Origin of the sequence: Streptomyces populi (genome assembly GCF_002911015.1) — a bacterium.
Taxonomy (GTDB): domain Bacteria; phylum Actinomycetota; class Actinomycetes; order Streptomycetales; family Streptomycetaceae; genus Streptomyces; species Streptomyces populi.
Genome location: NZ_KZ626846.1, coordinates 57,110 through 113,687, shown reverse-complemented (window position 1 = coordinate 113,687; position 56,578 = coordinate 57,110). Strand labels below are relative to the sequence as shown.

The 56,578-nt window shown below is 70.0% G+C and carries 59 protein-coding genes (2 of these 59 cut by a window edge); 19 read left to right on the top strand and 40 right to left on the bottom strand.

From position 1 onward, the window contains the following. The 12 genes in view from nuoL to CW362_RS06105 are tightly spaced (at most 14 nt apart) and all read right to left on the bottom strand, a layout consistent with a single transcriptional unit that may run on beyond the window. Positions 1-523, bottom strand: partial view of an NADH-quinone oxidoreductase subunit L gene (nuoL, locus tag CW362_RS06160; protein ID WP_103548332.1) — the start only. It extends 1,391 nt beyond the left edge of the window; 523 of the gene's 1,914 nt are visible here — the first part of the coding sequence; it begins with the start codon at positions 521-523; its stop codon lies beyond the left edge, outside the window. Positions 524-537: 14 nt separating this feature from the next. Then, positions 538-837 (bottom strand): NADH-quinone oxidoreductase subunit NuoK, encoded by a 300-nt coding sequence (nuoK, locus tag CW362_RS06155; protein WP_103548331.1) that lies wholly within the window; start codon positions 835-837, stop codon positions 538-540. Next, positions 834-1,652: an NADH-quinone oxidoreductase subunit J gene (locus CW362_RS06150; protein WP_103548330.1), complete on the bottom strand. Its 819-nt coding sequence runs from the start codon at positions 1,650-1,652 to the stop codon at positions 834-836. Before CW362_RS06150 ends, nuoK begins: the two co-directional genes overlap by 4 nt. Further along, positions 1,649-2,278: an NADH-quinone oxidoreductase subunit NuoI gene (gene nuoI / locus CW362_RS06145; RefSeq protein ID WP_103548329.1), complete on the bottom strand. Its 630-nt coding sequence runs from the start codon at positions 2,276-2,278 to the stop codon at positions 1,649-1,651. Before nuoI ends, CW362_RS06150 begins: the two co-directional genes overlap by 4 nt. Next, positions 2,271-3,641 (bottom strand): NADH-quinone oxidoreductase subunit NuoH, encoded by a 1,371-nt coding sequence (gene nuoH / locus CW362_RS06140; RefSeq protein WP_103548328.1) that lies wholly within the window; start codon positions 3,639-3,641, stop codon positions 2,271-2,273. Before nuoH ends, nuoI begins: the two co-directional genes overlap by 8 nt. Further along, entirely contained in the window at positions 3,638-6,142 is a 2,505-nt protein-coding gene (locus CW362_RS06135; RefSeq protein WP_103548327.1) for an NADH-quinone oxidoreductase subunit G, read from the bottom strand. The genes nuoH and CW362_RS06135 overlap by 4 nt, the downstream gene beginning before the upstream one ends. Next, positions 6,139-7,491 carry an NADH-quinone oxidoreductase subunit NuoF gene (gene nuoF / locus CW362_RS06130; RefSeq protein WP_206300875.1) on the bottom strand — a complete coding sequence of 451 codons (1,353 nt, stop codon included), beginning with the start codon at positions 7,489-7,491 and terminating at the stop codon, positions 6,139-6,141. Before nuoF ends, CW362_RS06135 begins: the two co-directional genes overlap by 4 nt. Continuing rightward, entirely contained in the window at positions 7,488-8,330 is an 843-nt protein-coding gene (gene nuoE, locus CW362_RS06125; RefSeq protein WP_240657687.1) for an NADH-quinone oxidoreductase subunit NuoE, read from the bottom strand. The genes nuoF and nuoE overlap by 4 nt, the downstream gene beginning before the upstream one ends. Next, positions 8,327-9,667, bottom strand: a complete 1,341-nt coding sequence (locus tag CW362_RS06120) for an NADH-quinone oxidoreductase subunit D (RefSeq protein WP_103548325.1) — start codon at positions 9,665-9,667, stop codon at positions 8,327-8,329. Before CW362_RS06120 ends, nuoE begins: the two co-directional genes overlap by 4 nt. After that, a complete protein-coding gene (locus CW362_RS06115) occupies positions 9,664-10,404 on the bottom strand; it encodes an NADH-quinone oxidoreductase subunit C (protein WP_103548324.1) in 741 nt (246 codons plus the stop codon). Before CW362_RS06115 ends, CW362_RS06120 begins: the two co-directional genes overlap by 4 nt. After that, positions 10,401-10,955 (bottom strand): NuoB/complex I 20 kDa subunit family protein, encoded by a 555-nt coding sequence (locus tag CW362_RS06110; RefSeq protein WP_007383964.1) that lies wholly within the window; start codon positions 10,953-10,955, stop codon positions 10,401-10,403. The genes CW362_RS06115 and CW362_RS06110 overlap by 4 nt, the downstream gene beginning before the upstream one ends. Before the next feature lie 13 nt (positions 10,956-10,968). Beyond that, positions 10,969-11,328 carry an NADH-quinone oxidoreductase subunit A gene (locus CW362_RS06105; RefSeq protein ID WP_037627175.1) on the bottom strand — a complete coding sequence of 120 codons (360 nt, stop codon included), beginning with the start codon at positions 11,326-11,328 and terminating at the stop codon, positions 10,969-10,971. Positions 11,329-12,051: 723 nt separating this feature from the next. Here CW362_RS06105 and CW362_RS06100 point away from each other — a divergent pair. Next, positions 12,052-12,885: a C40 family peptidase gene (locus tag CW362_RS06100; protein ID WP_103548323.1), complete on the top strand. Its 834-nt coding sequence runs from the start codon at positions 12,052-12,054 to the stop codon at positions 12,883-12,885. 335 nt (positions 12,886-13,220) lie between these two features. Here CW362_RS06100 and CW362_RS06095 read toward each other — a convergent pair whose 3' ends face one another. Next, complete coding sequence (locus CW362_RS06095) at positions 13,221-14,522, bottom strand: geranylgeranyl reductase family protein (protein WP_103548322.1); 1,302 nt, start codon at positions 14,520-14,522, stop codon at positions 13,221-13,223. 98 nt (positions 14,523-14,620) lie between these two features. On the opposite strand from CW362_RS06095, the gene CW362_RS06090 reads away from it, so the two are divergent. Together CW362_RS06090 and CW362_RS06085 are read left to right on the top strand one after the other, a co-directional pair. Continuing rightward, positions 14,621-15,127 carry a GNAT family N-acetyltransferase gene (locus CW362_RS06090; protein WP_103548321.1) on the top strand — a complete coding sequence of 169 codons (507 nt, stop codon included), beginning with the start codon at positions 14,621-14,623 and terminating at the stop codon, positions 15,125-15,127. A 132-nt stretch (positions 15,128-15,259) separates the two neighbouring features. After that, a complete protein-coding gene (locus CW362_RS06085; RefSeq protein ID WP_240657683.1) occupies positions 15,260-15,565 on the top strand; it encodes a PASTA domain-containing protein in 306 nt (101 codons plus the stop codon). 62 nt (positions 15,566-15,627) lie between these two features. Here the strand turns inward: CW362_RS06085 and CW362_RS06080 are convergent, their stop codons facing one another. From CW362_RS06080 to CW362_RS06065, 4 genes are all read right to left on the bottom strand, one after another. Next, on the bottom strand, positions 15,628-16,323 hold the full coding sequence (locus CW362_RS06080) for a demethylmenaquinone methyltransferase (protein WP_103548319.1): 696 nt from the start codon (positions 16,321-16,323) through the stop codon (positions 15,628-15,630). 133 nt (positions 16,324-16,456) lie between these two features. Then, a complete protein-coding gene (locus CW362_RS06075; RefSeq protein WP_103548318.1) occupies positions 16,457-17,839 on the bottom strand; it encodes an acyltransferase family protein in 1,383 nt (460 codons plus the stop codon). Continuing rightward, the gene (locus CW362_RS06070; RefSeq protein ID WP_103548317.1) at positions 17,840-20,185 is read right to left on the bottom strand and encodes a bifunctional polysaccharide deacetylase/glycosyltransferase family 2 protein; all 2,346 of its coding nucleotides are present in this window, start codon (positions 20,183-20,185) and stop codon (positions 17,840-17,842) included. 19 nt (positions 20,186-20,204) lie between these two features. After that, the gene (locus tag CW362_RS06065; RefSeq protein WP_103548316.1) at positions 20,205-20,621 is read right to left on the bottom strand and encodes a hypothetical protein; all 417 of its coding nucleotides are present in this window, start codon (positions 20,619-20,621) and stop codon (positions 20,205-20,207) included. Between the two features lie 318 nt (positions 20,622-20,939). Here CW362_RS06065 and CW362_RS06060 point away from each other — a divergent pair, with 318 nt between their 5' ends. Further along, positions 20,940-21,977, top strand: a complete 1,038-nt coding sequence (locus CW362_RS06060) for a chitinase (RefSeq protein ID WP_103548315.1) — start codon at positions 20,940-20,942, stop codon at positions 21,975-21,977. Positions 21,978-22,057: 80 nt separating this feature from the next. Here CW362_RS06060 and CW362_RS06055 read toward each other — a convergent pair whose 3' ends face one another. The 4 genes from CW362_RS06055 to CW362_RS06040 all read right to left on the bottom strand — a co-directional run bounded on the left by CW362_RS06055 (position 22,058) and on the right by CW362_RS06040 (position 27,895). Next, a complete protein-coding gene (locus CW362_RS06055; RefSeq protein WP_103548314.1) occupies positions 22,058-22,657 on the bottom strand; it encodes a hypothetical protein in 600 nt (199 codons plus the stop codon). Positions 22,658-22,664: 7 nt separating this feature from the next. Then, positions 22,665-23,864 (bottom strand): cyclic dehypoxanthinyl futalosine synthase, encoded by a 1,200-nt coding sequence (mqnC, locus tag CW362_RS06050; protein WP_103548313.1) that lies wholly within the window; start codon positions 23,862-23,864, stop codon positions 22,665-22,667. A gap of 90 nt (positions 23,865-23,954) precedes the next feature. Then, the gene (locus CW362_RS06045; protein WP_103548312.1) at positions 23,955-24,692 is read right to left on the bottom strand and encodes a prepilin peptidase; all 738 of its coding nucleotides are present in this window, start codon (positions 24,690-24,692) and stop codon (positions 23,955-23,957) included. A gap of 173 nt (positions 24,693-24,865) precedes the next feature. Further along, positions 24,866-27,895 carry a bacterial transcriptional activator domain-containing protein gene (locus CW362_RS06040; protein WP_103548311.1) on the bottom strand — a complete coding sequence of 1,010 codons (3,030 nt, stop codon included), beginning with the start codon at positions 27,893-27,895 and terminating at the stop codon, positions 24,866-24,868. A gap of 394 nt (positions 27,896-28,289) precedes the next feature. Here CW362_RS06040 and CW362_RS06035 point away from each other — a divergent pair, with 394 nt between their 5' ends. The 11 genes from CW362_RS06035 (at position 28,290) to CW362_RS05985 (ending at position 34,593) form a co-directional block, all read left to right on the top strand. Beyond that, positions 28,290-28,610, top strand: a complete 321-nt coding sequence (locus CW362_RS06035) for a hypothetical protein (RefSeq protein ID WP_103548310.1) — start codon at positions 28,290-28,292, stop codon at positions 28,608-28,610. Then, the gene (locus CW362_RS06030; RefSeq protein ID WP_103548309.1) at positions 28,607-30,040 is read left to right on the top strand and encodes a CdiA C-terminal domain-containing protein; all 1,434 of its coding nucleotides are present in this window, start codon (positions 28,607-28,609) and stop codon (positions 30,038-30,040) included. Before CW362_RS06035 ends, CW362_RS06030 begins: the two co-directional genes overlap by 4 nt. A gap of 20 nt (positions 30,041-30,060) precedes the next feature. After that, the gene (locus tag CW362_RS06025) at positions 30,061-30,552 is read left to right on the top strand and encodes a SitI3 family protein (RefSeq protein WP_103548308.1); all 492 of its coding nucleotides are present in this window, start codon (positions 30,061-30,063) and stop codon (positions 30,550-30,552) included. Positions 30,553-30,587: 35 nt separating this feature from the next. Further along, positions 30,588-30,935: a DUF6086 family protein gene (locus CW362_RS06020; protein ID WP_162683976.1), complete on the top strand. Its 348-nt coding sequence runs from the start codon at positions 30,588-30,590 to the stop codon at positions 30,933-30,935. Between the two features lie 389 nt (positions 30,936-31,324). Then, complete coding sequence (locus CW362_RS06015) at positions 31,325-32,176, top strand: helix-turn-helix domain-containing protein (RefSeq protein WP_103548306.1); 852 nt, start codon at positions 31,325-31,327, stop codon at positions 32,174-32,176. Positions 32,177-32,184: 8 nt separating this feature from the next. Beyond that, on the top strand, positions 32,185-32,391 hold the full coding sequence (locus CW362_RS06010; protein WP_103548305.1) for a DUF397 domain-containing protein: 207 nt from the start codon (positions 32,185-32,187) through the stop codon (positions 32,389-32,391). Positions 32,392-32,446: 55 nt separating this feature from the next. Beyond that, positions 32,447-32,806, top strand: a complete 360-nt coding sequence (locus CW362_RS06005) for a toxin-antitoxin system YwqK family antitoxin (protein WP_103548304.1) — start codon at positions 32,447-32,449, stop codon at positions 32,804-32,806. A 55-nt stretch (positions 32,807-32,861) separates the two neighbouring features. Continuing rightward, positions 32,862-33,560, top strand: a complete 699-nt coding sequence (locus CW362_RS06000; RefSeq protein WP_103548303.1) for a hypothetical protein — start codon at positions 32,862-32,864, stop codon at positions 33,558-33,560. Beyond that, the gene (locus tag CW362_RS05995) at positions 33,557-33,802 is read left to right on the top strand and encodes a hypothetical protein (RefSeq protein WP_103548302.1); all 246 of its coding nucleotides are present in this window, start codon (positions 33,557-33,559) and stop codon (positions 33,800-33,802) included. Before CW362_RS06000 ends, CW362_RS05995 begins: the two co-directional genes overlap by 4 nt. Positions 33,803-33,836: 34 nt before the next feature. Continuing rightward, positions 33,837-34,166: a hypothetical protein gene (locus tag CW362_RS05990; RefSeq protein ID WP_103548301.1), complete on the top strand. Its 330-nt coding sequence runs from the start codon at positions 33,837-33,839 to the stop codon at positions 34,164-34,166. 31 nt (positions 34,167-34,197) lie between these two features. Continuing rightward, positions 34,198-34,593: a hypothetical protein gene (locus CW362_RS05985; protein WP_240657681.1), complete on the top strand. Its 396-nt coding sequence runs from the start codon at positions 34,198-34,200 to the stop codon at positions 34,591-34,593. A 53-nt stretch (positions 34,594-34,646) separates the two neighbouring features. Here the strand turns inward: CW362_RS05985 and CW362_RS05980 are convergent, their stop codons facing one another. The 13 genes from CW362_RS05980 to CW362_RS05920 form a co-directional block, all read right to left on the bottom strand. Then, complete coding sequence (locus CW362_RS05980; protein ID WP_240657679.1) at positions 34,647-35,114, bottom strand: TadE/TadG family type IV pilus assembly protein; 468 nt, start codon at positions 35,112-35,114, stop codon at positions 34,647-34,649. Between the two features lie 56 nt (positions 35,115-35,170). Next, positions 35,171-35,617: a TadE/TadG family type IV pilus assembly protein gene (locus CW362_RS05975; protein WP_103548299.1), complete on the bottom strand. Its 447-nt coding sequence runs from the start codon at positions 35,615-35,617 to the stop codon at positions 35,171-35,173. Beyond that, positions 35,614-35,994: a TadE family protein gene (locus tag CW362_RS05970; protein ID WP_240657695.1), complete on the bottom strand. Its 381-nt coding sequence runs from the start codon at positions 35,992-35,994 to the stop codon at positions 35,614-35,616. The genes CW362_RS05975 and CW362_RS05970 overlap by 4 nt, the downstream gene beginning before the upstream one ends. 95 nt (positions 35,995-36,089) lie before the next feature. Next, on the bottom strand, positions 36,090-36,341 hold the full coding sequence (locus CW362_RS05965) for a hypothetical protein (RefSeq protein ID WP_037627216.1): 252 nt from the start codon (positions 36,339-36,341) through the stop codon (positions 36,090-36,092). A 51-nt stretch (positions 36,342-36,392) separates the two neighbouring features. Beyond that, on the bottom strand, positions 36,393-37,316 hold the full coding sequence (locus tag CW362_RS05960; protein ID WP_162683975.1) for a type II secretion system F family protein: 924 nt from the start codon (positions 37,314-37,316) through the stop codon (positions 36,393-36,395). After that, positions 37,313-38,242 carry a type II secretion system F family protein gene (locus CW362_RS05955; RefSeq protein WP_103548388.1) on the bottom strand — a complete coding sequence of 310 codons (930 nt, stop codon included), beginning with the start codon at positions 38,240-38,242 and terminating at the stop codon, positions 37,313-37,315. Before CW362_RS05955 ends, CW362_RS05960 begins: the two co-directional genes overlap by 4 nt. Positions 38,243-38,397: 155 nt before the next feature. After that, entirely contained in the window at positions 38,398-39,708 is a 1,311-nt protein-coding gene (locus tag CW362_RS05950; RefSeq protein WP_103548297.1) for a TadA family conjugal transfer-associated ATPase, read from the bottom strand. After that, positions 39,705-40,565 carry a hypothetical protein gene (locus CW362_RS05945; protein WP_103548296.1) on the bottom strand — a complete coding sequence of 287 codons (861 nt, stop codon included), beginning with the start codon at positions 40,563-40,565 and terminating at the stop codon, positions 39,705-39,707. Before CW362_RS05945 ends, CW362_RS05950 begins: the two co-directional genes overlap by 4 nt. Before the next feature lie 20 nt (positions 40,566-40,585). Then, a complete protein-coding gene (locus tag CW362_RS05940; RefSeq protein ID WP_103548295.1) occupies positions 40,586-41,314 on the bottom strand; it encodes a hypothetical protein in 729 nt (242 codons plus the stop codon). A 466-nt stretch (positions 41,315-41,780) separates the two neighbouring features. Next, positions 41,781-42,365 (bottom strand): hypothetical protein, encoded by a 585-nt coding sequence (locus CW362_RS05935; protein WP_240657677.1) that lies wholly within the window; start codon positions 42,363-42,365, stop codon positions 41,781-41,783. Positions 42,366-42,411: 46 nt separating this feature from the next. After that, positions 42,412-43,032, bottom strand: coding sequence for a hypothetical protein (locus CW362_RS05930; protein ID WP_103548293.1), 621 nt, complete (start codon positions 43,030-43,032; stop codon positions 42,412-42,414). Further along, complete coding sequence (locus CW362_RS05925; RefSeq protein ID WP_112477696.1) at positions 43,033-47,583, bottom strand: DUF6531 domain-containing protein; 4,551 nt, start codon at positions 47,581-47,583, stop codon at positions 43,033-43,035. It lies immediately after the preceding gene. Between the two features lie 94 nt (positions 47,584-47,677). Further along, positions 47,678-48,328: a hypothetical protein gene (locus CW362_RS05920; RefSeq protein ID WP_103548291.1), complete on the bottom strand. Its 651-nt coding sequence runs from the start codon at positions 48,326-48,328 to the stop codon at positions 47,678-47,680. 386 nt (positions 48,329-48,714) lie between these two features. Here CW362_RS05920 and CW362_RS05915 point away from each other — a divergent pair, with 386 nt between their 5' ends. The 3 genes from CW362_RS05915 (at position 48,715) to CW362_RS05905 (ending at position 51,425) form a co-directional block, all read left to right on the top strand. Further along, the gene (locus tag CW362_RS05915; protein WP_103548290.1) at positions 48,715-49,368 is read left to right on the top strand and encodes a hypothetical protein; all 654 of its coding nucleotides are present in this window, start codon (positions 48,715-48,717) and stop codon (positions 49,366-49,368) included. Beyond that, positions 49,356-50,399, top strand: a complete 1,044-nt coding sequence (locus CW362_RS05910; protein WP_240657673.1) for a hypothetical protein — start codon at positions 49,356-49,358, stop codon at positions 50,397-50,399. Before CW362_RS05915 ends, CW362_RS05910 begins: the two co-directional genes overlap by 13 nt. Before the next feature lie 474 nt (positions 50,400-50,873). Further along, positions 50,874-51,425: a hypothetical protein gene (locus CW362_RS05905; protein ID WP_240657671.1), complete on the top strand. Its 552-nt coding sequence runs from the start codon at positions 50,874-50,876 to the stop codon at positions 51,423-51,425. Between the two features lie 93 nt (positions 51,426-51,518). Here the strand turns inward: CW362_RS05905 and CW362_RS05900 are convergent, their stop codons facing one another. From CW362_RS05900 to CW362_RS05875, 6 genes are all read right to left on the bottom strand, one after another. Further along, complete coding sequence (locus tag CW362_RS05900) at positions 51,519-52,064, bottom strand: hypothetical protein (RefSeq protein WP_103548288.1); 546 nt, start codon at positions 52,062-52,064, stop codon at positions 51,519-51,521. Beyond that, the gene (locus CW362_RS05895) at positions 52,061-52,759 is read right to left on the bottom strand and encodes a hypothetical protein (protein WP_103548287.1); all 699 of its coding nucleotides are present in this window, start codon (positions 52,757-52,759) and stop codon (positions 52,061-52,063) included. The genes CW362_RS05900 and CW362_RS05895 overlap by 4 nt, the downstream gene beginning before the upstream one ends. Then, on the bottom strand, positions 52,756-53,328 hold the full coding sequence (locus CW362_RS05890; RefSeq protein WP_162683974.1) for a hypothetical protein: 573 nt from the start codon (positions 53,326-53,328) through the stop codon (positions 52,756-52,758). Before CW362_RS05890 ends, CW362_RS05895 begins: the two co-directional genes overlap by 4 nt. 11 nt (positions 53,329-53,339) lie before the next feature. Next, entirely contained in the window at positions 53,340-54,623 is a 1,284-nt protein-coding gene (locus tag CW362_RS05885; protein ID WP_103548285.1) for a WXG100 family type VII secretion target, read from the bottom strand. Beyond that, positions 54,620-54,937: a hypothetical protein gene (locus CW362_RS05880; protein WP_103548284.1), complete on the bottom strand. Its 318-nt coding sequence runs from the start codon at positions 54,935-54,937 to the stop codon at positions 54,620-54,622. The genes CW362_RS05885 and CW362_RS05880 overlap by 4 nt, the downstream gene beginning before the upstream one ends. 119 nt (positions 54,938-55,056) lie before the next feature. Then, positions 55,057-55,362, bottom strand: coding sequence for a WXG100 family type VII secretion target (locus tag CW362_RS05875; protein ID WP_103548283.1), 306 nt, complete (start codon positions 55,360-55,362; stop codon positions 55,057-55,059). A gap of 277 nt (positions 55,363-55,639) precedes the next feature. Between CW362_RS05875 and CW362_RS05870 the strand changes: the two genes are divergently transcribed. Beyond that, positions 55,640-56,578 carry the beginning of an FtsK/SpoIIIE domain-containing protein gene (locus CW362_RS05870; protein ID WP_103548386.1) on the top strand. 3,627 nt of this gene lie beyond the right edge of the window, so only the first 939 of its 4,566 coding nucleotides appear in the window; its start codon is at positions 55,640-55,642; the stop codon falls past the right edge of the window.

Genomic DNA, 56,578 nt, shown 5'->3' with positions numbered 1-56,578 from the left:
CCAGGAAGGCCTTCTTGGCGGCGGTGGCGGCGCTGGGCTTGTGCTGCCAGAAGCCGATCAGCAGGTACGAGGCGAGGCCGACGCCCTCCCAGCCGACGTACAGCAGGAGGTAGTTGTCGGCGAGGACGAGCAGCAGCATCGCCGCCAGGAACAGGTTCAGATAGCCGAAGAAACGGCGGCGGCGCTCGTCGTGCTCCATGTACCCGATCGAGTACACGTGGATCAGCGAGCCGACGCCGGTGATCAGCAGGACGAACGTCATCGACAGCTGGTCGAGCTGGAAGCCGACGTCCGCCCGGAAGTCTCCGACGGCGATCCAGCTGAACAGGTGCTGGGTGAACGTCCGGTCCTCCGGACTCTTCCCCAGCATGTCGGCGAAGAGCACGGCAGCGATCACGAAGGAGGCGGCCGCGAGCACGGTTCCGATCCACTGGCCGACGGCGTCCAGCCGCCGTCCGCCGCACAGCAGTACGGCCGCTCCGAGCAGAGGCGCCGCGATGAGCAGCGCAATCAGGTTCTCCACGATTCAGCGACCCCTTACAGCTTCATCAGGCTGGCGTCGTCGACCGAGGCCGAGTGGCGGGAACGGAACAGCGACACGATGATCGCGAGCCCGACCACGACCTCCGCGGCGGCGACGACCATCGTGAAGAAGGCGATGATCTGGCCGTCGAGGTTGCCGTGCATCCGGGAGAAGACGACGAAGGCGAGGTTGCAGGCGTTGAGCATGAGCTCGATGCACATGAACACCACGATCGCGTTCCGTCTGATCAGGACACCGGTGGCGCCGATCGTGAACAACAGAGCGGAAAGGTAGAGGTAGTTGACCGGATTCACTTGGACGCCTCCTCCGGCTTCGTGCGCTCCAGGCGCTCCTCGGCACGCTGCTCCAGCGCCTTGAGGTCCTTCAGCGCGTCGGCCGACACGTCACGGATCTGCCCGCGGTCGCGCAGCGTCTTGCTGACGGTCAGCTCGGACGGGGTGCCGTCGGGCAGCAGGCCCGCGATGTCCACCGCGTTGTGCCGGGCGTAGACACCCGGAGCCGGCAGCGGCGGGACGTGCTTGCCCTCGCGCACCCGCTGCTCGGACAGCTCGCGCTGGGTCCGCGCACGCTCGGTGCGCTCGCGGTGGGTGAGCACCATGGCGCCGATGGTGGCCGTGATGAGCAGGGCGCCGGTGATCTCGAAGGCGAAGACGTACTTCGTGAAGATGAGGGCGGCCAGTCCCTCCACGTTGCCGTTCGCGTTCGCCTTCGCCAGGCCGTCGAAGTCCTGGACGGACGCGTTGCCGATGCCCGCGAACAGCAGGATGCCGAAGCCGAGCCCGCAGAGCAGGGCCAGCCAGCGCTGCCCCTTGATGGTCTCCTTCAGCGAGTCCGCCGCGGTGACACCGACGAGCATGACGACGAAGAGGAACAGCATCATGATCGCGCCGGTGTAGACGACGATCTGGACGATGCCCAGGAAGTAGGCGCCGTTGGCGAGGTAGAACACCGCCAGGACGATCATGGTCCCGGCGAGGCACAGCGCGCTGTGCACGGCCTTCCTCATGAAGACGGTGCACAGGGCGCCGATCACCGCGACGGTGCCGAGGACCCAGAACTGGAAGGCCTCCCCGGTGGAGGTGGAGTACGCGGCCAGGTTGGCGGTCATGCCTCCGCCCCCTCTCCCGCCGACGTGCCCGAAGGGCTCGCCGAGGGGTGCAACTCGCCCTTGGAGACGGCCACCTGGCGCTCGGTGCCGGGCGCGGCCTCGGTCACCAGACCCCGGTAGTAGTCCTGCTCGTCCGTGCCCGGGAAGATCGAGTGCGGTGTGTCGACCATGCCTTCCTGGAGTCCGGCGAGCAGCTGCTCCTTGGTGTAGATGAGGTTGGCACGGCTGCTGTCCGCGAGCTCGAACTCGTTCGTCATCGTCAGCGCGCGCGTGGGGCACGCCTCGATGCACAGGCCGCACAGGATGCAGCGGGCGTAGTTGATCTGGTAGACGCGGCCGTAGCGCTCGCCCGGGGAGTAGCGCTCCTCCTCGGTGTTGTCCGCGCCCTCCACGTAGATGGCGTCCGCGGGACAGGCCCAGGCGCACAGCTCACAGCCGACGCACTTCTCCAGGCCGTCCGGATGGCGGTTGAGCTGGTGCCGGCCGTGGAACCGCGGTGCGGTGGTCTTCTGCTGTTCCGGGTACTGCTCGGTCAGCCGCTTCTTGAACATGGCCTTGAAGGTCACGCCGAAGCCGGCGACGGGGTTCTGGAAACCGGGTTTGGTCTCCTTCGGCTCCTCAGCCATCGGAACCCTCCTTTCCGTCACGAGATCCGGTGACCGGTCCATCACTCGCAGTATCGGATCCGCCACTGACAATCAGCTCCCGCTCGCGGCGCGGGCGGCGCCGCGGCACCGGCGGCAGCTCCTGGCCGGGCAGCGGGGGCACGGGGAATCCGCCGGCCATCGGGTCGAAGGCGGCGGGCTCGGCGGGCGTCTCCTCGGCCTGCTTGCCGCGGAAGATGTCCGCCACGAACGACAGCAGCAGCAGGGCGAGGACGCCTCCGCCGACGTACAGCGCGATGTCCGAGAATCCGTAGTGCTCGTTGCGCAGCGTCCGTACCGTCGCGACGAGCATCAGCCAGACCACGGAGACCGGGATGAGCACCTTCCAGCCGAGCTTCATCAGCTGGTCGTAGCGGACGCGCGGCAGCGTGCCGCGCAGCCAGATGAAGAAGAACAGCAGCAGCTGCACCTTCACCACGAACCAGAGCATCGGCCACCAGCCGTGGTTGGCGCCCTCCCAGAAGCTGCTGATCGGCCACGGTGCCCGCCAGCCGCCCAGGAAGAGCGTCGTGGACACGGCCGAGACCGTCACCATGTTCACGTACTCGGCGAGCATGAAGAGCGCGAACTTGATGGACGAGTACTCGGTGTTGAAGCCGCCGACCAGGTCGCCCTCGGACTCCGGCATGTCGAAGGGGGCCCGGTTGGTCTCGCCGATCATCGTCACGACGTAGATCAGGAACGAGACCGGGAGCAGGAGGATGTACCAGCGGTCCTGCTGCTGCTCGACGATCGTCGAGGTCGACATCGAACCGGAGTAGAGGAACACCGAGGCGAACGCGGCGCCCATGGCGATCTCGTACGAGATCATCTGGGCGCAGGAGCGCAGACCGCCCAGCAGCGGATAGGTGGATCCGGAGCTCCAGCCGGCGAGCACGATCCCGTAGATGCCCACCGAGGCCACCGCGAGGATGTAGAGCATCGCGATCGGGAGGTCGGTGAGCTGCATCGTGGTGCGCTGGCCGAAGATCGAGATCTCGTTGTCCGCGGGCCCGAAGGGGATCACCGCGATCGCCATGAAGGCCGGAACGGCCGCGACGATCGGCGCGAGGACGTAGACGACCTTGTCCGCGCGCTTGACGACGACGTCTTCCTTGAGCATCAGCTTCACGCCGTCGGCGAGCGACTGGAGCATGCCCCAGGGGCCGTGCCGGTTGGGGCCGATGCGCAGCTGCATCCAGGCGACGACCTTGCGTTCCCACACGATGGAGAAGAGCACGGTCACCATCAGGAAGGCGAAGCAGAACACCGCCTTGACGACGACCAGCCACCAGGGGTCGTGGCCGAACATCGAGAGGTCTTCAGCGGCGAGGTACGGCGTCATGCCTCCACCTCCTTGGGGGCCTCGGCGACGGTCGTCGCCGGGCCGATGCGGACGAGTGCGCCGGGCAGCGCCCCGGTGTCGGAGGCGACGCCCCCTCCGGTCGAGTTCAGCGGGAGCCAGACCACGCGGTCGGGCATCTCGGTGATCTGCAGCGGCAGTTCGACCGCTCCGCCGGGACCGGTCACGGCGATGACGTCGCCGTCCTTGACCCCGGCCTCGGCGGCGGTGGCGGCCGACACGCGCGCGCGTGCGGCGTGCCGCGTCCCGGCGAGCGCGTCGTCGCCCTCCTGGAGACGTCCCTGGTCGAGCAGCAGCCGGTGTCCGGCCAGTACGGCCTCGCCCGCGGCCGGCCGGGGCATCTGCACCCCGGTCTCCTCGGGCTCACCGGCTCGCGGCCCGTCCCAGGCGCCGAGCCGGTCGATCTCCCCGCGCGCGGTGCGCAGGTCCGGCAGCCCGAGGTGGACGTCCATGGCGTCGGCCAGCATCTGCAGGACGCGCGCGTCGGCGGGCGCGAGGCGCCGGGTCATCTGGTCGGGCTTGAGAGCGGCCTCGAAGGAGCGGACCCGGCCCTCCCAGTTGAGGAAGCTTCCGGGCTTCTCGGCGACCGCGGCGACCGGCAGGACGACGTCCGCGTGCTCGGTCACCTCGCTGGGCCGCAGTTCGAGCGACACCAGGAAGCCCACTTCGGACAGGGCCTCACGCGCGCGCGTGGGGTCGGGAAGGTCGGCGACCTCCACACCCGCGACCACCAGGGCCCGCAGTTCGCCGCCGGCGGCGGCCTCCACGATCTGGCCGGTGTCACGGCCGTGGCGGTGCGGGAGTTCGGAGACGCCCCACGCGGCCGCGACCTCCTCCCGCGCGCGCGGGTCGGTGGCCGGGCGTCCGCCCGGCAGCAGCGACGGAAGCGCGCCGGCCTCGATCGCCCCGCGTTCCCCGGCCCGGCGCGGGATCCACACCAGGTGGGCGCCGGTGGCGGCGGCGGTCCGCACGGCGGCGGTCAGGGCGCCCGCCACGGCGGCCAGCCGCTCGCCGACGACGATCACGGCACCCTCGGCGCGCAGCGCCTCGGCGGCCTTGGCGCCGTCGCTCTCCAGGCCCACACCGCTCGCGAGCGCGTCCAGCCACTCGGTCTCGGTGCCGGGCGCGGCCGGCAGCAGCGTGCCGCCCGCCTTCTCCAGGCCGCGGGTGGCGTGCGTGGCGAGGGAGAAGGTCCTCTGCCCGTGCCCGCGCCAGGCCTTGCGCAGCCGCAGGAAGACGCCGGGCGCCTCCTCCTCCGACTCCAGGCCCACCAGCAGGACGGCGGGCGCCTTCTCCAGTGAGGTGTACGTGACGCCCGTGCCGTCGAGGTTCCGGCCGCGTCCGGCGACCCGGGCGGCCAGGAAGTCGGCCTCCTCGGAGCTGTGCACGCGCGCGCGGAAGTCGATGTCGTTCGTGTCGAGGGCCACGCGCGCGAACTTGCTGTAGGCGTAGGCGTCCTCGACGGTGAGCCGGCCGCCGGTGAGGACACCGGCGCGGCCGCGGGCCGCCGTCAGCCCCTGGGCGGCGACCTGGAGGGCCTCCGGCCAGGAAGCGGGCTCGAGGACGCCGTCGGCGTTGCGCACCAGGGGGGTGTCGAGGCGGTCGCGCTGCTGCGCGTACCGGAACCCGAACCGGCCCTTGTCGCAGACCCATTCCTCGTTGACCTCGGGGTCCGGTGCCGCGAGACGCCGCATCACCTTGCCGCGCCGGTGGTCGGTGCGCGTCGCGCAGCCGCCGGAGCAGTGCTCGCACACGGAGTGCGAGGAGATGAGGTCGAAGGGCCGCGAGCGGAAGCGGTACGCCGCCGACGTGAGCGCGCCCACCGGACAGATCTGGATCGTGTTGCCGGAGAAGTACGACTCGAAGGGGTCGCCGTCACCGGTGCCGACCTGCTGGAGCGCGCCCCGCTCGACCAGTTCGATCATGGGGTCGCCCGCGATCTGGTTCGAGAAGCGGGTGCAGCGGGCGCACAGCACGCACCGCTCGCGGTCCAGGAGAACCTGGGTGGAGATCGGGACCGGCTTCTCGTACGTCCGCTTCCTGCCCTCGAAGCGGGACTCGGCGTTGCCGTGGGACATCGCCTGGTTCTGCAGGGGGCACTCGCCGCCCTTGTCGCAGACCGGGCAGTCCAGCGGGTGGTTGATGAGCAGCAGCTCCATCACACCGTGCTGGGCCTTCTCGGCGACCTGGGAGGTGAGTTGAGTCTTGACGACCATCCCGTCCGTACAGGTGATCGTGCAGGACGCCATGGGCTTGCGCTGGCCCTCGACCTCGACGATGCACTGGCGGCAGGCGCCGGCCGGGTCGAGGAGCGGGTGGTCGCAGAACCGGGGGATCTCGATGCCGAGCTGTTCGGCGGCCCGGATGACCAGGGTGCCCTTGGGCACGCTCATCTCGACGCCGTCGATCGTCAGCGAGACGAGGTCCTCCGGCGGGACCGGTGCTTCCCCGCCTCCGGAGGGAGCGCTGGTGGTCACTGTCATGCGTTCACCTCCGTGTGCTTGTCCGCCCAGGCCGTGGACCTGGCGGGGTCGAAGGGGCAGCCGCGGCCCGTGATGTGCTGCTCGTACTCCTCGCGGAAGTACTTGAGCGAGGAGAAGATCGGCGAGGCGGCGCCGTCGCCGAGGGCGCAGAAGGACTTGCCGTTGATGTTGTCGGCGATGTCGTTCAGCTTGTCGAGGTCGGACATGACGCCCTTGCCGGCCTCGATGTCGCGCAGCAACTGCACCAGCCAGTACGTTCCTTCGCGGCAGGGCGTGCACTTGCCGCAGGACTCGTGGGCGTAGAACTCGGTCCAGCGGGTGACGGCGCGGACGACACAGGTCGTCTCGTCGAAGCACTGGAGTGCTTTCGTGCCGAGCATGGAACCCGCGGCGCCCACTCCTTCGTAATCAAGAGGGACGTCGAGGTGCTCGTCGGTGAACATCGGGGTCGAGGAGCCGCCCGGCGTCCAGAACTTCAGCCGGTGGCCGGGGCGCATCCCACCGCTCATGTCGAGGAGTTGACGCAGGGTGATCCCGAGCGGCGCCTCGTACTGGCCGGGGCTGGCGACATGGCCGCTGAGCGAGTAGAGCGTGAAGCCCGGGGACTTCTCGCTGCCCATCGACCTGAACCATTCCTTGCCTTTTTGGAGAATTGCGGGAACTGACGCGATCGACTCGACGTTGTTCACAACAGTTGGACACGCATAGAGGCCCGCGACAGCAGGGAAAGGGGGACGGAGCCGCGGTTGACCACGGCGGCCTTCGAGCGAGTCGAGCAGTGCGGTCTCCTCACCGCAGATGTACGCGCCCGCGCCCGCGTGCACGGTGAGCTGGAGGTCGAGTCCGCTGCCCAGGATGTTCTCGCCGAGGTAGCCCGCCGCGTAGGCCTCACGTACGGCCTCGTGCAGCCGCCGCAGTACGGGGACCACTTCACCGCGGAGATAGATGAAGGCATGCGAAGACCGGATGGCATAGCACGCGATCACAATGCCCTCGATGAGGCTGTGCGGGTTCGCGAAGAGGAGCGGGATGTCCTTGCAGGTTCCCGGCTCCGATTCGTCGGCGTTGACAACTAGATAGTGAGGTTTGCCGTCTCCCTGGGGAATGAACTGCCATTTCATTCCGGTCGGGAAGCCGGCGCCGCCGCGGCCCCGCAGCCCGGACTCCTTGACGTACGCGATCAGGTCGTCCGGTGACATGGCGAGTGCCTTGCGCAGGCCCTCGTACCCCTCGTGCCTTCGGTAGACGTCCAGCGACCAGGACCGGTCCTCGTCCCAGAAGGCCGACAGCACGGGCGCGAGCAGTTTTTCGGGACTGGTCTCGTTGATCTCGGCTGCCAAGGTCATCACTCCCCCTCCTCTGCCACAGGACCCGCCGGGTGGGACGGGTCGGAGGCCGACGTGTCCTGCGGCGCGTCGTGCGAACTCGGGTGCTCGGCGGGCCGCTGGTTCTGGGGTGCTCCTCCGCCCCGCGGATGCACCACACGCGCGGGGGCGTCCTCCCCCTTGGCCAGGCGCAGCCCCACCAGTGACGCGTGGCCCGCGCTGCCGCCGGCCTCCACCGCGCCCTCGCGCTCGTCGGGGAAACCGGCCAGGATCCGGGCGGTCTCCTTGAAGGTGCACAGCCGGGCGCCGCGGGTCGGGTCGACGTCGGCGCCCGCGCGCAGGTCGTCGACGAGACGCTTGGCCGAGTCCACGGTCTGGTTGTCGAAGAACTCCCAGTTGACCATCACGACCGGCGCGAAGTCGCAGGCCGCGTTGCACTCGATGTGCTCCAGGGTGACCTTGCCGTCACCGGTGGTCTCCCCGTTGCCGACGCCCAGGTGGTCCTGGAGGGCCTCGAAGATGGCGTCGCCACCCATCACGGCACACAGGGTGTTGGTGCAGACACCCACCTGGTAGTCGCCGCTCGGCTTGCGCCGGTACATCGAGTAGAAGGTCGCGACCGCGGCGACCTCGGCCGTGGTCAGGCCCAGTACCTCCGCGCAGAACCGCTGTCCCGTGCGGGTGACATGGCCCTCCTGCGACTGCACGAGATGCAGCAACGGAAGGAGCGCCGAGCGGGAGTCGGGGTAGCGGGCGATGATCTCGCGCGCGTCCGCCTCCAGCCGGGCCCGGACGTCGGCCGGGTAGTCGGGCGCGGGCAGTTGGGGCATGCCCAGGCTGACGCCCTCGGGGGTGGTGGTCACCGGTCGACGCCTCCCATCACGGGGTCGATGGACGCGACGGCGACGATGACGTCGGCGACCTGGCCGCCCTCGCACATCGCCGCCATGGCCTGCAGGTTGGTGAAGGACGGGTCGCGGAAGTGGACCCGGTAGGGGCGGGTGCCTCCGTCGGAGACGACGTGCACCCCGAGTTCGCCCTTGGGTGACTCGACCGCCACGTACGCCTGTCCCGGCGGCACGCGGAAGCCCTCGGTCACCAGCTTGAAGTGGTGGATCAGGGCCTCCATGGAGGTGCCCATGATCTTCTTGATGTGGTCGAGCGAGTTGCCGAGACCGTCGGGGCCGAGCGCGAGCTGGGCGGGCCAGGCGATCTTCTTGTCGGCGACCATGACCGGGCCGGGCTGGAGCCGGTCCAGGCACTGCTCGATGATCCGCAGCGACTGGCGCATCTCCTCCAGGCGGATCAGGAAGCGCCCGTAGGAGTCGCAGGTGTCGGCGGTCGGGACCTCGAAGTCGTAGGTCTCGTAGCCGCAGTACGGCTGGGACTTGCGCAGGTCGTGCGGCAGGCCGGCCGAGCGCAGGATGGGGCCGGTGGCACCGAGGGCCATGCAGCCGGCCAGGTCGAGGTAGCCGACGTCCTGCATGCGGGCCTTGAAGATGGGGTTCCCGGTGGCGAGCTTGTCGTACTCGGGAAGGTTCTTCGTCATCTTCTTCACGAACTCGCGGATCTGGTCCACCGCGCCCGGGGGCAGGTCCTGGGCGAGTCCGCCGGGGCGGACGAACGCGTGGTTCATGCGCAGGCCCGTGATCAGCTCGTAGATGTCGAGGATGAGCTCACGGTCGCGGAAGCCGTAGATCATGATCGTGGTGGCGCCCAGCTCCATGCCGCCGGTGGCGATGCACACCAGGTGGGAGGAGAGCCGGTTCAGCTCCATGAGGAGCACCCGGATGATCGAGGCGCGGTCGGGGATCTGGTCGGTGATCCCGAGGAGCTTCTCGACGCCGAGACAGTAGGCCGTCTCGTTGAAGAACGGCGTCAGGTAGTCCATGCGCGTCACGAACGTGGTGCCCTGGGTCCACGTGCGGAACTCGAGGTTCTTCTCGATGCCGGTGTGGAGGTAGCCGATGCCGCAGCGGGCCTCGGTGACCGTCTCGCCGTCGATCTCCAGGATGAGCCGGAGCACGCCGTGGGTGGACGGGTGCTGCGGGCCCATGTTGACGATGATGCGCTCGTCGTCGGACTTGGCCGCCGACTGGGCGATCTCGTCCCAGTCGCCGCCGGTGACCGTGTATACGGTGCCCTCGGTCGTCTCGCGGGGCGAGGCGGCCGACGCTCCGGAAGGGGTCTGCGTGCTCATGAGTACGACCTCCGCTGGTCCGGAGCCGGGATCTGGGCGCCCTTGTACTCGACGGGGATGCCGCCGAGGGGATAGTCCTTGCGCTGCGGGAAGCCCTGCCAGTCGTCCGGCATCATGATCCGCGTCAGCGCGGGATGGCCGTCGAAGATCAGGCCGAAGAAGTCGTACGCCTCGCGCTCGTGCCAGTCGTTCGTCGGATAGACGGTGACGAGCGAGGGGACGTGCGGGTCCGCGTCCGGGGCGCTGACCTCCAGCCGGATGAGCCGGTTGTGGGTGATCGAGCGCAGGTGGTAGACGGCGTGCAGCTCGCGGCCCTTGTCGTGCGGGAGGTGGACGCCGGAGACGCCCGTGCACAGTTCGAACCGCAGGGCCGGGTCGTCGCGCAGGGTCCGGGCGACGGGGAGCAGGTACTCGCGTTCGACGTGGAACGTGATCTCGTCGCGGTCGACGACCGTCTTGTCGATGACGTTCTCGGGGACGAGTCCCTGTTCCTCCAGGGCCCCCTCCAGCTCGTCGGCCACCTCGTCGAACCAGCCGCCGTAGGGGCGGGTGGCCGCGCCGGGCAGCCGGATGGAGCGGACCAGGCCGCCGTAGCCGGAGGTGTCGCCGCCGTTGTTCGCGCCGAACATGCCGCGCTGGACGCGGATCTCCTCGCCCTTGTCGCCCCGCTGACCGGGAAGGTTGGAGGCGCTCAGGTCCTTCTCGGGGTTGACCTCGTTGCCGTTCGCGTCGCTCACCGCAGCAGGCCCTTCATCTCGATGGTGGGAAGCGCCTTGAGCGCCGCTTCCTCCGCCTCGCGGGCCGCTTCCTCGGCGTTCACGCCGAGCTTCGAGCTCTGGATCTTCTGGTGGAGCTTGAGGATCGCGTCCATCAGCATCTCGGGCCGCGGCGGACATCCGGGCAAATAGATGTCGACCGGGACGATGTGGTCGACTCCCTGCACAATGGCGTAGTTGTTGAACATTCCGCCCGATGACGCACAAACACCCATGGAGATGACCCACTTGGGGTTGGGCATCTGGTCGTAGACCTGCCGCAGCACCGGCGCCATCTTCTGGCTCACCCGGCCGGCCACGATCATCAGGTCGGCCTGGCGGGGCGACCCGCGGAAGACCTCCATACCGAAGCGCGCCAGGTCGTAGCGACCGGCGCCGGTCGTCATCATCTCGATGGCACAGCAGGCGAGTCCGAACGTCGCGGGGAAGACGGACGCCTTGCGCACCCAGCCCGCGGCCTGCTCGACGGTCGTCAGCAGGAATCCGCTCGGCAGCTTTTCTTCGAGTCCCATGCTTAAAGGCCCCTCAGTCCCATTCCAGGCCGCCGCGCCGCCATACGTACGCGTAGGCGACGAAGACGGTGAGCACGAAGAGCAGCATCTCCACGAGCCCGAAAACACCCAGGGCGTCGAAGGTGACGGCCCAGGGGTAGAGGAAGACGATCTCGATGTCGAAGACGATGAAGAGCATCGCCGTCAGGTAGTACTTGATGGGAAAACGCCCGCCGCCGACCGGCGTGGGGGTCGGCTCGATGCCGCACTCGTACGCGTCGAGCTTGGCGCGGTTGTACCGCTTCGGACCGATCAGCGTGGCCATGACCACGGAGAAGATCGCAAAGCCTGCCCCGAGGGCTCCCAGTACGAGGATCGGCGCATACGCGTTCACGCTCCTCGCTCCTCTCAGTCGGCACTGACTGGTGGCGGTTCGGCGAGCCTGCACCCCTGCCCCGTCCGTACCGCCAACCCCGCCCGTCCCGGCGAAGATCGCGGACATGTGAAGCAGGTCACAAGCCCAACTGCCTCGCATCTTATGCCTGGCGGTCTGTGATCTGCGACACGGGGTATCCCCTTAGCTTTGTGATCTCCACCACCTGACGAACGATCATGAAGTCGGATGAGCAGTGATCTTCACACTCGAAGCGTCAGGTCGATCACCAGACGTGACATTTTCGCTCATCGCCGCAGGCCCGGAGGGTCGTCTCAATATCAAGAGACTTCCTTCGCATGCAAATTGGCGTCGGACGCACCCGCTTGATAGAGGGCCGCGTTCACACTTCGGAGGGACCGGCGGGACCGATGTGGACACGTGCACGCATTCACGAGCGGGGGCGACCCGGGAGCGGGCGGGCTCCACGCGCGGGACGCGGCCGCCGGGGTGACCGTTCCGTGACCTGCGCCACATCTACCTATGGGTCAGATAAGCCGGGCTTGGCCATCCTCTTCAACCGGTGGTAGGCGGGGGGCAATTCGGACGTATTACTGAAAGGCCATGATCACGGGCCTGATGGACAGTGTCCGCAATGCCCGTTACGGCGTCAATAAAGAGTGACGGGCGACGAATTCGGCGGCCGATTGAACAACTGTGGCGCACCACACGTTTCTTGAAGGTATGGAGGAGCCCCTGGTACCGCTAGTACCCATGTCCCACACCGCACCCATACGAAGCCACCGGAAGCCCCGTCGCAACGCCCCGTCGCTCGCGATGCGCGCCGGAGTTGCCGGTGGCGTCCTCAGCACCCTGGCAGTGGCCGCGGCAGCGGGTTCGGCGAGCGCCGCCGAGCCCGTCACCCAGATCATGGAGCTGCCGACCCTGACGGCCGACCTGGCCACCCAGGTCGCGCAGTCCGCGGACGCCACCCAGCAGGCCGCGGCCGACTACGAGCTGCAGGCGGAGCGAGACGCGGCCGCCGCCAAGGCCGCCAAGCAGGCCAAGGCCGACCTGGCCGAGGCCAAGAAGAAGGCCGAGGCCAAGAAGAAGGCGGAAGCCGCGCGCAAGGCCGCCGCGGCCGACGCCGTCTCCCGTTCCTCGGCGCGGACCACCCTGTCGGCGAGCGCGTCCACGTCCACGAGCGTCGCGGCCCCGGCCAGCGGCAGTGTCGCGACCGTCATCGCCTTCCTCAAGGCGCAGGTCGGCGACGCGTACGTCATGGGCGGCACCGGACCCAACGCGTGGGACTGCTCCGGTCTGGTGCAGGCGGCGTTCAAGCAGGTCGGCGTCGACCTGCCGCGCGTCTCCCAGGACCAGTCGGTGTCCGGTACGCCGGTTTCCCTGTCCAATGTCCAGGTCGGCGACATTCTGTACTGGGGTGCGGCGGGTTCGGCCTACCACGTCGGTGTGTACATCGGTAACGGGCAGTACCTCGACGCGGCCAACCCCTCCAAGGGCGTCGTGATCCAGGACCTCTCGGGCTACCCGGCCACGGGCGCGGTGCGCGTGCTCTGACCCGCGAGTGACTCCCGGAGGGCCGCTTCCTGTGCGGGGAGCGGCCCTTCGGGCTGTCCGAAGGACCGGTTCCGGTGCCTTGTCGGCGGCGGCTCTCCTCACCTCCCTCCCGGAGGGAGCGGAAGGGCGCCCCAGGAGCGCACGCGGCCGAGCGGCGCGAGCGGGTGGTGACCCGTCGCGCCGCCGGGCCGCGGCCGTCCCGGTGACCGCCCGGACGTCGGCCCGGACGTCGGCCCGGACGTCGGCCCGGACGTCGGCCCGGACGTCGGCCCGGACGTCGGCCCGGACGGCCGGGAGGCCGCCGGGTGACCGTCCGGGCGGTCCCCCGCGCGCGGTCAGGCCTTCGGGGCCACCTTCGAGAGGCCGTTGATGATGCGGTCCATCGCGTCGCCGCCCGTCGGGTCGGTGAGGTTCGCGAGCATCTTCAGGGTGAACTTCATCAGCATCGGGTGGGTCAGACCGCGCTGCGTGGCGATCTTCATGACCTTCGGGTTGCCGATGAGCTTCACGAAGGCGCGGCCGAGCGTGTAGTAGCCGCCGTAGGTGTCCTTGAGGACGCGCGGGTAGCGGTGGAGGGCCAGTTCGCGCTGGCCGGGGGTGGCGCGCGCGTGGGCCTGGACGATGACGTCGGCCGCGATCTGGCCGGACTCCATGGCGTAGGCGATGCCCTCGCCGTTGAAGGGGTTCACCAGGCCGCCGGCGTCACCCACCAGCAGCAGGCCCTTGGTGTAGTGCGGCTGGCGGTTGAAGGCCATCGGCAGGGCCGCGCCGCGGATCGGGCCGGTCATGTTCTCGGGGGTGTAGCCCCAGTCCTCCGGCATCGAGGCGCACCAGGCCTTCAGGACCTCGCGCCAGTCGAGCTCCTTGAAGGAGTCGGAGGTGTTGAGGACGCCGAGGCCGACGTTCGAGGTGCCGTCGCCCATGCCGAAGATCCATCCGTAACCGGGCAGCAGACGGTCCTCGGCGCCCCGGCGGTCCCACAGCTCCAGCCACGACTCCAGGTAGTCGTCGTCGTGGCGCGGCGAGGTGAAGTACGTGCGGACGGCGACGCCCATCGGGCGGTCCTCGCGGCGGTGCAGGCCCATCGCGAGGGAGAGACGGCTGGAGTTCCCGTCCGCGGCCACCACCAGCGGGGCGCGGAAGGTCACCTCCCGCTTCTCCTTGGAGTCGGCGTCGCCCAGCTTGGCGTGCACGCCGACGATCCGGCCGGTGCGCTCGTCGAGGACCGGGGCGCCGACGTTGCAGCGCTCGTACAGCCGCGCGCCCGCCTTCTGCGCCTGCCGCGCGAGCTGCTCGTCGAAGTCGTCGCGCTTGCGCACGAGTCCGTAGTCGGGGAAGGAGGCGAGATCCGGCCAGTCGAGCTGGAGGCGCACACCGCCGCCGATGATGCGCAGACCCTTGTTGCGGAGCCAGCCGGCCTCCTCGGAGATGTCGATGCCCATCGACACCAGCTGCTTGGTGGCGCGCGGGGTCAGCCCGTCACCGCAGACCTTCTCGCGCGGGAAGGCCGTCTTCTCCAGGAGCAGGACGTCGAGCCCCGCCTTCGCCAGGTAGTAGGCGGTGGTGGAGCCGGCTGGCCCGGCCCCGACGACGATGACGTCGGCGGTGTTCTCGGAGAGGGGCTGGGGCTCGGTCACGGCGGGGTCTCCCCAAGACTCGAAATCAACGTGCCGACGGGCACTGGACATGGGCAGTCTATGCAGCGGTACCGATCACCCGGCTGAAGGGCTGCCCCGTGAACCGAGCTCTCCCCGCTGTACGACTGCGCGTCCCCACCGACGAGGACGCCCTCGAATGGCACCGGGTCTTCGACGACCCCGAGGTCATGGAGTTCCACGGGGGCCGCGCGGCCGAGCGGTCCGTCTACGAGGAACTCACGGCGCGCCAGCGGCGGCACGACGCGGAGTACGGGTTCTGCCTGTGGACGGTGCTCGGTCCCGGGGACGAGGTGCTGGGCTTCACCGGCGCGCAGCCGTGGCCGCACTCCTGGGGTCCGGCCGGGAAGATCGAGATCGGCTGGCGGCTGGGGCGGGCGCACTGGGGCAAGGGGTACGTCACGGCGGCGGCGCGCATCACCCTGGAGCGGGTCCGCGCGGCGGGCGTCACGGACGTCGTCGCCATGGTCAACGCGGGCAACGCCCGTTCCATCGCGGTGACGAAGCGGCTCGGCATGGAGCTCGCGGAACGGTTCACGCTGCCCTCGTCCCGGCAGGAGGGGCACCGCTACCGGCTGGCCCTGTGACCGTCGCCGGGGCCGGCCCCGTACCGGAGCCCGGCGCGTCTCCCCATGGCTTCCGGAAGGGCACGGGCGAGGCTTACCCTTCCGGTACCGCTGGGGGTGACGTCCGTGCGCATAACACCCAAGACACCCGAAGTGCGTGTACCGCGGCTCGTCGGTCTGATGGCCATGGACGCGCGTGAGACGGCAGAGGCTCGCGGTGTTCTGCTCGCCGCGCCCGACCGGCCCGATTTCCATCGGACGGTCGTCGACTACGTCGTACGTCAATTTCCGCAGCCCGGGGCCGAGGTGCCGCGCGGAGCCGTCGTCACGGTGTGGTTCGACCTCGGGGACGCGGAGGGCGGCGCCGGAGTGCGTGAACCGCGTCCGCCCCGTCCGCCGTCGGGCGGGCTGCGCCGCGAACTCGACCTGCCCGGCGACCCGTTCGAGGTCATCGGGTAGCCGCCGTCGACAGGTTCCCGGGGGCGGGGCCGGTCGTCGGCCCCGCGGTCCCGCGAACGGGGTCAGGCCTGCTTGTAGCCCCGGTGGAGGGCCACGATGCCGCCCGTGAGGTTGCGCCAGGCCACCTTCGACCAGCCGGCCCCGATCAGCCGCTGGGCCAGTTCCGGCTGGGTCGGCCAGGCGCGGATGGACTCGGCGAGGTAGACGTACGCGTCGGGGTTGGAGGAGGCGGCCCGGGCGACCGGGGGCAGCGCGCGCATCAGGTACTCGGTGTAGACCGTGCGGAACGGCGCCCAGGTGGGGTGCGAGAACTCGCAGATCACGACGCGCCCGCCCGGCCTGGTCACGCGGTACAGCTCGCGGAGCGCGGTGTCGGTGTCCTGGACGTTGCGCAGCCCGAAGGAGATCGTGACGGCGTCGAACGTGTCGTCCTTGAAGGGCAGCTTCGTCGCGTCACCGGCGGTCAGCGGCAGCCAGGGGTGGTTCCGCTTGCCGACGCGGAGCATGCCGAGGGAGAAGTCGCAGGGGACCACGTACGCGCCGGTGCGGGCGAAGGGGAGCGACGAGGTCGCGGTGCCGGCCGCGAGGTCGAGGATCTTCTGCGCGGGGCGCGCGTCGACCGCCTTCGCGACCTCCTTGCGCCACGCCCGGTCCTGGCCGAGCGACAGCAGGTCGTTCGTCAGGTCGTACCGTTCCGCCACGTCGTCGAACATCGAGGCGACTTCGTGCGGCTGCTTGTCCAGGGATGCGCGGGTCACGGTCCCATTGTGGCAGCAGGGGCCGGACGGCTCTCCGGCGCCCGGCCGCGGACGCGGCGGTGATTTCCGCCGCCGCGTCCGCAGGGGGTACGGGCAGGGGGCCGGACGCCGGTTCCGGACGGTCTCCGGGCCGCTACGGCAGCAGCCGGGGCCTCTTCCGGGCGGCCAGGTCCTCGACCCAGCCGAACAGGAGGATCGCGATCCAGATCAGCACCCAGCCGACGGCGAACATGAACCACTGGCTCTCCAGGGGCAGCCACTTCTCGAAGGCCGGCACCTTCCAGAACTGGTCGATCAGCGGGACGGCCAGGACCAGCGCGATCTCGTGCCAGAGGTAGATCGTGACCGCGCGCGCGTTGAAGACCGTCACCACGCGGTCGAGCCGCTCGAAGCGGGCGAGCCAGGCGAAGTCGACGTCGTGGTACGCCTTGAAGCACATGAGCAGCGTCACGAAGCCCGCCGACCAGAAGGCCTGGGCGAGGGGGATCTCGTCGAGGTCGTACGTGCCGAACTCCGACCGGTGCGCGAGGGCGTACCAGCCGCCGTACGCGAGGGCGGCCAGCGAGGCGAGGACCACCGCGGACGGCCTCAGGCGCCGGAGCACCCCCTCGCGGTGGGCGAAGCCGGCGAGCCAGCAGAAGAGATAGGTGGCGAGGTCCGTGAGGGCGCTGCCGAAGCGGTCGTAGGGCGGCTGCCAGCCGTACTGGAAGACCACGATCGGGACGAGCGAGACGAGCAGCGCCGGAACCGGGGCCCTGCGGAAGATCTTCAGCAGCAGGGGCGAGAGCAGCACGAACCAGAGGTACGTGCGCAGGTACCAGAGGATCTCCCAGGCCTGCGCGCCCCACTGGTCGCCCGGGGGGTCCCCGACCGGGACGATCCAGAACACGATCTGCCAGCCCGGCATCCAGCCGTGGATCATCATCGCCAGCACGACGAGGAGGCCCCAGAACCAGAACGGCGGCAGCAGGCGCCGCATCCGGCTCCGGACCACCCCGATCGCGGGACGCTCCAGGGACTTGGCCATCAGCGTGCCGGCGAGCGCGAACATCACGCCCATCGACGGGAAGACCAGTCCCGCCCAGGCCCAGCCGAAGGTGTGGTACGTGACGACACGGACCAGGGCGACGGCGCGCAGGGCGTCGAAGTAGCGGTCCCGGGCGCCCCCCGCTCCCTTCTCGGGGGAAGGCGGCGGGGACGGGACCGGGGGCGGCTCGGTCGCCGCGGCCTCCGTCGTCACCGCCTCCGCCTCGGCCTCCGCCTCCGCCTTCGTCGGGGCAGGTTCCTCCGGCCCGGGAACGTACTGCCACTGCTCCTCGTACGACACCGGCTCCTCGTACGACACCGCCTGCCCGTACGCCGTCGGCTGCCCGTACGACGGGGTCCGGTCGTACGGGAGCCCGTACCCGGGGTCGTACCCGTACGCGGGGCCCTGACCGTGCCCGCCGTCGTACCCGGAGCCGTGCCCGTACCCGCCGTCGTGTCCCTGCCCCTGCTGCTCCGCGCCCCAGCTCATCTAGTTCACTCCTGCCGGGGTCCCGACCTCGCCCGTGCGCTTGAGCTTCTGCCAGCGGAGGCGGCCGCCGGTCAGAGCCGTGACGCAGGAGTGGATCAGAACCAGGTACATCATCTGGCGGTAGGCGAGTTGCTGTAGCGGCAGCATCGCGAGGTAGCGGTACTTCTCCCGGTCGAGCCGGAACGCGTAGGCGGCGCAGACCAGTTGGACCGCGAGAACGGCCAGCCAGGCGAGCAGCGCGGCCCGGAAGTCCACGAAGATCATCGAATAGACGGTGAACACGTCGATGAGCGGCGCGAAGACCGGCGTGACGATCTGGAAGAGCACCACCAGGGGCATGCCCACGCGTCCGAACCGGCCCGAAGGCCCCTTGTCCGTGAGGGACTTGCGGTGCTTCCACAGCGCCTGCATGGTGCCGTACGACCAGCGGTAGCGCTGCGACCAGAGCTGCTTGAGCGAACCGGGCGCCTCCGTCCAGGCCTTGGCGTGCTCCTGGTAGACGACCCGCCATCCCGCGCGGTGCATGGCGATGGTGATGTCGGTGTCCTCGGCGAGCGTGTCCTCGCTCATCCCCCCGACCTCCAGCACGGCGTCCCTGCGGAACGCGCCGATCGCACCGGGAATGGTGGGCATGCAGCGCAGCAGGTCGTACATGCGGCGGTCGAGGTTGAAGCCCATCACGTACTCGATGTGCTGCCAGGCGCCGATCAGCGTGTCGCGGTTGCCGACCTTGGCGTTGCCCGCGACCGCCCCGATCTCCGGGTCGGCGAAGGGCTGGACGAGCTGGTGCACGGCGTCCGGCTCGAAGACGGTGTCGCCGTCCATCATCACGACGATGTCGTGACGGGCGTTGCGGACACCGTTGTTGAGCGCGGCGGGCTTGCCCGCGTTCTCCTGCCTGATGACCCGGACGTTCGGCATGCCGAGCGACTCGGCGATCTCGGCCGTGCCGTCCTCGGAACCGTCGTCGACCACGATGATCTCGATCGGGTGCGTGCTCATGGCGAGCGACTTCAGGGTGTTGGCGATGCATTCCTTCTCGTTGTACGCGGGCACGATCACGGTCACCGGCCGGGTGACCGCCGGTCCCCAGCGGAACCCCCCGCCCCGGCCGCGCCGGCGGTTGCGCTGCCGGTGGTGACGGCGGGCGAGGACCAGCATCATCGCGAACCGGCCCATGACGGCGACGCCGACGACGGCGAGGAACCAGGAAAGCGCCGGTACGACCCATTCGGCGACCGCCACGGCGTAGACGAGTGCCTTGCCCTCGTAGAGGGTCGCGCCGGTGGCCTTCCGCTGGGCGGCCTGCGCGGCACCGCCCGCGCCGGTGCCGGCACCGGCGGCCGGATCCGTCCCGGCCGAACCCGGGCCGGACCGCTGTCCGTCCGTCCGCTGTCCCGGGACCTGACGCGACCCTGCGGTCCCCGCGGTCCCCCCGGTGCCGCGGGCCGCCGCCGCGGCCCGGTCCAGCTCGGCCCGGGCACCGCTGACGGTGGTGAAGGTGTAGCCCTTCGCCTTCATCTTCTTGATGTACGCGCCGAGCGCCGCGACCGTCTGCGAGCGGTCGCCGCCGGCGTCGTGCATGAGGACGATGGCACCCTGGCCGTTCTTCGGCGTCGCCCACCGGACGATCTTCGAGACGCCCGGCTTCTTCCAGTCGTCGCTGTCGGTGTCGACGAAGACGCTGGTGTAGCCGAGACCGCCGAGCTCCTTGTAGACGGGCCAGCTGTAGTTGTCGACGGCGCTGATCTCCGACGAGTACGGGGCGCGGAACAGCGTGGTGGTGACACCGGCCGCACCCGCGAGGGCCAGCTGCGTCTGCTTCAGCTCACGCCGGAGGCGCGCGGTGCTCTGGTAGGAGAGGTCGACGTGGGTGAAGGTGTGGATGCCGACCTCGTTGCCCTGGTCCACCAGGGTCCTCACCACGTCCGGGTAGCGGGAGACCATCGAGCCGACCATGAAGAAGGTGCCCTGGACGTCGTTCTCCTCCAGGACCTCGAGGACTTCGGGCGTCCAGTTCGCGGTCGGACCGTCGTCGAAGGTCAGCACGATGGTCTTCTTCGGCACGGACTGCGTCTTCGCGGTGCCGCCGGAGAACGTCAGGATGGGCCCGCCGTCGAGGATCTTCCGGGGGACCTCGTCGTAGGCCGCGCCGTCGCGCACCCGGGCGTCGTTGCCGATCTCGGAGCGCAGGTAGCCGTCGAGCAGCATCACGCTGCCGAGCGCCAGCAGGAGCAGCAGGGCGAGGATGACACGGGGTTTCTGTAGTGCGGCGGCCCGGCCGGCGGCCCGTTCCATCCTGGAGGGGGCGCGCCGTCGGCCGCGCGCGGGTGTCGTCGTGGTCATGAGAGTGTCCGCGCCCCCGTCAGCCGGTGCCGGTGGCGGCTGACGCCCCGGCGGTAGTCGTGGCGGAGGAGGCCGCGGCCCCGGTGGGTGGATCCGAGGGCGGGGCACCGGTGGGTCCCTGGCCCGGGGCGCCGCTGGGCGTGACACCGCTCTGCCGTCCGCCGGGGCCCCCGCCGGGCGCCGATCCGGCCCGGCCGCCGTCGAAGGGGAGGAGCGAGGACGGCGTCAACGAGGTGCCCCAGCCCATGAAGGCCATGCCGAGCACGACCGCGTAACCGAGGCAGCCGACGCCGACGAGCATGCCGATTCTGCTCAGCAGGCGGGCTCTGCGCCCGGAGTTGTCGACGAACACGGGGCCGTCCGTGGCCCCGCCGCCGCGCTTGCGGCGGCGGCCACGCACGTGGACACGGTTTTCGATGGCGGACTCGGATTGCATTCCCCGGACGGTAGGACGCGTTTATGTGTCAGAAACTCCGGATTCCGTGTGAGCGACCCATGAGGGGCGCCTCAACCTGTAGTTTCTCTATGAGAATCAAGAAATGCCCGCGCGCCCCGGGCCCGATGGACATGAGGGAAATGCGCCATTTCAGAGCCCGCAACACCCCGTTTGTCGGGATTTCCTCTCGCGATTTCCATGCGTGATCCCCGTTCGGCAATCCGCTCCGGGTGTGACACATTTCCAGTCGGGAAACGGCCGTTTGTTTCCGTCCTGAGACAGACATCACGAGACATCACGAGAGCGGGTGCGCGCACGATGCGGAGTTTCCTGAAGCCGACCGCGGGGGTTCTCTGTCTGGTGGCCCTGGCCTGCGCGGGGTGCTCCTCGGGCGGCGCCTCGGACGCGGCGTCCGCGCGCCCCGGCCGGACGACGGCCGCCGCCGCGTCGGCGGACCCGGGCACGACGGGCTCGTCGACCACCTCGTACGCCCCGTACGTGAGCGCCACGACCGCCGCCGCCACCGACTCGACGGGATCGCCGACCGCCTACAACCTGGCCTTCGTGATCTCGGACGGCAGCGACTGCACCCCGACGTGGGACGGCGCGTACGCGATCGGCGACACGGCCGTGAAGTCCCGGATATCGGCGCTCGGGAAGTCCGGCGCGCGGGTGCGGGTGTCGTTCGGCGGCGCGTCCGGCAAGGAACTGGCGTCGACGTGCGACAGCGCGGCCGACCTCGCCGCGGCCTACGGCGCGGCGCTGGACGCCGCCGGCTCCACCCAGGCCGACTTCGACGTCGAGGGCGGCCAGTTGGGTGACTCCGACTCGGTCGCGCTGCGCTCCGAGGCCATCGCGCTGCTCCAGCGGAAGCGCCCCGGGCTGACGGTGTCCTTCACCCTGCCCGTGATGCCGTCCGGACTCGACGCCGAGGGCCTCGCCCTCCTGGAGTCCGCCAACGACCACTCCGTGGACGTCTCCACGGTCAACATCATGACCATGAACTACGGCAGTTCGTACGCCGGCGACATGGGCGACTACGCGATCACGTCCGCCGAGAAGGCCCACGACCAGCTGAAGAAGGTGTTCGGGCTGTCGGGCGCCGACGCCTGGCAGGGGCTCGCGCTCACCTCGATGATCGGCGTCAACGACGTGGACAACGAGACGTTCGGGCTCGCGGACGCGGCACAGGTACGGGAGTTCGCCGAGGAGAAGGGGGTGGCCTGGGTGTCGATGTGGTCGACGTTCCGGGACCGGCAGTGCGAGAAGGGCAGCGCCACGGCGGGCGACGCGGCGACCGACTGCAGCGGGGTGAAGCAGAGCGCGGGGGCGTTCGCGAAGGCGTTCGCGGGCTGAGCCGACACCACGTGCCGTCAAACCGGACCCGGGGCACACCCGAAGACCTCCACCGGCCGAACCGACACCGCGTGCCGTGATCAGCGGCCGCGGTACACCAGTCGTCCGCCGATCACGGTCGCCACACAGGTCCCCGCACCGCGCCGCACCAGTTCGGCGCGGTCCGCGACGTCGAACACGGCGAACCGGGCGGGACCGCCCGGAACCAGCCCCGGCAGCAGGACCAGCGGGACCGGGGACAGCGCCGCCGGACCCGGCAGCCGGTCCGGCCGCCGGCCCACCGCGAGCCCGGACCTGCGCACCGCGTCGACCACCGCGCGCGACCGCAGCTCCCCGGCCACCGCCACCGTCCCGTGCGCCAGCATCCGCTGGACCCCGCGCCGGGCGCTCGCGCCGAGGCGCGCGGGGTCGGCCCGGAAGATCGCCCGGGCCCGCTCCCCTCCGATGGGCTCGGTGCCGAGGGCGTCGGCCTCACGCGGGTCCGGGTGGTACGTGGCTTCCAGGAGCTCCGGACCGTACGGGTTCAGCAGGCCCGGCGTCAGGATCCCGGGCCAGCGCCGCACCCTCGCGGTCGGGCGGACGGCGGCCAGTTCCTCGTACGGGCCGACGGCGGCGACGGCCGCCCCGTCGACCAGGACCGCCGTCCCGGGCGACTGTTCGGCGACGTGAAGTGTCAGCACGGCGCGGCTAGTTGGAGGCCAGCAGCTTCAGCTCGGGATGCGCCGTGCCGCCCTCGATCGCCGTCGAGGAGATGTGGGACATGACGCGCTCGTCGACCGGGTCGTGCGCCGGGTCGTCGTGGACGACGATGTGCTCGTACGTCGTGGTCCGCTGGGCCGGGACGCGGTCCGCCTTGCGGATCAGGTCGATGATCTCCAGGCGGTTGGAGCGGTGCTTGGCGCCGGCGGAGGAGACGACGTTCTCCTCCAGCATGATCGAGCCGAGGTCGTCCGCGCCGTAGTGCAGGGAGAGCTGGCCGACCTCCTTGCCGGTGGTCAGCCAGGAGCCCTGGATGTGGGCCACGTTGTCGAGGAAGAGGCGGGCGATCGCGATCATCCGCAGGTACTCGAAGAGCGTCGCCTGCGTACGGCCCTTCAGGTGGTTGTTCTCGGGCTGGTAGGTGTACGGGATGAAGGCGCGGAAGCCGCCCGTACGGTCCTGCACGTCGCGGATCATCCGCAGGTGCTCGATGCGCTCGGCGTTGGTCTCGCCGGTGCCCATGAGCATGGTGGACGTCGACTCGACGCCCAGCCCGTGGGCGATCTCCATGATCTCCAGCCACCGCTCGCCGCTCTCCTTGAGCGGGGCGATCGCCTTGCGCGGGCGGGCGGGGAGCAGCTCGGCGCCGGCGCCGGCGAACGAGTCGAGACCGGCGGCGTGGATCCGCTGGATGGCCTCCTCGACGCTCACCTTGGAGATCCGGGCCATGTGCTCGACCTCGGAGGCGCCGAGGGAGTGGATGACCAGCTCGGGGTACGCGCCCTTGATCGCGGCGAAGTGCTTCTCGTAGTACTCGACGCCGTAGTCCGGGTGGTGCCCGCCCTGGAACATGATCTGCGTCCCGCCGAGCTCGACGGTCTCCGCGCAGCGGCGCAGGATGTCGTCGAGGTCGCGCGTCCAGCCCTTGGCGGTGTCCTTGGGGGCCGCGTAGAAGGCGCAGAACTTGCACGCCGTGACGCACACGTTCGTGTAGTTGATGTTGCGCTCGATGATGTACGTCGCGATGTGCTCGGTACCCGCGTACCTGTGGCGGCGTACGGCGTCGGCGGCGGCGCCGAGCGCGTGCAGCGGGGCGTCGCGGTAGAGGACGAGCGCCTCTTCCGGGGTGATCCGCCCACCCTCGGCGGCACGGTCCAGCACGGACTGAAGGTCGGCCTTCTCGGTCACCGGGAGCGTCCCTTTCGTAAGGGTTGTGGACAGACTCAACCACCCTACGCCAGGCCACCGCACCGGCCGACGCCAGGCCCGCCGGCCGCGTCAGGCCGCGTAGGCCCCGATCAGAAGTCCCACGTAGGCCCCCGCGATCAGGAACGGCCCGAACGGGATCGACGTCCTGCGCCCCGCGCGCCGCGCGATCACCAGCGCCGCCCCGTACAGCCCGCCGAACAGGAACCCGGCGAAGGTCCCGAGGACGACCACGCTCCACCCGTACCAGCCGAGCACCGCGCCGAGGCCGAGGGCCAGTTTCACGTCGCCGAAGCCCATGCCGTTCGGGTTGACGAGGAACAGCACGAAGTACGCGCCCCCGAGCGCGAGCGCCCCGAACAGCGCCGTCGGCCACTCCCCCGCGTGCTCGGGCAGCGCGGCGGCCACCCCGAGCAGCAGCAGCGCCGCCGCCGCGAGCGGCAGGGTCAGCGCGTCCGGCAGCCGCTGGACCCGGAAGTCCACCACGGCGAGCAGGACGCCGAGCGGCGCCAGCAGCAGCCAGACCCCCAGCTCCGGACGCGTACCGGTCGCGAGGGCGAGCCCGGCGCAGAGCAGGGCGGTGACCGGCGGGACGAGGAGGACGCTCGGGCCGTAACGGATTCCGCCCGGGGAACGGGCGGGCCCCAGCCACCCGCGCGCGGCCCCGGTGATCGGCTGCCCCTCGGGACAGCGGTCCCGCCACGGCTCGTCCGGGTCGACGGCGAGGCGGTACGCGGGCCGGGGCACCAGGAACCCCGCCGCCGCGCCCCAGAGCGCGGCGACGACGGTGAGCCAGAGGTCGAGATCCACGCTTTCCCCCAGGACGAGTCCGGTACGACAAACACGGCGACGGTCACGACGCCCGCCCCGCGGCCGCCGGTTGCGGCCGGCCGGTACGGGTACGGCTGGCCGCCGGTACGGATTCGACCGGGGCCGACACGGGTCCGGCCACCGGGACGGGTCCGGCGGCCGGGGCGGGGGTGTCAGCCCACCGCCGCGCCGCTCCGCCAGGTCGGCAGCAGCTCGTCGAGCAGCGCCTCCGTCCGGGGCGGCAGCCCCCGCGCCCCGCTGCGGGCCACCAGGTCCGCGGCGAGCCGCTTCACCTCGTCCTCGTCCCCCGTCGCGTGGGTCGCGCGCAGCAGTTCGTTCCACAGCCGCTCGTCCGTCGGCGCCGAGTTCATCGACGCGTTCAGCGCCTCGATCGCCTTCTCCGCCCGGCCCTTCTCCAGGTGGAACGCGGAGAGCGCGAGGCCGATGTCCGCCACGAGCAGCGGCAGCCGGGCGTCGATGATCTCGTGGGTGAGCCAGCCGTAACGCCCCTCGGGACGGTCGGCGAGCAGCGGACCGCGGACGAGGACGAGCGCGTCGGTGAGCAGCCGCCCGCGGACCACCCGGCTGTCGACGCCCTTGCCCTGCGTCGCCTCGTGGTAGAGGGAGCGCAGCACGTCCAGGTCGGAGACGACGGACTTGGCGAGCGTGAGCCGTCCGGTCGCGTCGGTGCCGAGACGGGGCGTGCCGTCGGGGTCGTCGCCGAGCCAGCCGCGCAACCGCTCGACGAGCGCGTCCCGCACGTCGTCGGTGACACCGCGCGGCCACAGCGCGGAGGACAGCACGCGCGGGTGCACCCCTTCGCGGTGCAGCAGGAGCAGCGCCAGCGCCTCGTGCAGCAGCGGACTGCGTTCGCCCTCGGGCGTCTCCAGGCCGATGATCTCGTACGCGCCGACGAGCCGGGCGTACACGGCGGGCCGGCCCTGCTCGCTGACGTCGACGAGGAACGGCGGGGAGTCGTTCGGTCCGTCGGGCCCGCCCTCCGGGTCCGCCTCCACGAAGAGTTCGACGACCGCCCGCTGCTGGGCGACCGGCAGCATCTGCGCGTCGAGTTCGAGGCCGAGGAGGGGTGCGAGCAGCTTGCCCTCGCCGGTGATCTCCATCTCCCAGGCGGCGCCCGGCAGTTCGCCGGACTCGGTGCCGACGAGACAGCCGATCCCCAACCGTGCCGCGTCGGAGGCGAGTTCGGCGAGCCTGAGGGCGTCGGCGGAGGACGGTTCGGCGGCGAGGAGGACGAGGTGCGGGGCCCAACGGGTGTGCTGGGCGGGCCCGGTGCGGCCGGTGAGCACGGAGTCGTGTCCGGCGGCGCCCAGCGCTCCGCGCCGCTGCCGCGTCTCGGCCTCCATGGTCTCCATGAGCGCCTCGACGTCGTCGAGGTGGCGCAGCCGGTTGGGCGCGAGCGGGGTCAGGTCCTCGCCGAAGCCGACGAGGGTGATCGTCATGCGGTCCGACCAGCCGTTGGTGGCCAGTTCGGCGGCGACGGAGGCGAAGACGCCCGCGCGGTCGGCCGCGCTTCCGCTCAGGGAGACGATGCCGGGCACGGCCTCCAGGTTGAGCAGGAGCCGTGAGTCGTCCATGGTGCCGAGGCTGACGAGGCCCGGGTAGGGGGCGGCGGTGTCGGTCTCCTCGTACCGCTCGGCGTCCGCGCGCGCCAGCATCCAGAACGTCTGGTCCTGGCCGAGCTGCCACGGCGCGGGCGGCTTGCCGGCCGGCTGGGCGAGCTGGAGGTGCAGATCGCCGTTGCCGCCGAGCCAGGCCGCGTAGACGGTCGGCAGCGGGCGCGACTCGGCGGCGAGGGCGGCGGCGAGTCCGCGCAGCGACAGGTCGAGGAGGCGTACGCCCTCGGGGTCGGCGCCGACGAGCAGCGCGTCCTGGGCGTCCGCGGCGGATCCGGTGGGAACCGGCGGCTCCGTGCCGCGCCGTTCGCCGACGGCGCCGAGCGCCGACTGCCACAGGGCCTGGCGGCGGCGCCGGCCGAGGGCGCCGAGGAGGCCCGCGGCGAGGAGGGGCGCGCCGACGAGGGCCTCGGGCAGCCCGAAGCCGCTCCCGTCGGAGGCCGCGTGCGATCCCTGTCCGTGGTGGGAGTCCACGGAGGCCTCCTCGGCGGAGGCGCGCCCGCGCTCCTGGCCGTGGTCGCCGCCGGCGCGCTGCTGGGGCACGCGGAAGTGCCCGGTGTCCCGGTCGACCTGGTCGTTCCGGCCGCTCTGCCGCCCGGCGCCGCCGCCCTGCTCGCCGTCGGCCTGCCGGTGGTCGCCGGTCTTCGCGTAGTCGTGGATCTGCTGCTGGACCTGCTCCGGGATCCCGGGCTTCGCGTCGGGCATCTCGACGAGCTCGCCGCCGTGGGCGTCGCCGGGCATCTCCATGATCCAGCCGGGCCGGATGAGGCTGGCCTCGGACAGCTTGGACCCGTCGGGCTGCGTACGGTCCTTGTTGAGCTCGTAGATCTCCTTGTACCGGCGCCCGTCGCCGAGGTGGCGCTGCGCGATCTCCCAGAGGGAGTCGTGGTGACGGCCCTCGGGGGGCTGGATCCGGTAGTACTTCGTGTCGCCGTGCCGGGCGGAGGCTCCGCCGTCCGGCCGGGAGGCGGCCCGGGAGGCGGCGTCGGCCTGCTCGGCGACCGCCGCGGCGGCGTCGGCGGCGGTCCGCTCCTGCTGCTGCCCGAGCAGCCCGCCCGGCGTGTGCCGGGCGGCGGCGACGGAGCCGTGCCGGCTGCCCTCCAGGCCCTGGCCGAGCTGGGACAGGCCCGGTGCGAAGCTCGCGGCGGCCGCGCCGACGAGCAGGAGCGCCGCGACGAGCTGACGGGCGAGCAACTGGCTCGGCCCGGCGCCCGGCACGCGGTTCGGCAGCCCGACGCCCGAGAGCGCGGCCTTCATCTCGACGAGGACGCACGCGGCGAACTGCGCCCACGCGAGCCACACGAGGACCGTCAGGACGTGGAGGAACGTGCCGACGGTGATCTCCTGCTGGAGCCAGTCCAGCGAGGGCGTCCCGTGCGGCAGCGGCCAGCCCACGACCGCCACCAGCGCGCCGGGCACGCCGACGAGCAGCACCAGCAGGGCGACGAGCGCCCCGAACGCCTTCACGAAGTCCCCGAACGTCCGACGACGCCGGGGCAGGGGCTGCGGCGTCCGATTCCTCGGACCCGGCGAGCCGCCCGTCGGACTGGAGTTGGTGCGTCGCGCCATGGCGGTGTCCTGGGGTCGTATGGGGAAGATGTCGGTTCGGGGTGAACCGAGCCTACTGAGAGTCTAAAGAGGGTGTCGAAGGCCCGGCAGGGGACATCGCCCCCACCCCGCCTGTCTCCTCACCGACCGTCCGGCACGACCGAGTTGCCTCTTCACCCCCGGCACCCGCCTCCCCCGTTGACCCCCACCGCTCTCACACCGTCCGCGGGACCGCCTTCACGCACCGTGCGCGACAGGCCTGTTGGGGTGCGACGCTTCCGATCGAGCACAGCGCCCTTTGCCTGCCGTTGAATTCGGCTATACCCGGGCCGAACCGGGCTCGCATAGAGTCACAAGGTTGGCATGAACACAGAGTGCGCGCAGACGGAACCGCGCGTCGGACCACGGGGCGTCGATGAGCGATCTGAAGGCGGACACACAGCGCATACGCGAGTGTTCTCGCGCGTTGCAGCGGATCTACCACTCCTTCACCGACCGAGCCAACCCGGCCGAGGACTTCTCGCCGGCAGAACTGGGAAACCAGCGCATCGTCGACGCGTTCGACGAATTCGCCAGCAATTGGAAGATCCACCGCAAGGACCTGGCCGAGCAGATCGAGACGCTCGGCACGATCACCTGGGAAGCGGCCAAGAGCTACGACGCCATCGACGCGGAACTCGCCGCCGCCCTGCGCCGGCAGGACGCGAAGACCGAACAGGGTCCGGGGCCCTCGTGAGCCGTCCACCGGCCCACGAGTGGTCCGTACTGGGTGAGGACGGCGATCCGGTTCCGGGGGACCCGGATGCGATCGCGCTGCTCGGACAGTCGCTCCGCGAGATGGCGAACGACATCCAGCGCGAAGCGGGCGACGTCGAGGCGCTGAGCGGTGTCGAGTCCTGGAAGTCCAAGGCGGCCGACTCCTTCCGCGACACGGCGCAGGACACGATCAAACCCCTGCGGAAGGCCTACCACCGCTACGACAAGGCCGCGAGCGCGATGGGCACGCGCGTCCGCCCCGGCAGCACGGGCGACTGGGCCTCGGCCCTCGAGCACGCCCAGCAGCTGGCCGACAAGGCGTTGAAAGCGGCCAAGGACGCGGACGCCGACCACCGGTCGGCGGTCACGGGCATCGGGAACCTTCCGCCGCACACCAAGGACGACGATCCCGAACTGGTGCGGCTGAAGAAGAAACGGGACGCCGCCGCGGGTGACCTCGATGACGCGAAGGCCCTGCTGCGGGAGGCCGAGCGCGTTCGTGACGACGCCGCGGACCGGGCTGCCGCGATCATCCACCGCGCCATCACCCACGACGGGATGCACGATTCCCGATGGGACAAGTTCGGCGATGCCGTGGACTCCGTCGCCTCCGAGGTCGGAGAGGCGCTGACGGAGGCGGGTGAGGTCCTCGTCTCGGACCTCGCCTCCATCGGCAAGGCCATGGTGGACGATCTCCCATCGACGCTGGCCGTGCTCGGAGGGCTCGGCCTGGCGGCGCTGGGGGCCGGTGAGGAAGTCGGCGGCATCCTGCTGGACGCGACCGGGATCGGAGCGGCTCTCGGGATTCCCATCAACGTCGCGGCCGCGGCCCAGATCGCCGCCGGGCTCTCGATCGCGGGCGCCGGCGCGGCCGGCATCATGAACGACGCGATGGGGCCCGACCGGGTCGACATGACGTCCGACGGCTCGGGCGGGGGCGGGGGCGGCGACTGGGACACGGCGGCCAAGGTCGACCGGACCAAGCCGTCGGGCGAGGCGGACCCCCATGCCCAGCCTCGCGGGAATCCGGAATCCCTCAGCAAGAACGACGACGCCGAGACGATACGCGCGAAAGGCCGGGAAGTGCACTCGGCCGAAACCTTGGCCCGGCAGGGGTACGACGTCGAACAGTCTCCCGGGAAGATGCCCAACGGAACCAAACCCGACTTCCGTGTCGAAGGAAAGATATTCGACAACTACGCCCCCACCTCCGACAACCCCCGCTCCATCTGGCGGGCCGTGGAGAAGAAGGTCGACAAGGGACAGACGGAGCGCGTCGTCCTGAACCTCGGAGACAGCGGAGCCGATCTGGGCGCTCTTCGACAGCAGTTCCACAGTTGGCCCAAGGAGGGCTTGAAGGAGGTGATGGTCATCGATCGCGAGGGCAACATAGTTCACCTCTATCCGTAGGAATCAAGGGATCTTTCCGCATGGCAATCGAATATGACCTCGACATCGCGACACGGTCACCCGCATCCGAGGTCGCATCCTGGCTCGCCGAGATCGGCAGGGAATCCGGCGTGTTCGACGAATCGATCACGGGGGAGCGACTGACGGAGAGGGGAGTTTTCGCGTACACCCGTCGTGAGACGTGCGTCAGCGTGCTCCAGCAGCGGCCACCCCAGCCGTGGGACCCCGTCGTCACGAATCTCGGGTTCGCTCCGACGGTCGGCGTCGGCTTCCGCATGGGCAAGGAGGCAGACACCTCGGACCAGCAGAACGACATGATCCGCCTGATCGCACCCCTGCTGGACCGGATCGAGGGCGACGCCGTACTGCACTACCAGTTCGAGGTCGTCTGGCTGCTCCGCAAGAACGGCGAACTGAGCCTCAACGAACGGGACGATCTCTGGCCGGCGGATCGGCTCGCTCTCGCGCCCCGGCCCTATCGCCGGGAGACCCACACCATGGACATGGATTGAGTTCTCCAGTGAAGTTCAGGTTCCACTCGAGCGACATGCCCGGACGCGACATCTGGTGCCCTGACGCCGAGGTCGCCCACGCCTTCAAGGGCAGTTCGGACGTCTTCTCGGGGATCTATCGGACGGACTCGGGAGTGGGACCACTCGCAGCCGGTGAATGCGTCGTGGATTTCGAACGCTTCCGGAAGCTCTCCGAAGTGGCCGTAGCCCGATTCACCGCGTCGGACCAGGGAATCCTCCGTTCCCTGAGCCTCGGTTTCATCGCCACGGCCCTGGTGCTCATCGACAGGGCCGGCCACCCCGCTCCCGCCATGCCCGGCCCGGCCCAGGAACTGGCCTGGGCGGCGCTCCGGGACCAGCACGCCCGGGCCATGCCCGTCTGAGGAGCGCGGGGCGGACCAGGACGAGACCCCGGCCGGCTTCCGCGTCGGCCGCGCCCCGCCCGCCGTACGGGAGTGGCAGCGGGCTCGCGTCCCGGGCACCGATCCGCGGCACCCCGTCCCGCCGGTGCAGGCGCAGGGCCGCGGGCCCCTTCGGGCACGGGTGAACCCCGTTTCCGATGGGGGGAGTCGATGGCCGGCCGCGGGTGCGGTGGCGGTGTCACAGCCGTCACGGCAGGACGGAGTGGCGCGCTTCCGGGTCTCCGGACGCCACAGAGCGACCTTCGCGTCACCGAACGCAGACCTCAAAATCGAGGCAGCACAATCCGTTGCCGTAGCCTGACACCCGAACGAGGCACCCAGAGCGCCGAGTTGCAGTGAAGGAGCCGTCGATGCCGCTGCGGAACCACCCCACCGCTCGACAACTGCGCCTGGGCGCGGAGCTGCGCAGGATGCGCGAGTCGGCAGGCATGACGGCGCGGGAGACAGCCGCGCTCCTCGGAGTGAACTCGTCCCAGATGACCCATGTCGAGTCCGGACTGTCGGGTGTCAGCGAAGCACGCCTTCGCCGCCTCGCCGCCCACTACGCCTGCCTCGACGAGGCTTTGATCGACGGCCTGGCAGCACTGGCCACGGATCGCACCCGCGGCTGGTGGGAGGAGTACCGCGGAATCCTCCCCGCGCCCTTCCTGGACCTCGCGGAGCTGGAGCACCACGCCACGTTCCGCCGCGACGTCGACTTCCTCCACGTACCCGGGCTCCTCCAGACCGAGGACTACGCCCGCGCGCTGTTCTCGTTCACGACTCCTGAACTGCGCCCGGATCAGCTGGAGTCATGGGTGCGGCACAGGATGCGACGTCGCACGATCCTGGAAGGGCCGAGGACGATTCCGTACGAGACGGTGATCCACGAGTCGGCGCTGCGGATCAGGGTCGGCGACCGAGCGGCCACTCGGGTGCAGCTGGGCAGGATCCTGGAGCTCTCCGAGGCCGACCACGTGACCGTGCGGGTCATTCCCTACGACCTCGACGGATTCGCCGGGGCCGGCAGCGCCATGGTGCACATGGGTGGCGCCGTTCCCCGCCTGGACACCTTCGTGCGCGATGCTCCGTACGGCACGGCGTTCATCGATTCGGAAGCTCAACTCGACCGTCTCAGATCGCTGTTCCGTAAGGTGAGGAGCGTGTCGTTCGAGCCCGAGCGGTCGCGCGACTTCATCCACCGGCTGACAAAGGAACTGTGAGGCGCGGCATGAGCACCCCCTACACCTGGCAGAAGTCCTCCTTCTCCGGCGGCGGCGAAGGAAACGCCTGCGTCGAGCTCGCCTCGACCGCTGCCGCCCTGCACCTCCGCGAATCCGACGACCCCGGTGTCGTCCTCAGCACCACCCCGGCCCCGGTCGACCACCTCCTCCGCGCCATACGCACCGGAACGGTCGCCGCACCCCGGCGGCGGTAGTGCCTCCGGGTTTCGCGGCTTCGTCCACAGGTCTCGTCCCGGGAGTCACCCACTGATGCGCATCGACGTCGACGATCCCGAACTGGACGTGGGAATCGACCAGTCACTGATCCGTCAAGGTCGGCCGTTCACCGGAGAAACCGTCGAAACGGATCCCCGGACAGGGCAGGTGGTCGCCGTGACCACCTACGCCGAGGGCCTGGAGGACGGCCCCGCCCGCGCATGGTATTCGGACGGAACGGACAGGGCGGAAGGCCAGTGCCGGCGAGGAATTCCGTACGGCCGGTGGCGGGACTGGCACCAGAACGGCCGGCTCGCCGTCGAGAAGGAGTACGGCGCGCGCGGGACGGTTCGTTCGATCAAGAAGTGGTCGGAGAGCGGTGAGCTCATCGACGACCGGACCTTCGACGCCTGAAGCCGCGCCCAGACCATCGTCCCCTCCCATCGGACCGACCACCGCCAGGAGAGCCGTGCCCGACATCAACCTTTGCCAGATCTGCGGCGAGGCGGCTCCCCCGGTCGACGGGCATTCCGGGGAGATCATCGGATACCGCCTGCTTCGGGACCAGTGGTCCGACTCCCCCTCCTTCCTCGACGGGAATCTCCACTTCTCGTGCCTCGAGCGATCGGAGGAACGGGAGGCGTTCCACGCGGAATTCGTCCACCTCGTTCAAGCCGGGCACGAGGAGATCTCCGGCCTGGAGAAGTCCCACCCGCCGCTCACCAGGATGGGCCTGAGTATGTTTCCCGTCTTCTCGGGCGACGAGTGCGACATCTTCCAGAGCGGGAAGGCCGATCGCTGGATGCTCGTGAGCAAGACCGGTCCGTGGTTCGGCTTCGGTCTGGCCCAGCTCCGGGCCATCGGCTCGGACGAAATTCCGGTCTCGGCTTCCGAGGTGACCCGTTACCGGCTTCCCGTCGACCTCGGGGACGAGGTCGGAACGTACGGACTTTCCGACCTCCTGGAAGCACTCGGGGTGGCCCACCGGTACGCGGACACGACCGAACTGGCCCGTGTGGAATACCGTTTCGTCGACTACTACGCGCCGAAGAATCTCATCGACTACGTGGCCCTGGCGCCCCTTCCCTTTCCCGAGGAAGCCCGCACGTTTCTCGCCGCCCACGCGAAGACGTACACCCCCGTCACCTTCGACGAGGAGGACGCGTGATCGAAAGCCCCGCGCCTCCGGAGGCCCCCGGCCTGTTCCCGGGTTTCTCCCCGTCCGTCCCGGAGTCCTGGTGGGAGTTCGGCATCCGCACCCTCCGCATGGTGCTGCCCCAGACGTGCATCCCGGTCCCGGGAACCACCGACAAGGTCGTTCTCGTCTCCGGAACCAGCCCGGTGCTCGACCTGGCCGCGGCCTTCCACGACATCTTCGGCGCGGTCACCGGCACGTTCCGGTTCGCCTGACCGGCACATCAGGACTCCAGGAGGGGGAACGGACATGGGTGGTGGCGGCAAGAGCGACCTCGCGCTCCCGCTGAGCGAGCTGGAGGACTACGGCGGCCGGCTGCGGGACATCAAGACCCGGCTGAACCACACCAAGAAGCTCTTCGAGTCGTACGAGGACGACCTCGGCGACCGCACCGTCTACGACGCCCTGGACGACTTCGAGTCCGGCTGGGAGGACGGCCGCGAGGACATCGGCCAGTCCCTCGACGCCCTCGCCAAGATGTCCGACGCCGTCGTCCGCGAGTTCCGCAAACTCGACGACCAGCTGGCCAAGGACGTCTCGGAGGGCGTGAAGACGGAGAAGAAGGACGGGGCGAAGTAGCCCTGGGACAGCGGATCGGCGAGGTGCGGGGATGATCCGGGTCGTGGGGTTCTTCCGTGAGCTCGAACCGGGGTGGGGGCTTCCCCCGGACGGGTTTCTGCGGGATGCCGTGAACCCGGTGGGCGAGCCGGACGAGGCCCGGATCGTCGGCTATCTCGGGCGGGGTGCCGGGGTCTGGGCCGAGACGAGCGCGGGGCCCGACGTCCTGGACCCGCGGGGCCCCGTCCTGTCCGGCATCGGGTCCCTGTCCACGGACGGGACCTGGCTGTGGCGGCAGGACCTGGCCCACTACCTCGGCACGTACCACGTCTCCCTGCCCCCGGACTTCCTCACCCACGTCAGGAACGCCCGGTACCGGGTTCCAGAGGTGCCCGAAGCACGGCTGCTGGAGATCCTCACGCGCGATCTCGGGGTCGCGGTGGGCTGAGTCCCTCCCCGGCAGAACGGGAGCCGGGACCCCGCCGGGACGGGGCCGGCGCCTCAGCCCACCTCGTTCTCCGCCACCGCCCGGCCGTGGACCGTCACGTCTCCGCCGTAGAACATGCCCGTGAAGACCGGCGAATAGGTCAGCTGGACCTCCACCTCGACCTGGTCGGCGTCGGCGGTCACGCAGTGGGTGGCGGCGATGTCCGCGCCGGACATGCCCATCTCGCGGGCGAACGCCTTCACCCGGGCACCGCAGTTCTCGAAGTTGATGGGCGCCGGGCCGTTCTCGTTCTCGTAGAGGGATTCGAGGTCGATGTCCTCGGCGGCGTAACGGGCCGCCTGCTCGGCGATGTCCGCGGCCCGCTCCCGCTTGGAGATGGACATGCCGCCGTCGATGACGAAGGCCGAGAGCGAGAGGAAGACGAGCGCGAAGATGATGACCGCGCCGGCGCCCGACCCGCGGTCGTCCAGCCGCCCCCGGCGCGCGGCCACCCAGCCGCGTACGGCGGGGAACGGCTTCACGCCCTCCCCCACGGAGGAGCACGGCCTCGTCCCCGCCCCCGCTGCGGAGCCCCGCTTCATGCCGTCCTCCGGAACGGGTCGAGAGGGGAGCTGAAGGACGACCGGAGAGTGGTCGGCACGTCGAGGCCGATCATCGCCAGGCCCCGTACCTCGCAGCTCACCTCGACGGTGAACAGCGTGTCCGGCTCGAAGCCCGTGCTGGTCTGCGTCACGTTCACCGGCCCCGAGCAGACGTCCCCGAGGTCGGCCTCGGCCGCCTTCCGTGCCTCGGCCATGGCGGTCGCGTGGTCCTTCTGGATCGAGCCGGCCCTAGCTGCGTCCCGGGCCGCGCCGTCCAGCGCCCCGCGGCCGTCGACCAGTTGCCCGAACGCCACCAGCACGAGAATGAAGAGGATCATCACCGGCGCCAGGATGACCACCTCGATGGTGGACAGCCCCCGGTCACGGTGGTCGCCGCCCACGCGGTCGCGCACGGCCCCGAGCAGGGCCCTCGGCCCCCTCACGGCCCCTCCTCCTTCACGAACCGCTCCACCGGGCCCGACGACCGCGCGTGCACGGTCAGGTCCAGGCCCGGGAACACCGCCGGGACCCTCGCCGTGATCTCGACGCCCACGGTGTCCTGCTCCGGCTGGAGCATCCTCACGTCCGGGGACAGCACCAGCTTCGGGCCGAGCTGGCGGATGTAGCTGTCGACGACGTCGCCCGCCTCCCCGCGCCACGCGCCGGGCTGCGCGTCCGCCGTGGCGCGGGCCTTGCGGGCGCCCGCCTGGGCCGCCGCCTGGGCGACATGGTCCGCGAAGAAGTACAGCGCGAACTGCACCGTCGCGAAGATCATGAAGAACAGCACCGGAGTGAGCAGCACGAACTCGATCGCGGTCATGCCGGAGTCGCCGCGGGCGGAGGCCGCCTCCACCCTGCGGCGCGCCCAGCGGCGTACCCCTCGGTCCTCGCTCACTCATATCCCCGTCTACGGACTCAGCAGGTCTTGCCCGCGTCGGCGCCCTTGATGCAGTTGCCGACCTTGTTGGCGCCGTCGCTCAGCGCCGCGTTGATGATCGCGGCGACCACGCCGACGATGGCGACGACGACGGCGGAGATGATGACCCACTCGACCGCGGACGCCCCCCGGTCGAGTTCGCCGGAGCGGGCGCGCTGCACCCGTCCCTGGAGGAAGGTGATCAGGAAGTCCACCCCCGGGATCCCGGTGCTGAAGTTCCGTCCGTTCATGGTGAGTTGTCCTCTCGAAGAAGAGTGGTGGCCGTTGGAGCGGGGCGAGGATCAGACCTGGAACACGCGCATCGCCGCCGGGAAGATCAGGAACACCAGGAAGCCGGCGCACAGCAGCAGCTGGGCGACGAGCATCGACTGCGACTTCTCGCCGGCGCTGCCCTCGATCTCGGACAGCTCGCGGTGGCGCATGGTCTCGGCGCGCGAGGCGAGCGACTCGCGCACCTTGGCGCCGTCGTCCGCGACGAGCGCCAGGGAGGCGGACAGGTCCTTGAGCTCCTCGACGCCGAGTTCCTCGCCGAGCGAGCCGAGCGCCTGCCACTGGCTGGTACCGGTGATCCGGGCGTCGGCGAGCGCGTTGCGGATGCGCTGCGTGGCCCAGCCGTCGGAGATCTCGGCGGCGGCCATCAGCGCCTCGGGCAGACCGCGCCCGCCGGCCAGGCTCATCGACACGAGGTCCAGATACGCGCCGATCACCCGCCGCAGGTCGCGGCGCCGGTCCACCGCGTCCCGCCGCACCTCCAGATCGGGCAGGAAGAAGAAGACGACCGCGAACAGCAGCGCGAGCCAGACCGGGATGATCGGACTGCGCCCGACACCGAGGGTCCAGACGACGGCGAAGAGGAACGGGCCGAAGAAGACACCGGCCGCGGCCAGCAGCACCTTCGTCGCGAGGAACCTCTCCCAGCTCCGGTCCAGGACGGCCAGGTCGGCGCGCAGCGAGCGCTGTTCCCAGCCCTGCTGGAGGTAGAGCTCGGCGACGCGCGCACCGACCTGGGCGCGCAGTCCCGCGAAGCGCCCGCTGTCCCGCTGCCCCTGGTGCGCGGACTCGTACGCCGCCCCGCGGGCCCGCATCGCGTCGATCCGGGCGACCTGCGCGACCGCGCTGCGCCGGGACGGCATGAGCGCGCGGACCAGGGCGTAGACGCCGAGGCCCAGGACGGCGCCGATCAGGATCGGCATGGTCAGGTTCATCGGCGCACCGCCTCGTCCCCGGAAACCGGTGTACGGGGCCGCACGAACCGCACGGACGCCTCGTCCCGTACCAGGAAGCGTTCCGGGGTCTCGATCGTGGACAGCTTGCGCAGCCACCAGAAGCCGAGGCCGAACAGGCCGCAGACACAGGCGAGGACGAGCTGTCCGACCGCCGTGCCGTACGGCTCGACGAACTGACGGTTGAAGATGGACAGTCCGAGGACGAAGGCGATCGACACCGCGACGACGATCTGCACCGAGCGGCGGGTCGAGGCGCGCTGGGCCATCACGCGCTGGCGCATGTCGACCTCCTCGCGCGCCGACTTGGCCAGTGCGCCCAGCACCTGGCGGAGCCCCGGCCCGCGCAGCCGCGCGTTGAGGATGAGGGCCGCCACGATGATGTCCGCGGACGCGTCGTCGATCTCGTCGGCGAGCTGCTGAAGGGCGTCGGGGAGCGGTGTCCGGGAGCGCAGCCGGTCCACCAGCGCGTCCAGGTGCGGCCGCAGTACGGGGGCGGAGGCGCGTGCCGAGGCCGGGATGGCCTGCTCCAGGCCGACCGCGCCGGCGATGGTGTCGCGCAGCGACTCGGTCCAGGAGGCCAGGGCCTCGACCCGGCGCATCGCGGCCTTCTCCTCGGAGGCGCCGCCGAAGAGCTTGTCCCAGAAGAAGACGAGGACGCCGGCCGCGAGTCCGGCGACGGCCCAGCGGGTGAGCAGGAGGACGACGAGACCGGCGATGGCGGCGGTCGAGCCGCGCCGGCCGGCGAAGCGGAGCAGCTCGTTGGCCCGCTCGCTCGCCTTCTGCCGCTCGTGCTCGGGCTTGGCGGGCAGTCCGCGTACCGCGATCACGAACAGCGCGAGGCCGCCGCCGACGGCGATCCCGCAGGTGAGCGCGTACAGCACGGGCAGGGAGAACAGTCCGCCCATGGTGCCGAGCGAGTCGAGGGCCGCGAGCGGGATCGTGTCCGGGGTGCCGAGCCCCGCGAGGGGGGCCGTGTCCGGGGTGCCGCCCGGCGCCACGGCCGTGGTCAGGTGCGGCACCGCGGCGACCGTGGCCGCCGTCATGTCCTGGGTCATCGTCGTCACCAATTCCCGCTGCCGGGCAGCCGGTAGCCCTGCGCGACGAGTTCGTCGAGGCAGGCGATGGGCGCGTGCGGGACGATCCGGCCGTCCGGGGCCTCCGCGAACACCTCGCTGGACAGCACCCGTCCGTCGACGCCGTTCACCTCGCGCACGGAGGTCACCATGCGCTGGAGCCGGCCGCCGGACTCGTAGCCGTTGCGGCGCTGGATGAAGACCACGAAGTTCACCGCGCCCGCGATGAGCATCTGGCTGGCCTCGATGGGCAGCCGCTCGCTCGCCTGGAGCGCGTACGTGGAGATGCGGTTGAAGACCTCGCTGGAGCTGTTCGCGTGGATCGTGGACAGCGAGCCGTCGTTGCCCTGCGACATCGCGTTGAGCATCGTCACGATCTCGTCGCCGAGGACCTCGCCGACGATGACGCGCGAGGGGTTCATGCGCAGCGATCGGCGCACCAGCTCGGCCATCGTGATGGCGCCCTGGCCCTCGGAGTTGGGCAGCCGCTCCTCGAACGCCACGACGTTCGGGTGCAGTTCGGCGAAGGTGTCGAGGCCGAGCTCCAGGGCACGCTCGACGGTGATGAGGCGCTCGTGCGGCGGGATCTCGTTGGCGAGGGCGCGCAGCAGGGTCGTCTTTCCCGCGTTCGTCGCTCCCGCGATCATGATGTTCTTGCGGGCGCGGACGGCGCAGGCGAGGAAGTGCGCGACCTCGGGGGCCAGCGTGCCGTTGCCCACGAGGTCGGACATGAAGACCTTGCCGAGGCGGGCGCGGCGGATCGACAGCGCCGGGCGGCGGGTCACGTCCATGACGGCGGAGAGCCGGGAACCGTCCGGCAGCCTGAGGTCGAGCTGCGGGTTCGCGGAGTCGAAGGGCCGGGACGACAGACCCGAGTAGGCGCCGAGGACCTGGATCAGCTCGACGAGTTCCTCGTCGGTCTCGGCGACGGGGTCCCCCTTCGCCTCCCGGCCGTCGGCGTAGCCGATGAAGACCTCGTCGCACCCGTTGATGTCGATGTTCTCGACTTCCGGGTCGTCGAGCAGCGGCTGGAGACGGCCGACGCCGAAGAGCGCGGCGTGGACGGCGGCCGCGTACTGCTCCTCGGTCTCCGCGTCGAGCGGGGTGCGGCCGAGGTTGATCTCGGTGCGGGCGTGGTCCTCGAGTATCTGGGCGATGACGGCACGGGCGTAGTGCCGTTCGTCCTCGCCGGACATCGGGGTGACGCCGCGGACCTGGTCCTCGCGGCGCTGTTCGGAGATGCGGTCACCGGCGTCCTGCCGGAACCGCTTGACCAGCTGGTGGTCGACGGCGGTCACCGGCCGGCTCCGGCGGCGGGCTGTCCCTGCCCGGCACGGGGTCCGTCCGCGGGTGCGGACCAGGCGGCGCCGTACTGCTGGTACAGGTCCGCGGTCACCTTGCGGGCCGAGCGGATGAGCAACGACTTGTCGAGGCGGCCGCGCCGGCGGCCGGCGAGCTGGGCGGCGCCGGCCGGGTCGTCGGCGATCGTCCCGACGACGCGGGCTCCGGTCTGGGCCGCGACGAGCATGTCGTTGACCTGGTGGACGAGCTTGGCGGAGTCGCCCGGGTCGGCGACGAGGACGACGCCGATGAACGGGGTGGCGAGTCCGCCGGCGCCGCGCGGGCCGCCGTGCAGCTTGGCGGACAGGGCCGCGGCGCGGTCGCGGACGCGGGCGATGGACTCGGGTTCGGTGCGGGCCAGCAGGAGCACCAGGGCGGCGTGCGGGAAGAGTTCGGCGGCGGGGGTGTCCCCGCTGATCCGGCCGCAGTCGGCGATGACGTCGGCGGGCGCGTCCGGGGAGTCGGCGAGCTGGGCGAACGCCCGGCCCAGGGTGGGCCAGAGTCCGGCGAGACCGGCGGCCTGCTCGGACATCCCGAGGCCGACGAGGACCTCGAGGCCGCCGCTCAACGGCTGTACGTGGTCCCAGAGCTGGTCGGGCACGAGACCGCGCCGGGCGGTCGCCGCGATCGACAGCATGCCGGTGTTGGGGTTCAGCGGGCCGCCGTGGGCCGCCGCGCTGCGGTACACGAGGTCGCCGCCGGCCGGGTCGGTCTCGGCGAGCAGGACCCGGCGGGGCCAGACCGCCGCGAGCGCCACGGCGGCGGTGGTGACCCCGGGGGAACCCTTGTCTGCGGCGAGGGCGATGAGCGCCATGTCCGTCTACTCACTCGCCTCTAGTTGCCGGGAACGATGACGAGGGCGACCTGGCCCGCCGAGGCCGCGGCGGTGACGGCCGCCGCCTGACCGCTGTCCAGGATCAGCGTGACGGGCAGGTTGGTGCTGCTGATCGTGCTGTCCGAGTCGCTCTTGACCGAACTGACCTTCGCCCGCTCGACGATGAGGCTGTTGTCCGCGCCCGAGGAACCGGAGGAGCCCGTCGCGTTCGACGAACCGCGGCTGCCGCTCGATCCGGTGTCGCCGACGCGGTAGACGGCCACCGTGTCACCGGGCTTGATGCCCGCGGGGTACTGGCCCTCCTTCAGGGAGACGCCCACGGAGACCTTGCCGGCGGGCAGTTCGGCCCCCTCGGCGAACATCTCACCGATGACCACGGTCCCCTTGTAGATCGGGGACTTGGCCTTGAGCTTCTTGAGCTCGCCGATCTGTGCCCACGGGACGTAGTTGATGGAGGCGTCGTCCGCGACCAGCACGGAGATCACGTGGTCGCCCACGGACTCGCCGGCCTGGATGTCGCTCGTCACCTTCACGACCTCGACCCGGTCACCGGCACGCAGCACCAGCATGGTCGCGCCGAGCGCGCCGACGAGGATGAGGAGCACCGCGAGGGCGGCCAGTGCGGGTTTGCGCTCGCGAGGCGGGGTGGGCAGACGCTCACCGATCGCCGGTTGCGCCGACCCGGCGGAACGGCCGTTGCCCGCCCCCGTACGCTCTTGGATCCTCACGCGACCGCTCCCCGTACACCCAAGATGATGCCTGCCAATTCACGCGCCATTCAGGACACTTCACTCCTCCGCCCCCATACGGGACGGACCGTGCGACCTGGCCGGATAGCCAGCGCTGGAGCGGGTGTCAAGCCATGGCACCGTATCAGCCGCACATAAGCCCCTCAAGGCGCCCCAAGGGCCCTACAGCACACCCGACTCGACGTTATCGACGCGCAACGGCAGCCTTCCGGTTCCCTGTTGAGCACACCGTTCCATCGGGCACCCGACCTGTGCGGCAGCGAATCTCTGACATGCCCCTTTCCGGCACTTCGTCACCGGGTGTGCACGATGCCTGCACGAGGCGCTTACGGATGAGGCCGTAAGGACATGATCTTTCAGCCACACGGAGGACAGCCGTCACGGCCCGGATGACCACCCCACCCCTGAACGCCACCGACGGCGCCTCGAAGGCCGAGAGCCGGGCTCAGAAGCCCCACGGGCTCGGGTGGGGCTCGGCGGCCGGGTCCTGTGACCAGACGAGGCGGGTCTCCAGGTCGTCGCCGAGGAGTTCGGCCAGGCGGGCGACGGCCCAGCCGTTCCACTGGACCGCGACGGGGAACTGCGGAACGCGGAAGGAGGGCAGGTCGAGCGGGAGTGCGTCCGGGCTGAACACGGTCTTCCGCATCTCGCCGGTGGCCTTCTTGGGCCGGGACGACGAGCGGGCGTCCACGCAGTCGACGATCCGGTCCACGAGGTGCAGGACGTAGGTGTCCTCGGGGGACCCCTCCACGCGGACCGGGAGCAGCGGGCCCGACTTCTCCAGGTCGGCCCCCAGGTGGTCCACGAGTCGGCCGCCGAGGATCGGAGCGCCGGGATAGTCGGACGCGAACTCGGCCTTGCGGCCCTTCGGGTCCCCCGTCCACTCCGCCCCGAACGCGGTGGGCCGCGGGGCCCGGTCGCCCTGCAACTGCCGGCGCTTGAGGTCGACCAGCGAGTCGTCCAGACGGAGCGTGCGCAGATTCCGGGTGCTCGGCATCAGCCGGTACACGGCCAGGGGCTCGGAGTTCATGGAGGCCATCATCACGCCGTCACCGCGACGGAGACCGGGGCCGGCTTCAGAACCCCCAGGGCGCCGGATGGGGGGTGGCGGCCGGGTCCTGCGACCAGACCAGGCGGGTCTCCAGGTCGTCGCCGACCAGGGCGGCCAGACGGTCGACCGCCCAGCCGTTCCAGTAGACACCGCCGCGATACTCCGGGATCCGGAACGCGGCGAGTCCGACGGGCAGGGCCTCCGGACGGAAATGGGCCTTGGTGATCTCGCCGGTGGTCCTCTTCGGCTTGGACGACCGGCGGGTGTCCAGGCAGTCGACGACGGGCTCCACGACGTGGAGGACGTAGTCGTCGGAACCGTCGCCGCCGCCGGGGAGGGCCCGGTCGGCCGGTTCGGTGACGACCGGCACGAGGGGGCCCGAGTCCGACAGCTCGGCCTCGAGCAGGCCCGCCACGCGTCGGCTCAGGACCGGAGCGCCTGGATAGCCGCTCGGGAACTCGCTCCTGCGCCAGCCGGGATTGCCGTCCCACGAACCGGTGAACGAGGTCGGCATGTCCGCCTCGGACCCGGTGATCTGCCAGCGGATGAGTTTCCTCAGGGAACTGCCGAGGAGCAGCGTCCGGAACTCGCCCATGCGCGGCAGCAGGCGGTAGACGGCAAGGGCGTTCGAGGTGCTGTCGGTCATCTACGGTCCCGTCCAGAATGCGGTCGGTGAGGGTACGCCGGTCGAGAGCTCTCCCTCGACCTCGCGTCCGATGGCGCGCAGCTCCCGCCGGAGCTCCGTACGGATCGCCCGGACGCCGAAGCCGCGGGCCGTCCTGTCCTGCACCAGCTGGTCCAGCCGCTGGTTGACGCGTTGCAGGAAGGGCTCGCGGTGAGTGAAGTTGTGCGGGCTCGGGTGACCGAGCGGTATGCCGTTCGCCGCGTCGTTCACGTCGACACCGTACCTGTCCAGCAGGGCACGGCTTCTGGCCCCGGGCACCCAGTGCCCGGCGGTGCCGCCCGACGGGACGATGTGGGCGGCGGCCTGTCCCCGGCTCACCGGCCGCCCCTCGCGCCGCATGTTCCTGCGCAGCCGCCTGGCGTTCTGCCGGCAGGTCAGCAGACCCAGGTAGTCGGCCCACAGGAGCGGATCGAGGACATATCCGCGCGGGTTGGGCCCCGCGTCCATGCCCAGGGGATCCGGACTGAGATAGGTCGCGGTCGCCGGGTCGTAGTAGCGGAAGAAGTTGTAGTGAAGTCCGGTCTCGGGGTCGTCGTACTGACCGGGGAAGCGGAGCGGTGTGCTCGCGACGGCGTCCTCGGCCCATGTGGTCAGGCCCCACAACGTGGCGGTGGCGCGCCAGTCGACGGCACCGTCCTCCGAGACGAGCTCGGTCGGCGTCCCCACCAGGTCGGTGACGATGGCGTGGAAGCGTTCGTCGACGTGCCGCCGCGGATCGTCCGGCGTGCTGCGGCGTTCCGTCTGGGCGAGCGGCCGGATGCCGTCCCGGTCCCAGGTGAGGGTGACCTCCTCCACGCCGCCGGCGGTCCGGGTCGTCTGCTCCACCAGGTGGGGACCGTCCCAGGTGAAGAGGGTCTCCTCCATGACCGTCGACCCGTCGGGTCCGAGGCGCTGCTTGGCCGTCCGCCGGCCCATCGGGTCGTAGACGTAGCGCCAGACCGTTCCGTCGGGAGTGACCACCGAGGTGAGGCAGTCCTCGGCGTCCCACGTGTAGCGCCAGACGGCGGCCTTGCGGGACAGCCGCGCCTTGCGGCGCAGGACGACCCGGCCCGCGGTGTCGTACTCGTAGTGGACGGAGCCGGCCCGGCTGACGCGGTTGCCGGCATAGGCGCGGTCCCCGCGCGCGTCGGGAAGCGGCAGCCCCTCCGGCCACGCGGCCCGTGTCTGGTTGCCGACCTCGTCGTAGGCGTAGGACTCCGTCCAGTCGGCGGCCCTCACCCCGGTCACCCGGCCGGTCCCGTCGACGTCGAGGCTGCGCCGCCCACGGGCGGAGTCCTCCACAGCGGTGACGCTGCCGTCGGCACGGTAGGTGTACGCGTCGTGCTTCAGCCGCCTGCCCCCGGCGTCCAGCGTGCGAACGGTGAGGCGGTCGTCGGCGTCCCAGGTCTGGGTCAGGGTGAGCCCCCGGTCCCCGAGCCGGCGGGTGATCTCGCGGCCCAGCGGGTCGTACGCGGAGGCGAGGCGGTGACCGGAGGTGTCCAGCAAGGTGCGGTTGCCGGCGGTGTCATAGGTGTACGAGGCGGTGGCGCCGGCGGGCGTGGTCCGTCCGACGGGACGCCCGAGCACGTCGTACGCCGTGGTCAGTGTGCGTCCGTCGGCCTCCTGGGCGGTGACACGGCCGGCCGGGTCGTAGGCGAAGGCGAGGGTGACGTCGGGCCCCGTGGCCCGCAGGAGGCGGCCGTTCGCGTCGTACGCGAAGGCCGTGGCCCGGCCGTCGACCGTCTTCCCGGTCCGGTTGCCGACGAGGTCGTACGCGTACGCCGTCTCCTGCCCCAGCGGATTGGTGATGCTGAGCAGCTGACCCGCGGGGTCGTGGACGTAGCGCATGGTCCGGCCGTCGAAGTCGGTCTCCGACGTGAGGTTGCCCACGGCGTCGTAGACGTAGTCCCAGGTCAGTCCGCGGGGATCGGTGACCTGGGTGAGCCGCAACTCGGTGTCGTGCGTGAACGTGTGGCGGACGCCCTCGGGCGTGGTCCGGGCCTTGACCACGTCGAAGCCGCCGTAGGCGTAACGGGTCACCCGGCCGAGGACGTCGGTGTTCGTGACGCAGTTGCCCTCACCGTCGTACGTCCACGACTCCGTTCCTCCGTCGGGGTCGGTGCGCGACGCCTGGTGCCCTTCGACGGTCCAGGCGAGGGACGTGATGAGGCCCAGCGGATCGGTGAGCGTGACGGGCCGGCCGAAGTCGTCGTAGGCGACGCGCGTCTCCGCCCCGAGCGGATCGACGGCCGAAACGGGCTGCCCCGCGGCATTGTTGACGAACGTCCGCACCGCGCCCAGCGGATCGCTCAGCGAGGTCAGGGCGCCGGTCCGATCGTGGGTGAACACGGCGGCGGCGCCCGACGCGTCCGTCACGGAGACGCAGTTGCCCCGCTCGTCCCAGCCCTGCCGCGTGGTGGTCCCGTCGTATCCCGTCACCTCGACCGGGAGGTTCAGCTCGTTGAACACGGTCGTCGAGACGGAGCCGTCGGGCAGGCGAACGGCTACGAGGTTGTCCTCCTCGTCCCAGTCGAGCCGCAGGGTACGGCCCAACGGATCGGTCCGCGCGACCAGCTGATCCCTGTGGTTCCACTCCTGGACGGTGGTGCGGCCCAACGGATCTGTCTCGGACGTCAGTCGGTAGGCGTCGTCGAACTGGTAGACGGTGGTCCGGCCGAGGGAGTCGACGGCGGTGGTGCGCCGGGCCGCGTCGTCGTAGCTGAAGGCGTAGTCGAGGATGCCGTCGTCCCCACGCCCGGCGACGCACCGGCCCGCCTCGTCGTACGCGAAGCGGTACCTGAAGCCGTTGCGGTCCTTCCAGCCCGTCATGCGATGCCGGTCGTCGTAGTCGAACTCCAGCCAGAGACCGGAGGAGTTGCGGACCCCGGCGAGGTCTCCCCTCCGGTCGTAGGCGTACCGGACCAACGTGGGCCGCTCCGGGTGGCTGGTCAGCTTCAGTTCGACGACACGGCCGTCCTCACAGGCCACGCCGATCCGGTAGCCGCCGTGGTGGACGATCTCCGTGGGCGTGCCGTCGGTGCCGTACACGACCGAGACGGTGTTGCCGTTGCGGTCGGTGACGAGGGTGAGGACCTGTTCCGACGGCGGGCGGCCGGGGACGGGCCGGAAGCGCAGTGTCCGGCCCGTCTCGGGGCGGTGGACGGTGAGCTCCCCGCCGTCCCAGCCGAGCGGCCAACGCGGACCCGCCACCGGCATGACCGGGACCTCGGGCTCGGGCACGGGATACGTGAGCACCATGCCGTCCTCCACGACGAGCCTCACTCCGGTCGCGTCGAGAAGCAGCCTCTGGTCGAACGTCGAGGTCCAGCCGGGTCCCAGCAGACGGCCGCCGTGGACCCCGGTGCGGTGGTGGCGTTCGAAGAGCAGCGGCAGCATGCCGTCCAGGCTGACGTCGGTCGCCGACATGACCATCTGGCCGGTGGCCATGTCGATCGGATCACCACGGGTGACGAGCTTCTTCATCTGTCGCCCGAGGTTCTTCATGCGTGGACCGAGACCGCGCAGGCTCATGGCCATGCCTTTGAGCCCGGTCTTGCCCAGGCCCTTCAGGCCCTTGAGCCCCTTGGCCAGCTTGCCCAGGCTGGTGATGCCCTTGCCGCCCGGTATGCAGTCCAGCGCCGCGAAGGCCACGTCCCACAGGGACGCCTGCCCCTTCGCGTATTTGTTGAGCGTGTCGGCAAGCACGACCAGGGCAGCGACCAGCACGATCGCGCCGAGGATCGGCCCCCCGATGATCATCGCGATGACCCCGACCACCGCCACGACGACCTTGCACACCGTGACGATGGTGTCCCAGTTGTCGGAGAACCAGTCCCCGACCTCCTCCCACCACTTCCGGTTGTGGATCCCCGCGTCCGACGCCTCGCCGATCTTCGACTTCGCGTCCCGCGCCGCCTCCTCCCGCATCTTCCGGGCGTCCTCGGCCATCTTCTTCGCCGCGTCCAGCGCACCGTTCGCATCCGCCACGTCCGACCGCGCACTGGCCTGCGCCGACTTGGCGTGCTGGGCGTCCCGGGTCGCGGCACGGACCTTCGCCTCGTCCGGCTTCTCCGCCTCCTTGCTGCCGGTCGGATCGTCCTTGTACTTGTCCGCCTCCTTGCCGGCCCGCGTCACCCACGAATCCGCCGACGACAGACGCGACTTGGCCGAGGCGAGATCGGCCTGCGCCTCCCGCCCCTTCACCAGCGCCTTGTCCGCCAGCGCCTGCGCCCGCTCCAGCCTCGGCCAGTAGTCCCCGAGCGCGTCCCCCGCCATCTCGTACGACTTCTTCAGCTTCTTCAACTGCTTCGGCACACCCGAGAACTCGGCCTGGAACGCCTCCGCCGACTTCCCCGCCCAGGCCAGAACGGCGTCCTCGCCCGCCATCCCCTTGATCAGCCGCAACGCGTCCGACACGTCATCGGCGAAATCATGCAGATCCTTCGACAGCTTCCGCACCCGGTCCGGATCACCCGGCGTCGGATCCCGGTCCAGATCCAGCACATGCCAGTCCCCCGGCCGGTTCCCCGCCATGCCGCAACCCCCGTCACGCCCGTCTCAACAACACCCGTACGCACGAGCGAAGTTACTGGACCGGCGCAAGGTGAGGAAGGAAGCCGCCGCGGGGCTAAGGCTGCGCGAAGCGGAACGTGGAGGTGACGGCGTCGAAGACGTCGAAGAAGGAGTCGGCGAGATCGAGCACCTGACTGCTGCCCGCGACCAGGGCGACCTTGCCCTCCTGGCCGGGCACCGGGATGAACGTCTGCATGAGCACGGCACGGACCGTGCGCCCGAGGCTGTCGTCGGGGACGGGGATGTCCTCGATGCCGTACGTCCGGGCGGCGGGACCGACACCGGGTATGTCGACGGTGGTGACCTTGCGCCAGGCGTCGCCCTCCTTCTTGGCCTCGCGCACGGCGAGTTGGCCCGCCATGACCTGGGGGTCGGTGGACAGAGGCTCACCCGTGCGCGTACGTCCGCCGACGATCGAGACGGTGACCGATCCGGTGATCGGGGTGTCGCCGCCGAAGGACTCCGCCATGCAGCCGCAGTAGAGGGCACCGGACGTCCAGGCGTCGGCGGCGGCCTTGCGGAGGAAGCGGACGTAGGTGTCGCGATACGGAGCCAACTCGGACCTCTGTCCGATCCGTTCGTTCACCATCCGCCGGATCGAGTCGTCCCGGGACTCGGGCCGCACGTCGAACTCCCACCACGACTCCGGCACCTTGATCCGAAATCCGCCGCGCTCGACGGTGAGCGTCTCGATGTAGCGGTCCATGGTGTTCCCTCCGGGGTCAGTCCGTCCCTCCGCGCGAACTGCAGATACCCGTTCGATCAGTTCGGCTCGGGTCAGCCTACGAGGTGGGACGCACGCGAAGGGCAGGCCGCCCACGAACCAAGCAGCGGAACGGTCCCCTGCCCTCGCGCACCGGTGAAGATGCCGAACGCAAAGTGGGGCCGCGCCGTGGAGACGGCCCCGTCACCGCGCGAACCGATGTGTCCCGGAACACGATCGGGCGCCCCCAGAGCTCCGCTTCACCCCGGAACAGACCCGTATGCCCCCATCCACAGGGAGGTTCCGTCCTGGCGAAACCAGGAACCCCACGGATACCGTCATTTCCCTCGACCCACTTCACCCGACCGACGTCCCACGGGGAGACCACTGTGAAGCGCCGCTCTTTGCCCGTTGCTACCGCGTTCGCCGCGACAACAGCCCTGCTGCTGACGGCTTGTGGTGGTGGGGACGGCACCCCGAAGGCGAACGACAAGATCAAGGGCGCGGACACGAGCGCCACCGCTTCGGCCTCCTCCAGCGCGAGCGCCTCGGACGGCGCGGACCGGCCCGACATCACCCTTCCGGGCGACGTGAAGGACGAGTTCGAGGGGTGGAGGACCGGGGACGCGACGAAGGACGCGATCCTCGCGGACGCGGGTCGGGCGCAGACTGCCACGAACTACGCCATCATCAAGGGGAATCCCGACGAGCCGGCCCTCGCCTTCTACCGGCAGGGCGACGCCCTCGTCGGCGGCGCTCAGTGGGTCAAGTCCTTCGTGGACGCCGGAATCACGTACACCGGCACCGTTCGGTACTTCCGTCCCGATGTGACGCTCTACGGAACGACATCCGCGGGAGTCACGTTCTGCACGGACGAGAGCAAGGCGTTCAACAAGGACGTGAAGACGAAGAAGGTCGACAGAACCCCGGTGACCAAGAACTCGTACGTCTACTACAACACTCATCTGAAGAAGGCCGGCAACGGCGTCTGGCAGACGACACAGCTCGTCTCCGAAAGGGGCAGCGGCAAATGCACGCGCTGAGGTCCAAGAGCCGGATGTTCACCGTCGGCGCCCTTGCGACGACCTGCGTGCTGTTGCCCAGCCCGGCTTTCGCCGATCGCGGCACCGGCGGTTCCGATACCAGCGTCAACACGTCCGCAAAGCGCTCCGGCCACACGCTGGAGTCGCGGATCACGTACTCCGGCAGCGCTCGTGGAAGCGGTGGCAAGTCTTCCGGCAACGTCACGCCGGTAGGAAACTGGACGCCTCCGGCCTGCTGGTACGAACCTGTGTCGGCTGCCGAGTTCAAGAAGAAGGTCGAAGGCGAGTACGACGAAGTCGTCAACGATCCCCAGCAGCCCAACTACGCCAAGTCGGCGACGGGCCAGTTCCGGGACATCTACAAAGACGGCAAGTACAAGGACTACAACCTCGACGAGGCGGACGAGGGCAACTGGTGGGTATCGGTGCAGAACCCGAACCGCCTGGACGATCCCGCCGCCTTCACCTGTAGTGAGCTGCCGTTCTGGGTCCTGAACGGGGACACTCCCGCGGTGAAGAACGCCGTGACCCCGCAGGTGCTGGCGGAACTCGCCTACAACAGGATCACGCTCCCGGCGACCGAAGTCACCCTCGCCCCCCGCGACACCACCAAGGTCAACCTGCCCACCTGGGCCTGGCTCGACAAGGCGACCTTCAAGGACGTCTCCGTGACCGCCGCCCTCAACGTCGCCGGGCTCAATATCTCGGCGACCACCACCGCGAAGCCCGTCTCGCTCAGGCTGGATCCCGGCACGAGCGACGCCGAGACCTACCCGGCCTCGGGAGAGTGCCGGCTGAACGACGACCACTCCATCGGCACCCCGTACGCCAAGGGCAAGGCCGGTCAGACCCCGCCCTGCGGAATCAAATACCTGCGCTCATCGGGCGACGGCACGTACAGGCTCCGGGCCACCATCACCTGGAACGTCACCTGGACCGGTACCGGAGGCGCCGGCGGTGACCTGCCCGACGGGACCTTCGGGACCACCCAGGACATCACCGTGCAGGAGATCCAGTCGGTCAACCGGTGACGGCATCCGTTCACGCCATGGGGATCCGTCGAGAGTCGGCCGCGTGCCCACGGCGGACACTCGGCAGGGAACACTCAAGCTCGCACCCCGGAAACCGTGCTAACACCGCAAGGAAAGCAGGCGAAATGACTGGGACTTTCCTCGAACAGCTGGGTAATAAAGCGAACTTCAGAGTGCGGGTGACCATCATCGGTGCGACCTGGATCGCGAGGAAGACAGGGAACCGAAGTGTCACGTCCTGAGAAATCCGTGGAATCGTCCGACGCCTCGGCACGATTCACCAGCACGATCGATGCTGGACCTCGGGCGGGGCAGGCGCGGAACGCGCGAAAAAACAGTGCTCTCCTCACCTCTCGGAAGAACAGACTCGGGTTCATTCCGGATGCCGCGGCCTGGTGCACGATCGGCAGGATCCCCGATCCCCCTGAGGCCGTCCGCCAGGCGGCCGGCGCGGGGCGGACACGCCCGGCGGTCATGCGGCCCCCGGCCATGGCCGGGGTCGCCCTTGCTGCTCCCTTCATGCTCATCGGCCTGCTCCTCGGCCTCCTCGCGACCTGCGTCGAAGCCCTCCAGGCAGTGCTGGCGACGAAAGAGGAACGAGACGCGTCCCGGTCCGAACGTCGGGCGGCCAAGATCCGCGATCGGGCCGTCACCGAACACGGACTCGACAAGACCTTCGACGGCGACTGGAACAGCGCCGCCGGGCAGCTCCTGCTGCGCTGGTACGGCCACTCCTCCCATCACCAGCGGCTCGTCGCCCTGACCGAGGGCCGCATCGTGCTGGCGTCACCGCCGAAGCGTGTGTCCATCCGCCGAGAGAGCCTCGTACAGGTCGTCGCGGAGATCCCCGCGGACAGCGCGGTCCTTGAGGACCCGCTCCGCAATGAACACGCGAGCGACAGACTGCGCATCCGCTTCACCGACGGCTCCTGGCTGACGCTGATCACGGAGGAGCGGCGCAGCGAACTCCACATGCATGTGATGCGCCGTTCACGGGCGGGTGGTGCCGACACCGCCAGAGGGTGAGATCCGGCGCCGACGCCCGCGGACGGCCGCTTGTCATCGAGCCGTCGTTCGCCTCGCCCGGCATCGTCCGTGCGCTCGGTGCTCAGGCGGACATCAGACCCAGCGCAAGGAGTGGGCGATGGCGTCGCACAGGTCCCCCATCGGGCTCTCGGTGCCGCTCAGCGGCACCGAGAAGGCCAGATGCAGGTAGCCGATACCGCCGGGCATGTGTACGTGGAAGTCCATGGCTGTCTTCCCGACAGCGCGGACCGTTCCGCCCGCAGGCAGTGTCAGAACATCCACTTCGGCTTCCGGCCCCAGCCGTCGGGCCAGCTCGGGGGCGAAGTCAGCGGGCGTCGGAGCCAGCCCGCGCGGCGTTGCAGCCAACGAAACGAGGAGAGAGGCGGGGAGGGCCGAACCAGGCGACTCGGTCTTCAGGAAGAACTCCAGCCCGCCCTGTGCGAGGCTGCCCTCGGCGGCGTTGCGGAGCGTTGTCCAGAGGCTGCGAGCGGCCTCCGCAGGCACACGGTTTCCCTCGGACTCCTTGTCCACGAAGGTCTTCAGCTGCCGGCGCCAGCGCTCGTGCGTGAGGTCGACGCGGAACCAGTCGCGGGGTACGAGGAGCCGGTAGTCCGAGGGCGCGGGCTCGGTGGCGGTCACTGTCCGGTTCCCGAGGTGATCAATGCCGAGCCGTCGGCGTTGAAGAGGCGGATGCTGCTGACGACGTTACCGAACATCGTGGAGAAGGCGTCCCAACCGGTCATGGTGGGGGTCGACATCTCCATGACCACGGTGGTGTCGTTCGGCAGAGGGACGTACACACGGATGTAGGCAACCGGAAAGCCCAGATTCTCGCCCGCCTCGGTCAGCGAGGCGGGGAGCTTTTCCTGCCGGGTACCGATGCACGAGACCCCCGGACCGCAGGGGAGTTCGATCTCGGAGACTTCGGCCACCTCGATCCCTGCGAGGCTCGACGCGATCGCCTCGACCGCACCTCGCACTCCCCGCGCGTCAGGGCTGTCGACGAGGGTCGCGGACATCGTGGCGCTACAGACGGTGTCGTCCACCGCCGTGAGACAGACGGCGGCATATTCGGTACCCGTGGCCCGGAGATCGTCGACGCCGAGCGCGCAGATCAGTCCGAATCTCGTCCTCTCGTCCTCTGCGGCACCCGGGAGCGCGTTCTCCACCAGTTCTTCCAACAACCGGACCGCCTCGTCGTCATCCGTCTCCTGGAGAGGCAGGTCGTGGAAGACCTCCGGCACGACCCAGCGGACATGGATGTCCTCCGCGTCAAGGACGGGCGAAACGGAGCGGGAAGGGATCAGCGTGGACAGTTCGGGCAAGGTTGTCACGCGGGCTGTTCCTCTTCGGGGCCGGGCAGTTCGGGAGCATCCGGGAAAAATCTCCGGGACGACGCGTACATGCCGTAGTAGGGGTATGCGGCTGGGATGTCGGCTCCGCCCCGGCGGGCGATGACTGCGATTTCGCGATACCTGCGTGCCCGGATGCGCACGTTGCGCAGCGACGGGTCCTTGAGACTGGGCCGCCGCCACAGATACAGCCCGATGATCAGACCGAAGACGATCAGTACATCCAGGACGATGAAAGCGATCTGGAAGGGGCGTGGTTTCTGGGACGCCACAAGATCCCAGAACGGCCAGGCGCCGAATCCGAAGACGGCCAGCAGAACGCCTGCCAGGCACCCGCGTCCGCGCCACTTCCTGTTGTCCTCCCACCGGTGGAAGAGCATTCCGTGGACGGCCTTGTCGTCCAGGAAGTCGAAGCGCACTTCGCGGCCGTACCTCTCGGCCGCGGCCCGCGCGGCGGGAACCTCGGCGATGACGGACGAGGAGACCATGGCGTGGGCACCCCCGTCGTCCCCCATGAACTGTCCGGAGTGCAGACCTCGTTGATCGCTCATGAATTTCAGTCCTACGATGCGGGCGCCAGGGCGGCGCGGAACGAGCTCGACGACGGGCTGGGCTGCGGGGTCGGTGAAGGCGTGGCGGGTCCTCCGGGGGCTGCAGGGCTCGTACCCGGTGCCGGGGTGGGCCGGACATCACCGGGCGGGGGCGAAATCTTATGAGGTCCGCCGCCCTCGGGGTGATCGTCGCTGAGCCGTTCCAGCGTCTTCACGTAGAGGTGAGCCAGGCCGGTGCCCTTGATGTACCGGGTCACGACCTCCGGATTGAAGCCCTCCTCCGGGATCCTCACCTTGGTGATTCCCCGCTTGGTCAGATACTTGGAGGTGACCTTGGCCAGGCCGTTGATCCCTTTCACGCCGAGGCCGTTGCTGAACTTCTCCCAGAGACCGGCCTGCGCCGCGACCAGTCGGCCTCCCTTGGCCCCTGCACTGAGACCTCGGAGGGCACCGAATCCGGGGAAGAGCCCCAAGACGTCGAAACCGATCTTCAGAGCATCGAACTCGCCACCCCGGGCGAACACGTCGTACAGCCGACCCGACAAAGCGGTGGCACTGAGCGCTGCCGCCATGCCCGCGATGATCGGTGCCGCGAGACCTCCGGTGAAGATGATGGCGGCGCCGAGAGCCACCACCGCCAGGATGGTGGCAGCGGCGGAGAACCAGTCCGCGTGATCAGCGATCCAGTTCATGATCCCGCCGGGGTCGTGGACCCCGTCGTGATGGATCACGTTCTTTATCCGATGAGCGGCCCGTTTCGCCGCGTCGTCCCGGATCTCCTTCGCCGACTCGATCCTGCTGCGCGCGACAGCCATGAGATGTGCGGCGTCGTCCCGCTTCTTCTCCTGCTTCGTGCGCTCGACATGGTCGTCCTTGGACGGAACGGTCCCTGTGTACGGCTCCAGCACCTTGAGAGCCGCCTTGTGGTCGACCTCCGCGGCACGGAAGTCCTCCAGGGCCGCGTCGGCCATGCGCTGCGCGCGATGCAGTTCACCGGCGTACTCGTCCGACTCGCCGTCCTTGACCTGGGTGCCGAGTGCCGTCGCCGCCTCGTTGTAGCGGTCGTACGCCTTCTTCAACCGCCCGGCCGTGTCACTCGCGGTCTCGTGGAAAGCGCGCCCGGCGTCGCTGTCCCAGCCGTCGACGGATGCCAACGCCCTGATGTTCCGGGCCTGTTTGTCGATCTCCTCGGCCATGCCGCGCAGCTTCTTGCCGAGCCGTGCCACCTCGTGCGGATCGCCGGGCACAGGATCGGAGTCGTACATCGGCGTCCAGTCACTCGGGCGGGCCGTCACTGCCTCTTCCCCTTCTGGTCACTCTTCTTGGCGTCGCGAAGTGCCTCGGCGAGCTGGTGATCGATGTCCTCGTACGCCTTGGCCGCCTCGGCGGTGTACTTGGCGAGGTTCTCGATGTCCTTCATCAGCTTTTTGCGGCTCTTCTTCCACGTGTCCGAGAAGTCGTCGAAGACATCCCGGAGTCTGTCGCTGCCCAGATCATCGCCGTAGCCGTCGGCGGGATTGCCGTGCTGGTCGAACTCACGGTGAATTCGGTAGAGCGAATCCGAGCAATCCTTGATCAGGTCGAGGTCGTATCGGGTTCTGTCCGCCACGGTTTCCAGGCTTCCTGCTCGACTGTCGTACGGGGTCGTCCCATTGCGCCGTGCCACGGACACGGGTGCGACCGAGCGCAGCGCGCCCCGTCGCACCCGGTGCGGTCCACAGGGTCCGACTAACCCTTGACGCCCTTGGCCAGCTGGTCGTCCAGGTCCTCGTACGCCTTCGCCGCGTCCTCCAGGAACTTGGCCATCCCCTTGAGGCCCTCGAGGGTGTCCTTCATGCCCTTGGTGAACTCCTTGAAGGAGTCGTCGAAGGCCTGGGAGCCCTTGGCCGTCGTGTAACCGTCGGCGACGAGGCCGTCGATGTAGCTGTCGAGGCCGTGGAGCTTGTCCTCCATCTTCTCCTTCTCGTGGCCGAGCCGCTTCGCGGCGTGCCGCATCTTCTCGTAAGTGATGTCCGCGTCTTTGCCGCCGGCCATGTGGCGTCCTCCATGCTTCAACTCGCCGCAGGGCCAACCCCCGTGGCTCCTGATGCGGATGGTGCGACCGTCCGCGTCGAGCAAGCAGCTTAACTACGGCGCTTGCAGCCGCACACCCCGGTTGTGTCACGAGCGCGCACCAAGCCCGGTTCCCGGACGGGGTCTTCGTGGTTCCCTCACACGGGCCGTTGCCTGCGGGAAGCGATGAGCGGCTATGGTCGGGAGCACTGTGGCCGGCGTTCCGGAAGCGGCCATCGGTGTCTGGGGGAGGACGAGCGTGCGGTTGACTCTGACCGTCGTCGACCCGCTCGGCGGCGCCACCGCCGACGTGGTTCTCGACGCGGATCCCGAGTCCTCGGTGGGGGACATCGCCAAGGAGCTCGCGGAACACGTCGGTCACAGCGGCGGTGCGCAGATCATCCCCCTCGGACAGCACCGGGGAGCCGCGGACGGCGGCGCGCCGGTCGCGTACGTCGACGGGCATCCCGTCGACCCCGCCGCGACCATCGCCACCTCGCCGCTGCGCGAGGGCGCTGTCGTGAGCCTGCACGATCCGGCCGGATGCCTGCCCGGCGAGCCGACCGGGCTGGTCGAACTGCGGGTGGCGGGCGGCCCCGCGGCCGGTGCCGTGCACCGGCTCGGGATCGGCCGGTACGACATCGGCTCCGGGGCCGCGTCGTACGTACGCGTCGACGATCCCGAACTTCCGCAAAGGGCACTGACATTGTCAGTCGCAACGGACGGGACGTGCGGCGTCGCCGTGCACGGGGAGAAGGAGGACGTCACCCTCGACGGCGCCCCCTTCGAGGAGCGCGAGGACGACTCCTGGCCGCTCGGCAGCCAGATCGCCGTCGGCAACTCCCTTTTCCAGCTCGACCGTTACGCACAGCCCGATGCCGCGCTCAAGTGGTCGGACGACGGTGCCGGCCTCGACTACAACCGGCCGCCGCGGCTGCGCCCGCCGGAGCGCGAGACGAAGTTCCGGCTGCCGAGTCCCGTACGGGACTACGAGGCCCGGCCGCTGCCCTGGCTGATGGCGCTGACACCGCTCGTCAGCGCCGTCGTCATGGTGCTGGTCTTCGGGCGCTGGTACTACATGATCATGGCGCTGCTGAGCCCGCTCATCATGCTCGGCAACTACCTCATGGACAAGAAGCAGGGCCGCAAGTCCCACGCCAAGCAGGTCAAGGAGTACAACGAGCACAAGGCGCGGATC

Coding starts and splice junctions, on each gene's coding strand:
- CW362_RS06150 (WP_103548330.1), bottom strand. CDS start 1,652: ATGACCGCCAACCTGGCCGCGTACTCCACCTCCACCGGGGAGGCCTTC.
- nuoI (WP_103548329.1), bottom strand. CDS start 2,278: ATGGCTGAGGAGCCGAAGGAGACCAAACCCGGTTTCCAGAACCCCGTC.
- nuoH (WP_103548328.1), bottom strand. CDS start 3,641: ATGACGCCGTACCTCGCCGCTGAAGACCTCTCGATGTTCGGCCACGAC.
- CW362_RS06135 (WP_103548327.1), bottom strand. CDS start 6,142: ATGACAGTGACCACCAGCGCTCCCTCCGGAGGCGGGGAAGCACCGGTC.
- CW362_RS06120 (WP_103548325.1), bottom strand. CDS start 9,667: ATGAGCACGCAGACCCCTTCCGGAGCGTCGGCCGCCTCGCCCCGCGAG.
- CW362_RS06110 (WP_007383964.1), bottom strand. CDS start 10,955: ATGGGACTCGAAGAAAAGCTGCCGAGCGGATTCCTGCTGACGACCGTC.
- CW362_RS06100 (WP_103548323.1), top strand. CDS start 12,052: ATGGAGGAGCCCCTGGTACCGCTAGTACCCATGTCCCACACCGCACCC.
- CW362_RS06075 (WP_103548318.1), bottom strand. CDS start 17,839: ATGAGCTGGGGCGCGGAGCAGCAGGGGCAGGGACACGACGGCGGGTAC.
- CW362_RS06070 (WP_103548317.1), bottom strand. CDS start 20,185: ATGACCACGACGACACCCGCGCGCGGCCGACGGCGCGCCCCCTCCAGG.
- CW362_RS06065 (WP_103548316.1), bottom strand. CDS start 20,621: ATGCAATCCGAGTCCGCCATCGAAAACCGTGTCCACGTGCGTGGCCGC.
- CW362_RS06060 (WP_103548315.1), top strand. CDS start 20,940: ATGCGGAGTTTCCTGAAGCCGACCGCGGGGGTTCTCTGTCTGGTGGCC.
- CW362_RS06040 (WP_103548311.1), bottom strand. CDS start 27,895: ATGGCGCGACGCACCAACTCCAGTCCGACGGGCGGCTCGCCGGGTCCG.
- CW362_RS06035 (WP_103548310.1), top strand. CDS start 28,290: ATGAGCGATCTGAAGGCGGACACACAGCGCATACGCGAGTGTTCTCGC.
- CW362_RS06025 (WP_103548308.1), top strand. CDS start 30,061: ATGGCAATCGAATATGACCTCGACATCGCGACACGGTCACCCGCATCC.
- CW362_RS06020 (WP_162683976.1), top strand. CDS start 30,588: ATGCCCGGACGCGACATCTGGTGCCCTGACGCCGAGGTCGCCCACGCC.
- CW362_RS06015 (WP_103548306.1), top strand. CDS start 31,325: ATGCCGCTGCGGAACCACCCCACCGCTCGACAACTGCGCCTGGGCGCG.
- CW362_RS06010 (WP_103548305.1), top strand. CDS start 32,185: ATGAGCACCCCCTACACCTGGCAGAAGTCCTCCTTCTCCGGCGGCGGC.
- CW362_RS06005 (WP_103548304.1), top strand. CDS start 32,447: ATGCGCATCGACGTCGACGATCCCGAACTGGACGTGGGAATCGACCAG.
- CW362_RS05990 (WP_103548301.1), top strand. CDS start 33,837: ATGGGTGGTGGCGGCAAGAGCGACCTCGCGCTCCCGCTGAGCGAGCTG.
- CW362_RS05985 (WP_240657681.1), top strand. CDS start 34,198: ATGATCCGGGTCGTGGGGTTCTTCCGTGAGCTCGAACCGGGGTGGGGG.
- CW362_RS05970 (WP_240657695.1), bottom strand. CDS start 35,994: ATGACCGCGATCGAGTTCGTGCTGCTCACTCCGGTGCTGTTCTTCATG.
- CW362_RS05965 (WP_037627216.1), bottom strand. CDS start 36,341: ATGAACGGACGGAACTTCAGCACCGGGATCCCGGGGGTGGACTTCCTG.
- CW362_RS05960 (WP_162683975.1), bottom strand. CDS start 37,316: ATGAACCTGACCATGCCGATCCTGATCGGCGCCGTCCTGGGCCTCGGC.
- CW362_RS05955 (WP_103548388.1), bottom strand. CDS start 38,242: ATGGGCGGACTGTTCTCCCTGCCCGTGCTGTACGCGCTCACCTGCGGG.
- CW362_RS05945 (WP_103548296.1), bottom strand. CDS start 40,565: ATGGCGCTCATCGCCCTCGCCGCAGACAAGGGTTCCCCCGGGGTCACC.
- CW362_RS05935 (WP_240657677.1), bottom strand. CDS start 42,365: ATGAACTCCGAGCCCCTGGCCGTGTACCGGCTGATGCCGAGCACCCGG.
- CW362_RS05930 (WP_103548293.1), bottom strand. CDS start 43,032: ATGACCGACAGCACCTCGAACGCCCTTGCCGTCTACCGCCTGCTGCCG.
- CW362_RS05925 (WP_112477696.1), bottom strand. CDS start 47,583: ATGGCGGGGAACCGGCCGGGGGACTGGCATGTGCTGGATCTGGACCGG.
- CW362_RS05920 (WP_103548291.1), bottom strand. CDS start 48,328: ATGGACCGCTACATCGAGACGCTCACCGTCGAGCGCGGCGGATTTCGG.
- CW362_RS05910 (WP_240657673.1), top strand. CDS start 49,356: ATGCACGCGCTGAGGTCCAAGAGCCGGATGTTCACCGTCGGCGCCCTT.
- CW362_RS05905 (WP_240657671.1), top strand. CDS start 50,874: ATGCGGCCCCCGGCCATGGCCGGGGTCGCCCTTGCTGCTCCCTTCATG.
- CW362_RS05890 (WP_162683974.1), bottom strand. CDS start 53,328: ATGAGCGATCAACGAGGTCTGCACTCCGGACAGTTCATGGGGGACGAC.
- CW362_RS05875 (WP_103548283.1), bottom strand. CDS start 55,362: ATGGCCGGCGGCAAAGACGCGGACATCACTTACGAGAAGATGCGGCAC.